52 protein-coding genes and 1 pseudogene (1 of these 53 running past the window's edge) are annotated in these 57,671 nt (G+C 35.5%); 46 read left to right on the top strand and 7 right to left on the bottom strand.

Annotation, left to right across the window (positions count from 1 at the left end; translation table 11 throughout):
• A protein-coding gene (locus tag PGC14_RS06235; protein WP_271629795.1) for a damage-control phosphatase ARMT1 family protein crosses the window boundary here: on the top strand, positions 1–674 show its 3' portion. It extends 205 nt beyond the left edge of the window; 674 of the gene's 879 nt are visible here — the last part of the coding sequence; its start codon lies off the left edge, out of view; its stop codon occupies positions 672–674.
• Positions 675–688: 14 nt separating this feature from the next.
• Here the strand turns inward: PGC14_RS06235 and PGC14_RS06230 are convergent, their stop codons facing one another.
• Both PGC14_RS06230 and PGC14_RS06225 read right to left on the bottom strand, forming a co-directional pair.
• Entirely contained in the window at positions 689–2,011 is a 1,323-nt protein-coding gene (locus PGC14_RS06230) for a histone deacetylase family protein (protein WP_271629794.1), read from the bottom strand.
• Between the two features lie 15 nt (positions 2,012–2,026).
• Complete coding sequence (locus PGC14_RS06225) at positions 2,027–3,661, bottom strand: hydantoinase/oxoprolinase family protein (RefSeq protein ID WP_271629793.1); 1,635 nt, start codon at positions 3,659–3,661, stop codon at positions 2,027–2,029.
• Positions 3,662–3,807: 146 nt separating this feature from the next.
• Here PGC14_RS06225 and PGC14_RS06220 point away from each other — a divergent pair, with 146 nt between their 5' ends.
• From PGC14_RS06220 to PGC14_RS06100, 25 genes are all read left to right on the top strand, one after another.
• Positions 3,808–4,689 (top strand): YicC/YloC family endoribonuclease, encoded by an 882-nt coding sequence (locus tag PGC14_RS06220; RefSeq protein ID WP_039764448.1) that lies wholly within the window; start codon positions 3,808–3,810, stop codon positions 4,687–4,689.
• A gap of 30 nt (positions 4,690–4,719) precedes the next feature.
• Positions 4,720–5,007, top strand: coding sequence for an extracellular matrix/biofilm regulator RemA (gene remA / locus PGC14_RS06215; protein WP_039764634.1), 288 nt, complete (start codon positions 4,720–4,722; stop codon positions 5,005–5,007).
• Positions 5,004–5,603, top strand: a complete 600-nt coding sequence (gene gmk, locus PGC14_RS06210) for a guanylate kinase (RefSeq protein ID WP_271629792.1) — start codon at positions 5,004–5,006, stop codon at positions 5,601–5,603. Before remA ends, gmk begins: the two co-directional genes overlap by 4 nt.
• Positions 5,604–5,609: 6 nt before the next feature.
• The gene (rpoZ, locus tag PGC14_RS06205; protein ID WP_011917605.1) at positions 5,610–5,840 is read left to right on the top strand and encodes a DNA-directed RNA polymerase subunit omega; all 231 of its coding nucleotides are present in this window, start codon (positions 5,610–5,612) and stop codon (positions 5,838–5,840) included.
• Complete coding sequence (coaBC, locus tag PGC14_RS06200; RefSeq protein ID WP_271629791.1) at positions 5,824–7,026, top strand: bifunctional phosphopantothenoylcysteine decarboxylase/phosphopantothenate--cysteine ligase CoaBC; 1,203 nt, start codon at positions 5,824–5,826, stop codon at positions 7,024–7,026. Before rpoZ ends, coaBC begins: the two co-directional genes overlap by 17 nt.
• Positions 7,027–7,059: 33 nt before the next feature.
• Complete coding sequence (gene priA, locus PGC14_RS06195; RefSeq protein WP_271629790.1) at positions 7,060–9,231, top strand: replication restart helicase PriA; 2,172 nt, start codon at positions 7,060–7,062, stop codon at positions 9,229–9,231.
• Positions 9,232–9,255: 24 nt separating this feature from the next.
• Entirely contained in the window at positions 9,256–9,756 is a 501-nt protein-coding gene (def, locus tag PGC14_RS06190; protein WP_039764444.1) for a peptide deformylase, read from the top strand.
• A gap of 68 nt (positions 9,757–9,824) precedes the next feature.
• A complete protein-coding gene (gene fmt, locus PGC14_RS06185) occupies positions 9,825–10,745 on the top strand; it encodes a methionyl-tRNA formyltransferase (protein WP_271629862.1) in 921 nt (306 codons plus the stop codon).
• A gap of 19 nt (positions 10,746–10,764) precedes the next feature.
• On the top strand, positions 10,765–11,460 hold the full coding sequence (locus PGC14_RS06180; protein ID WP_039764442.1) for a zinc metallopeptidase: 696 nt from the start codon (positions 10,765–10,767) through the stop codon (positions 11,458–11,460).
• Positions 11,457–12,758: a 16S rRNA (cytosine(967)-C(5))-methyltransferase RsmB gene (rsmB, locus tag PGC14_RS06175; protein ID WP_083931426.1), complete on the top strand. Its 1,302-nt coding sequence runs from the start codon at positions 11,457–11,459 to the stop codon at positions 12,756–12,758. The genes PGC14_RS06180 and rsmB overlap by 4 nt, the downstream gene beginning before the upstream one ends.
• Position 12,759: 1 nt before the next feature.
• A complete protein-coding gene (gene rlmN / locus PGC14_RS06170; protein ID WP_039764441.1) occupies positions 12,760–13,794 on the top strand; it encodes a 23S rRNA (adenine(2503)-C(2))-methyltransferase RlmN in 1,035 nt (344 codons plus the stop codon).
• 3 nt (positions 13,795–13,797) lie between these two features.
• The gene (locus PGC14_RS06165; protein WP_039764440.1) at positions 13,798–14,541 is read left to right on the top strand and encodes a Stp1/IreP family PP2C-type Ser/Thr phosphatase; all 744 of its coding nucleotides are present in this window, start codon (positions 13,798–13,800) and stop codon (positions 14,539–14,541) included.
• Between the two features lie 45 nt (positions 14,542–14,586).
• Positions 14,587–16,470 carry a Stk1 family PASTA domain-containing Ser/Thr kinase gene (gene pknB / locus PGC14_RS06160; protein ID WP_039764439.1) on the top strand — a complete coding sequence of 628 codons (1,884 nt, stop codon included), beginning with the start codon at positions 14,587–14,589 and terminating at the stop codon, positions 16,468–16,470.
• A 4-nt stretch (positions 16,471–16,474) separates the two neighbouring features.
• Positions 16,475–17,347 (top strand): ribosome small subunit-dependent GTPase A, encoded by an 873-nt coding sequence (gene rsgA, locus PGC14_RS06155; RefSeq protein WP_039764438.1) that lies wholly within the window; start codon positions 16,475–16,477, stop codon positions 17,345–17,347.
• Positions 17,348–17,393: 46 nt separating this feature from the next.
• Complete coding sequence (gene rpe, locus PGC14_RS06150) at positions 17,394–18,059, top strand: ribulose-phosphate 3-epimerase (protein ID WP_039764437.1); 666 nt, start codon at positions 17,394–17,396, stop codon at positions 18,057–18,059.
• Positions 18,060–18,231: 172 nt separating this feature from the next.
• Positions 18,232–18,687 carry a ribosome maturation factor RimP gene (gene rimP, locus PGC14_RS06145; protein ID WP_271629789.1) on the top strand — a complete coding sequence of 152 codons (456 nt, stop codon included), beginning with the start codon at positions 18,232–18,234 and terminating at the stop codon, positions 18,685–18,687.
• A gap of 28 nt (positions 18,688–18,715) precedes the next feature.
• Positions 18,716–19,786: a transcription termination factor NusA gene (gene nusA / locus PGC14_RS06140; protein WP_039764434.1), complete on the top strand. Its 1,071-nt coding sequence runs from the start codon at positions 18,716–18,718 to the stop codon at positions 19,784–19,786.
• Positions 19,787–19,804: 18 nt separating this feature from the next.
• On the top strand, positions 19,805–20,092 hold the full coding sequence (gene rnpM, locus PGC14_RS06135) for an RNase P modulator RnpM (protein ID WP_039764433.1): 288 nt from the start codon (positions 19,805–19,807) through the stop codon (positions 20,090–20,092).
• The gene (gene infB, locus PGC14_RS06130) at positions 20,089–22,659 is read left to right on the top strand and encodes a translation initiation factor IF-2 (protein ID WP_039764432.1); all 2,571 of its coding nucleotides are present in this window, start codon (positions 20,089–20,091) and stop codon (positions 22,657–22,659) included. Before rnpM ends, infB begins: the two co-directional genes overlap by 4 nt.
• Positions 22,660–22,683: 24 nt before the next feature.
• Positions 22,684–23,097 carry a 30S ribosome-binding factor RbfA gene (gene rbfA, locus PGC14_RS06125; protein ID WP_039764431.1) on the top strand — a complete coding sequence of 138 codons (414 nt, stop codon included), beginning with the start codon at positions 22,684–22,686 and terminating at the stop codon, positions 23,095–23,097.
• Positions 23,094–24,050, top strand: coding sequence for a DHH family phosphoesterase (locus PGC14_RS06120; RefSeq protein WP_039764429.1), 957 nt, complete (start codon positions 23,094–23,096; stop codon positions 24,048–24,050). The genes rbfA and PGC14_RS06120 overlap by 4 nt, the downstream gene beginning before the upstream one ends.
• Positions 24,047–24,910, top strand: a complete 864-nt coding sequence (gene truB, locus PGC14_RS06115) for a tRNA pseudouridine(55) synthase TruB (protein ID WP_039764428.1) — start codon at positions 24,047–24,049, stop codon at positions 24,908–24,910. Before PGC14_RS06120 ends, truB begins: the two co-directional genes overlap by 4 nt.
• Positions 24,907–25,824, top strand: a complete 918-nt coding sequence (locus PGC14_RS06110) for a bifunctional riboflavin kinase/FAD synthetase (RefSeq protein ID WP_039764426.1) — start codon at positions 24,907–24,909, stop codon at positions 25,822–25,824. The genes truB and PGC14_RS06110 overlap by 4 nt, the downstream gene beginning before the upstream one ends.
• 120 nt (positions 25,825–25,944) lie before the next feature.
• Positions 25,945–26,211, top strand: coding sequence for a 30S ribosomal protein S15 (gene rpsO / locus PGC14_RS06105; protein ID WP_011917585.1), 267 nt, complete (start codon positions 25,945–25,947; stop codon positions 26,209–26,211).
• A gap of 57 nt (positions 26,212–26,268) precedes the next feature.
• Entirely contained in the window at positions 26,269–28,374 is a 2,106-nt protein-coding gene (locus PGC14_RS06100; RefSeq protein ID WP_271629788.1) for a polyribonucleotide nucleotidyltransferase, read from the top strand.
• A 48-nt stretch (positions 28,375–28,422) separates the two neighbouring features.
• Here PGC14_RS06100 and PGC14_RS06095 read toward each other — a convergent pair whose 3' ends face one another.
• Both PGC14_RS06095 and PGC14_RS06090 read right to left on the bottom strand, forming a co-directional pair.
• Positions 28,423–28,875: a threonine/serine exporter family protein gene (locus tag PGC14_RS06095; protein WP_039764423.1), complete on the bottom strand. Its 453-nt coding sequence runs from the start codon at positions 28,873–28,875 to the stop codon at positions 28,423–28,425.
• Between the two features lie 23 nt (positions 28,876–28,898).
• Positions 28,899–29,651, bottom strand: a complete 753-nt coding sequence (locus tag PGC14_RS06090) for a threonine/serine exporter family protein (RefSeq protein ID WP_051109291.1) — start codon at positions 29,649–29,651, stop codon at positions 28,899–28,901.
• Between the two features lie 231 nt (positions 29,652–29,882).
• On the opposite strand from PGC14_RS06090, the gene glyA reads away from it, so the two are divergent.
• From glyA to PGC14_RS06030, 12 genes are all read left to right on the top strand, one after another.
• The gene (gene glyA / locus PGC14_RS06085; protein ID WP_039764421.1) at positions 29,883–31,130 is read left to right on the top strand and encodes a serine hydroxymethyltransferase; all 1,248 of its coding nucleotides are present in this window, start codon (positions 29,883–29,885) and stop codon (positions 31,128–31,130) included.
• Positions 31,131–31,154: 24 nt separating this feature from the next.
• On the top strand, positions 31,155–32,489 hold the full coding sequence (locus tag PGC14_RS06080; RefSeq protein WP_039764420.1) for a replication-associated recombination protein A: 1,335 nt from the start codon (positions 31,155–31,157) through the stop codon (positions 32,487–32,489).
• Positions 32,490–32,532: 43 nt separating this feature from the next.
• Positions 32,533–33,756 carry an NAD(P)-dependent malic enzyme gene (locus PGC14_RS06075; RefSeq protein WP_271629787.1) on the top strand — a complete coding sequence of 408 codons (1,224 nt, stop codon included), beginning with the start codon at positions 32,533–32,535 and terminating at the stop codon, positions 33,754–33,756.
• Between the two features lie 233 nt (positions 33,757–33,989).
• Complete coding sequence (locus PGC14_RS06070; RefSeq protein ID WP_039764418.1) at positions 33,990–35,663, top strand: sensor domain-containing diguanylate cyclase; 1,674 nt, start codon at positions 33,990–33,992, stop codon at positions 35,661–35,663.
• The gene (nrdR, locus tag PGC14_RS06065; protein ID WP_039764417.1) at positions 35,660–36,121 is read left to right on the top strand and encodes a transcriptional regulator NrdR; all 462 of its coding nucleotides are present in this window, start codon (positions 35,660–35,662) and stop codon (positions 36,119–36,121) included. The genes PGC14_RS06070 and nrdR overlap by 4 nt, the downstream gene beginning before the upstream one ends.
• Before the next feature lie 213 nt (positions 36,122–36,334).
• A complete protein-coding gene (locus PGC14_RS06060) occupies positions 36,335–36,802 on the top strand; it encodes an Hsp20/alpha crystallin family protein (RefSeq protein WP_271629786.1) in 468 nt (155 codons plus the stop codon).
• 55 nt (positions 36,803–36,857) lie between these two features.
• Positions 36,858–39,452, top strand: coding sequence for an ATP-dependent chaperone ClpB (gene clpB / locus PGC14_RS06055; RefSeq protein ID WP_039764414.1), 2,595 nt, complete (start codon positions 36,858–36,860; stop codon positions 39,450–39,452).
• 156 nt (positions 39,453–39,608) lie between these two features.
• Positions 39,609–40,910 carry a phenylacetate--CoA ligase family protein gene (locus tag PGC14_RS06050; RefSeq protein ID WP_039764412.1) on the top strand — a complete coding sequence of 434 codons (1,302 nt, stop codon included), beginning with the start codon at positions 39,609–39,611 and terminating at the stop codon, positions 40,908–40,910.
• A 31-nt stretch (positions 40,911–40,941) separates the two neighbouring features.
• Positions 40,942–42,675: an indolepyruvate ferredoxin oxidoreductase subunit alpha gene (gene iorA / locus PGC14_RS06045; RefSeq protein WP_039764410.1), complete on the top strand. Its 1,734-nt coding sequence runs from the start codon at positions 40,942–40,944 to the stop codon at positions 42,673–42,675.
• 7 nt (positions 42,676–42,682) lie between these two features.
• Positions 42,683–43,270: an indolepyruvate oxidoreductase subunit beta gene (locus PGC14_RS06040; protein ID WP_039764408.1), complete on the top strand. Its 588-nt coding sequence runs from the start codon at positions 42,683–42,685 to the stop codon at positions 43,268–43,270.
• Between the two features lie 7 nt (positions 43,271–43,277).
• Entirely contained in the window at positions 43,278–44,579 is a 1,302-nt protein-coding gene (locus tag PGC14_RS06035) for a phenylacetate--CoA ligase family protein (protein ID WP_271629785.1), read from the top strand.
• Positions 44,580–44,641: 62 nt separating this feature from the next.
• Complete coding sequence (locus PGC14_RS06030; protein ID WP_039764405.1) at positions 44,642–45,073, top strand: ACT domain-containing protein; 432 nt, start codon at positions 44,642–44,644, stop codon at positions 45,071–45,073.
• 56 nt (positions 45,074–45,129) lie between these two features.
• Here the strand turns inward: PGC14_RS06030 and PGC14_RS06025 are convergent, their stop codons facing one another.
• Positions 45,130–45,327 (bottom strand): alpha/beta-type small acid-soluble spore protein, encoded by a 198-nt coding sequence (locus PGC14_RS06025; RefSeq protein WP_039764404.1) that lies wholly within the window; start codon positions 45,325–45,327, stop codon positions 45,130–45,132.
• Positions 45,328–45,496: 169 nt separating this feature from the next.
• Here PGC14_RS06025 and miaB point away from each other — a divergent pair, with 169 nt between their 5' ends.
• From miaB to PGC14_RS05990, 6 genes and pseudogenes are all read left to right on the top strand, one after another.
• Positions 45,497–46,912, top strand: a complete 1,416-nt coding sequence (gene miaB / locus PGC14_RS06020) for a tRNA (N6-isopentenyl adenosine(37)-C2)-methylthiotransferase MiaB (RefSeq protein WP_039764403.1) — start codon at positions 45,497–45,499, stop codon at positions 46,910–46,912.
• A 3-nt stretch (positions 46,913–46,915) separates the two neighbouring features.
• Positions 46,916–49,507, top strand: coding sequence for a DNA mismatch repair protein MutS (gene mutS / locus PGC14_RS06015; RefSeq protein WP_039764402.1), 2,592 nt, complete (start codon positions 46,916–46,918; stop codon positions 49,505–49,507).
• Positions 49,504–51,304, top strand: a pseudogene (mutL, locus tag PGC14_RS06005) (DNA mismatch repair endonuclease MutL). Before mutS ends, mutL begins: the two are co-directional and overlap by 4 nt.
• Before the next feature lie 38 nt (positions 51,305–51,342).
• Positions 51,343–52,281, top strand: a complete 939-nt coding sequence (gene miaA, locus PGC14_RS06000) for a tRNA (adenosine(37)-N6)-dimethylallyltransferase MiaA (RefSeq protein ID WP_271629783.1) — start codon at positions 51,343–51,345, stop codon at positions 52,279–52,281.
• Positions 52,282–52,345: 64 nt separating this feature from the next.
• Positions 52,346–52,645 (top strand): RNA chaperone Hfq, encoded by a 300-nt coding sequence (gene hfq, locus PGC14_RS05995; RefSeq protein WP_039764400.1) that lies wholly within the window; start codon positions 52,346–52,348, stop codon positions 52,643–52,645.
• A gap of 101 nt (positions 52,646–52,746) precedes the next feature.
• Positions 52,747–54,021, top strand: a complete 1,275-nt coding sequence (locus PGC14_RS05990; protein WP_051109290.1) for an aminotransferase class I/II-fold pyridoxal phosphate-dependent enzyme — start codon at positions 52,747–52,749, stop codon at positions 54,019–54,021.
• Between the two features lie 4 nt (positions 54,022–54,025).
• Here the strand turns inward: PGC14_RS05990 and lexA are convergent, their stop codons facing one another.
• Positions 54,026–54,634 carry a transcriptional repressor LexA gene (lexA, locus tag PGC14_RS05985; protein ID WP_039764399.1) on the bottom strand — a complete coding sequence of 203 codons (609 nt, stop codon included), beginning with the start codon at positions 54,632–54,634 and terminating at the stop codon, positions 54,026–54,028.
• 204 nt (positions 54,635–54,838) lie between these two features.
• Between lexA and pta the strand changes: the two genes are divergently transcribed.
• Both pta and PGC14_RS05975 read left to right on the top strand, forming a co-directional pair.
• Positions 54,839–55,837 carry a phosphate acetyltransferase gene (gene pta, locus PGC14_RS05980; protein WP_039764398.1) on the top strand — a complete coding sequence of 333 codons (999 nt, stop codon included), beginning with the start codon at positions 54,839–54,841 and terminating at the stop codon, positions 55,835–55,837.
• Between the two features lie 23 nt (positions 55,838–55,860).
• Positions 55,861–57,060, top strand: a complete 1,200-nt coding sequence (locus tag PGC14_RS05975; protein WP_271629782.1) for an acetate kinase — start codon at positions 55,861–55,863, stop codon at positions 57,058–57,060.
• 48 nt (positions 57,061–57,108) lie between these two features.
• Here the strand turns inward: PGC14_RS05975 and PGC14_RS05970 are convergent, their stop codons facing one another.
• Positions 57,109–57,486 (bottom strand): desulfoferrodoxin, encoded by a 378-nt coding sequence (locus tag PGC14_RS05970; RefSeq protein WP_271629781.1) that lies wholly within the window; start codon positions 57,484–57,486, stop codon positions 57,109–57,111.
• Positions 57,487–57,671 lie beyond the last annotated feature (185 nt).

The following is a 57,671-nucleotide window of genomic DNA, read 5'->3' as shown; positions in this document are numbered from 1 at the left end:
CCTATTACTCTGCGAAAAAGCAATCAAATGCTTTGGCACTTGAACTTTTCGAAAGTGTAAGAAAAAAGGTTTTTGAATCAAAAGATCCACTTTATGAGTCTCTAAAGGCTGCTGTAGCGGGCAATGTAATTGATTTAGGCATAAAAAGAGAGTTTGACATCGAAAGTGAGCTTTCGCACGCTTTTGATTTCGGATTTTCGATAGATGACTATCCTCTCTTAAAAAAGAAGCTTCAAAACAGTAAAAACATTGTGATTGCAGGAGATAACGCAGGGGAGATTGTGTTTGACAAAGTTTTAGTGGAAGTATTAAATCAAATGAGCAAGAATGTATATTACATAGTAAAGACAAAACCTATACTAAATGACGCAACATTAGAAGATGCAAAAGAAGTTGGCATGGATAAAGTTGCAACCATTGTGGAGACAGGTTTAGGCTTGTTAGGTATTCCTAAGGAATTTGTATCATCTCAGCTTAAACAGTTAATCTTAAATGTGGATATTGTAATTTCAAAAGGTCAGGCAAATTTTGAATCCTTAGATGAATTTGAGGAAATTCAAGACAATATATTTTACCTTCTTAAAATTAAATGTGAATACTTGGCAAAGAAACTTAATTTCAAACATGGAGATTTAGTGTTAATCAATGGAGAAAATTTAAAAAAAAGAAAGTGACAAACAACCCAGTGCTATTTTAAGTTTCCTTTTTTGTAAAATTCAAAATTCTTTTTATCCTGCAAGATTATATGGGAAAAGTTGACAGGATCATAAGTTGTAAAAAGTTTATAACCTTCATCACAGCACTCATCACATGCATCATGTGGTATTGTGATTGCAAAAACCTTATAATTCAAACAACGCGACTCAATAGTTATTAACCCTGAGCATTTGTTGCAAATTTTAATGTTCTCAAGCTGCTGCTCTAAAAATCCCATGGTATCGTAGTATATTGATTTTTTTCGTGTATAATATTTCTGGTATTTTTTCTTGAACTCATGTGCAGTCTGTTCTTTGTTTTTCCATATGGTGTACACGTTTTCGCACAATCTTTTAATATATTCACTTATTTTTGGAGATTGTCTTAACTTTTCATAGTCATAGTCAGGCTCTTTTATATTAGAATAATCAATACCAGCAAGGGCAAATATTATACCAAGATTGACATATGGAAGAGCACTTTCAACAGAGTACCCACCTTCTAACACTGAAATATGAGGGTTTAATCTTTCGGTGAGTTTAGCATATCCTTGCGCTGAAAAGTTCATATTTGTCAAGGGGTCTGAATAATGATTATCCTGTCCAGCTGAATTTATGATAATGTCAGGTTTGAATTCTTCTAAGATAGGGAGGATCAAATTTTCTAAGCAATATAAAAATCCTTCATCAGAAGTATATGGTGGCAAAGGCAAATTGAGAGTGTATCCAATTGCAGCGGGGCCCCCTACTTCATCTATAAATCCACTGCCAGGATAAAGAGTTCTTCCATCTTGATGCAAAGAAATGAACAGAACATCTTTGTCATTCCAAAATATATCTTGTGTTCCGTCCCCATGATGGCAGTCTGTGTCAATGATTGCTATTCTGCCAATTTTATACTCTTTTCTCAAGTACTCAACCATTATTGCCTCATTGTTTATTATACAAAAACCTCTGTCACCATAGGTTATCCTACGAGCATGATGACCAGGTGGGCGAATCAAAGCAAAACCTTTTTCGACTTTTTTTGAGATAACCTTCTTAGCTATGGTAATAGTGCTACTTGCGGCAATTTTATGTGAAATGGTTGCAATTGAATCAAAGTTAGGGACACAAAAGTGTGTAAGATTTATATACTTCTCGTCAATTATTTCAGGATTAAATACAAATACATTCTCATAGTCAAAAAAACCTTCTTCTTCAATTTGGTCAATGGTGTAAAGAAGTCTCTCTTCTCTTTCAGGATGTGTAGGGGTAATTCTCCAGTCAAATGCAGGAAAGAGGATAAGCCCAAGCTTGTTCTGTGCTCTTTGCATTTTGAAGACCTCCATTTATTTTAATTCTTGAAGTTTAGGTTTTAGCTGTGCCTTTATCTTGATTATCTTTCCACAATATCTAAAATTTCTAATCATATTAAACGAATTCTCCTCGACAATTTCTATATCATCCGCTGAAAGAGCATCACCTGCTTCTATAATCTTGTTTATCAAAAAATCCTTTGCTTGAGCAAGAGAAAAATCTATATTAACACTTTCATACTTATCAAGCTCAGGTATATAAACTTTTCCTTGTTCTGTATCTGCAACCAAATTATATTCTCTTGAGACTGAGCCAAGCGCACACCCTATTGCGTTTGCCACCATATAATATCGAGGAACTTCTACTTTAATTTTTAACTCTTTTTCTAAATGTTTACTTATCAAATCAGCTGCTCCACCAATTACTACTATTTTTTTGGGGATGAATTTCTCACCATATAAAAGTTTTTGAATTGTATAAATGGGGGTGTTATTGATGTAATCAATCCCTTCTTCTATTTTTTTACAAATTGTATTTAAAGCTACCTTTACTACTTTATTGCAAAAGAGCTCAAGTGGCATATTTGCTTTATTTGACAAATTTTTAAGTCGACTTTGTGCTTCATCATCCGAAGAAGAATTTAGATACTGTAACACGTCAGTAAAGGTAACAATATTTTTTCTATTGATATTACAAGATTTTACTGTTTCAGGACCAACTGAGATGGAATCTTCAACTTTTACTATGCTATCACCACCTATTCCTACAGACCTTGAATAAATAGCACGGACTAAGGTTGGGTAATTTGCTATTCTTGCCCCATACTGTTCTAAAACAAACTGGCCATTGCAGACAAATGAAATATCAGTAGTTGTTCCACCAATGTCAATTATAACTGCATCAGAAAGAGGTTTTGATAAGATGTAGCCGCCTTGTGCTGAAGCTGCGGGGCCTGATAAGATTGAGAAAATGGGAAATTCCTTTAAATTTTCTAAATTGACAATTCCTCCATCTGGTTTTTGTATAAATACCAAGTAAGAAGGTATATTTTTTTCCTTTAAGAACTCTAAAATGGCATTGCACAATGCCTTAAAATTACTATAGACAGCTGAATTTAAATATGTAGAAAATACTCTGCGCGGGAAGTTCAATTTACCAGAAATCCTATGTCCTAAAGAAACAAACTCAAAACCATGTCTTTTTACGATATCATAGACATCGATCTCGTGCTTTGGATTTCTAACAGAGAACTTGCACGCAATTCCTATGTTCTTTATATCAGCTTTTTTGAAGATCAAAATTGCCTTTTCTACTCTCTCCCTGTTGAAACTCTTAACCTCAATACCTCTGTTGTTTATATAGCCGTCAAGCAAGATATTAACATCTGCACACATGAGAAAATCTGGATTTGCTCCAATGCCGTTTTCAATTATCATTCCAACCTTGTCAAGCTTGTTCTGGACGATTGCATTTGTGGTAATTGTAGTGCTAAGCACAATACGACTAAGATTGGAGATATAATCTTTTGTTATAAATTCTTCTAAGCTTGTCAATATAGAAAAAAGAAGGTCTTCACCACGTTTAAATTTTCTGTGGTCCACAACATTGTTGTTCTCAATTGCAACAATGTCAATGTTTGTTCCACCCACATCAAGACCGATTATCATTTCAAATTCACCTGCTTTTTAGAATGGTGTACAATTATTATTATAACCCTTTCTTGATTTTATGGGTAAAAATACTTTAAAATAAATAGTGCAAAAAAGTTTTTACGCTTTGTTTTAAATGTTTTGAAAGGAATGATTGTATCACAATGATTAAAAGTATGACAGGCTATGGTGGCTCTAAACAGGTTACACAGCAACGAGAATACTCGGTTGATATAAAAAGTGTAAATCATAGATATTTGGAGATAAACCTGCGGGTACCAAAGGAATTTATTAAATTTGAAGGTGATATAAAAAATCTCATATCAAGATATATTCAACGTGGAAAAGTTGATGTATATGTGAGTTTTAAAAGTTTTAGTGAAAAAGATTATAAAATAACACCAAATTTAGGATTATTAAAGCAGTACTTAGAAGCAATAAATATTGTAAGAGAGAACTTTCTTGAGGTCCAAGACGATTTTAGCTTGTCAACCTTCATAAAACTTCCAGATGCACTTGTGATTGAAAATCAAGAATTTGATAGTGACGTAATAAAAAATGAGCTTTTGAGTTGTATTGAAGTTGCGTTGAAGAACCTTGATAGCATGAGAAAAACTGAAGGTGAAAATTTAAAAAGAGACATATTACAAAGAATTGAAAGGATAAATGAGATAGTACAAAAGATAGAGAGATATTCTGCATCTCTTGTAGAGAGCTATCGTGAAAAACTCTATAAAAGAATAAATGAGTACTTTGAGCTAAAGAATATTGATGAAAACAGGCTGATGTTAGAAATAACACTTTTTGCAGACAAGAGTGATATTACAGAAGAGTTGGTGAGGCTAAAAAGTCATATAGTGCAGTTTGTAGAATGTTTAAATGCAGGTGGAGTTGTTGGTAAAAAGCTTGACTTTATTATCCAAGAGATGAACAGAGAAGCAAATACAATTGGTGCAAAGTCAACAGTATATGAAATTTCAAACTGTGTTGTGTACTTAAAAGATGAGCTTGAAAAAATCCGTGAGCAAGTTCAAAATATTGAGTAGAGGTGAGTTTCTTTGAGTAACAGTGGTAATATAAAACTTATCAACATTGGATTTGGGAACATAGTTTCGGCAAACAGACTGATTGCAATTGTTAGTCCTGACTCTGCTCCAATAAAGAGAATAATCCAAGAGGCAAGAGAAAGAGGGATGCTAATTGATGCAACATATGGAAGAAGAACACGGGCAGTAATTATAACAGATTCTGACCATGTAATACTATCCGCTGTTCAGCCAGAGACTGTTGCGCACAGGGTAATTGAACCGGAAGAAGATTTTGAAGAAGATATTGATGTTGAGGATGAGGTTGACAAGAGATGAAAGAAGGACTTTTAATTGTTATTTCAGGTCCAGCGGGTGTTGGGAAGGGCACAGTTGTGGGCAAACTATTAGAGAGGAATCCTAATATTAAACTTTCAATTTCAAAGACAACAAGAAAGCCAAGACCTGGTGAAAGAGAAGGTGTTAACTATTTTTTTGTCTCTCGGCAGCAGTTTGAGGATGATATAAAAAACCACAATTTTTTAGAATATGCTGAGTATAACAACAATTATTATGGTACACCTAAGGATTTTGTTTTGGAAACATTGAAAAATGGCTTTGATGTAATATTAGAGATTGAAACCAAAGGTGCTTTGCAAGTCAAGTCTACATTTGAAGATGCGGTGCTCATATTCATATTACCCCCCTCTATGAAAGAGCTGTATAATAGGCTTAAAAAAAGGGCAACAGAAACTGAAGAGGAAATTGAAGCAAGGCTTAATATTGCAAGAGGCGAAATTAGACTTTTGCCCAAGTATGACTATTGTGTTATTAATGACAATGTTGACAAAGCTGTTGAGGCAATTGAAAAGATTATTGAAGTGGAAAAGCTTAGGACAAGAAGATTTGATGTACAAAGTTTTTTAAGGGAGTGAAAGAGGATGTTACTTCGACCAGGGCTTGATGAACTTTTGCAATATGTTGACAATAAATATACACTGTCTGTGCTTGTTGCAAAGCGTGCAAGACAACTTTTAGAACAAATGCAAAAAAAGGTGGATATAAACTTAGAATCAGACAAATACGTCACAATGGCAGTAAATGAGATTGCCTCTGGTAAGATTTCTTATAAGTATATAAAGCCGGTGAAAAAGAATGAGTCTAAAAAATAAAAACATCTTGATAGGAATATGTGGCGGGATTGCAGCATATAAAGTGTGTGAGCTTATAAGGTTTTTAAAAAAGTCTGAGGCAAATGTAAAGGTAATTATGACCAATAATGCACAAAGGTTTATAACTCCTTTGACAGTGCAAACTCTTTCGCAAAACAGAGTTTATCTTGACACATTTGAAAGTGAGTATTTTTATGATATAGAGCACATATCATTGACAAACTGGGCAGATATCTTAGTTGTAGCTCCTGCAACAGCAAATGTCATTGGAAAGTTTGCAAATGGCATTGCTGATGACCTTTTGACAACCACTTTTTTAGCATTCAATAAGCCTATTTTAATTGTTCCTGCAATGAATTCAAACATGTTTGAAAACAAAATTGTACAGGCAAATATACAAAAACTAAAACAAGTTGGCATAAATGTTTTAGAACCTGAAGCAGGACTTTTAGCTTGTGGAGCATATGGGAAAGGACGTTATCCTGAAAATCAAAGAATTGTAATTGAAATTGAAAGACTGCTTGAAAAAAAAGATTTGGATGGCAAAAGGGTTCTCATTACAGCCGGCCCGACAAGAGAATACTTAGATCCTGTGAGGTTTATTTCTAACAGGTCATCAGGTAAGATGGGTTTTGCATTAGCAGAAGAAGCCTATAAAAGAGGTGCAAAGGTTACTCTCATATCGGGTCCTGTAAACATTCGAACTTATGCAGATGTCAAGATAGTCAACGTTGAGACAGCCTCTGAGATGTATGAGGAAGTAAAAAGTATAAAGGATAAATATGACATACTCATATTCTCTGCTGCAGTTGCAGACTTTAAACCAAAAAACTTTAGAGAATCGAAAATAAAAAAGGAACAAGAACAAGAACTACAGATTAAACTTCAGAAAAATCCTGACATTTTAAAATATGCGGGGGAGACTAAGAAGGATTGGCAAATTGTTGTAGGATTTTCGGCTGAGACAGAAAATCTAATTGAAAATTCCAAGAAAAAACTTTATGAGAAAAATGCAGATTTGATTGTTGCTAACAATGTTTTACAAGAAGGTGCTGGGTTTGATGTAGATACAAACATTGTTACGCTAATCTCAAAAGAGAAGGTTTTAGAGCTTCCTAAGCTTAGCAAAGAAGAAGTGGCAGGCAGAATATTTGACTTCATAGTAGATTACCTCTGCAGAAAGTAGCAGAGGTAATACTTTTAATGGGTGGAGTTTTTTATGATGATTGTTGAGGTGTGTATTAATTATCAAGATGCAAATGTGGACAGGACATTCGACTATTTGGTCCCAGGACATCTTGAAGAACTTGTTGAAGTTGGTAAAAGAGTGTATGTAAACTTTGGAGTTTCAAATAGGGTTGTAGAAGGACTTATTATCAATGTAAAAGAAGATACAAATGTTGAAAGAGAAAAACTAAAGTGTGTGCTTGCTGTAATTGACAAAATTCCAATTGTTTCAGATGAGCAAATAAGACTTGCATTTTCCATAAAAAATTATTATGCCATTAGATTGGGACAAGCATTGGGCTTGATTGTTCCTCCGTTTGTGAGCAATAACGAAATATACATGATTTGTGCTCAACAAACTTCAGATTTGACCTTAGAAAATGAACTTAAAGAAATTTACAATAGAATTCTAAAGAGGCCAGTTTCAGCAAATTCAAGATTTGCAAAAGAAAATAAAGATAAAATTATGAACTTGTTTTTAAAAGGATTACTAAAATTTGAATTAAAACTATTGAAGAGTTCAAATGAAGAAAAAAAAGACACATTAGTTGAACCTCAATATAGCTTGACAGAAGACCAAAAGAAAGCTCTTGAATTAATAACCTCTACGTTTGACAAAGGAATATACAAAAATATTCTTTTGTTTGGAGTAACTGGAAGTGGAAAAACAGAAGTATATATTCAAGCAATGAGATATGTGATTAGCAAAGGTAAAAGCGTAATTCTTATGGTACCTGAAATCTCACTGACGCCACAAATGATTCAGAATGTCAAAAGAAGAATAGAAAGTGAAGTTGTTGTATATCACAGTAAGATGAGTAGTTTACAAAGACAGAGAGCCTGGCTCAAGCTAAAAAGTGGAGAGGCAAAAGTAGTAATTGGGCCAAGGTCTGCAATATTTGCTCCGGCAAAAGAGTTAGGACTTATAATTGTTGATGAGGAGCATGAGACAAGTTATAAATCCGAAAAATCACCTCGTGTAAATGCTGTAGAAGTTGCTCAGATGCGAGCAAAAATAAATAGTATACCAATTGTTTTAGGTTCAGCAACTCCAACAGTTGAACACTTTTATTATGCACTAACAGGAAAATATGCTATTTGTACTTTGAGAGAGAGAATAAACAAGGCACTACCAGAGGTATTTGTGGTTGACATGAAAAAAGAGATCTTAGATGGTAACAAATCAATCTTTAGTAGGCTTTTATTAAGTGAGATAGAGAAGAACTTGCAAAGAGGAGAACAGGTTTTACTTTTCCTGAACAGAAGAGGGTATTCTCCCATTGTGATATGCCGTGAGTGCGGCTATGTTTACATGTGCAAAAATTGTAGTATCTCACTTACTTATCATAAAGACGGATATTTGAGGTGTCATTATTGCAATTACAAACAAGAGTATACAAGTATATGTCTAAAATGTGGCAGCAAATATGTCCGCCAGTATGGAAGTGGTACTCAGAGAATAGAAGATGAGATAAAAACGTATTTTAAAGACGCAAGAGTGCTACGCATGGACAAAGACACTACCACGAGAAAAGATGCAGTTGAAGAGATTTTGAGCAAATTCAAGTCAAAAGAAGCCGACATCTTGGTAGGTACTCAAATGATTGCAAAAGGATTGCACTTTCCTGATTTGACTTTGGTTGGAGTGATAAATGCTGATACCATTTTAAATATGCCAGATTTTAGAAGCAAAGAAAGGACATTTCAACTTCTTACTCAGGTGGCAGGGAGAGCTGGAAGAGAAAAACAAGGAAGAGTAGTAATTCAGACATTTAACCCTGACGATTATAGTATAGTTGCAGCCTCAAATCATGACTATGAAAGCTTCTTTAGAGAAGAGGTAAAGATTCGCAAAACAATGGGATATCCACCATATTCATATATTGTAAATTTCATTGTAGTATCACAAAATGAAGGCTATGCTAAAAAAGGGATAGAAATTGTGTATAGATTACTTGAAGAATGTACAAAGATTGTTAATTTCAAAATTTACGGGCCCAGCGAAAGTCCAATTTTCAAGGTTGAAAATCAATATAGGTATCATATACTTGTCAAGTTTGAAAAAGCTTTGCAGATGATTGATATAGCCAATACGATAAAAGAAAGATATAATTATAATAATGCTGAACTCATAATTGATGTTAATCCTTTAAACACACTGTAAACAGGAGGGTAAAAGATAGAGAAGATGGCTTTGAGAAAGATAAGGATTTATGAAGATGAGATACTTCACAAAAAGTCTAAAACTGTTGAGAAGTTTGATAAAAGGCTACATGACCTTCTTGACGACATGAAAGAGACAATGTATGAGGCAAATGGGATTGGACTTGCTGCACCACAAGTTGGAATTTTGAAAAGAGCCATTGTGGTTGACCTAGGTGATGGTGCAATTGAGCTTGTAAATCCACAAATAGAGTATTCTGAAGGAAGTCAGATAGATATCGAAGGGTGTCTTTCTGTTCCAAATGTATGGGGAGAGGTTGAAAGACCAAAAAGAGTGATTGTAAGAGGACAAAACAGGCACGGAGAAGAGATTAAAATCGAAGCTGAGGATTTGCTTGCAAGAGCTTTGTGCCATGAGATAGACCATCTTGATGGAATCTTGTTTATTGACAAGGTGATAAGGTTTGTTACTGAGGAAGAAATTGAAAAAAGACGCTCAAAAGAGCAAAAGATGGATTTGGAGTAATATTGCATAGTTGATAAAAAATATTTGCTTTTTGAAAGGAGATAAGATGAGCCTTGGACATTGTTTTTATGGGCACACCAGATTTTGCAGCAAATATTTTACAGAAATTAATTGAGGAACCGCAATTTAATATAAAACTCGTAGTAACTCAGCCCGACAAGCCAGTTGGAAGAAAACAGATTTTAACCCCACCACCAGTCAAAGAATTTGCGTTAAAATTTAATCTTAATGTAATCCAGCCAGATAGGTTAAAAGGCAATGAAGAGTTTTTTGAAGTCTTGAAAAAGATAAATCCAGAGGTAATTGTGGTTGTGGCTTATGGGAAAATACTTCCAAAAGAAGTTTTGCAAATACCGAGGCACGGATGTATTAATGTGCATGCCTCGCTTTTGCCTGAATACAGAGGTGCTGCACCTATTCAAAGAGTGCTGATGGATGGGAAAAATTATACAGGCATTACAATTATGAAGATGGATGAAGGGCTTGACACGGGAGATATTCTACTTCAAGAGAGAATAGAAATAGAGCAAAATGATGATGTTATAACCCTTTCTAAGAAGTTGTCTGAGCTTGGTGCAAAGCTTTTGATTGAGACTTTAAAGAATATCTCAAATATTGTGCCAGTAAAACAAGACTCTACAAAAGCCACATACGCTCCTCCAATTGATAAAAAGGAAGGTCAAATTTCTTGGGATATGAGTGCAGTGCAGATTTACAACAGGTTCAGAGCTTTAAAAATTTGGCCTGGCATATTTACAATTTATAAAGGGAAACTTCTAAAGATTCATGAGATGGAGATTGCAAAACTTGACAATCTTGAAAATGTACAAAATGGCACAATATTGGGAATTAATGAGACCGGGATTCTTGTTAAGGTAAAAGGTGGTGTAATTAAATTAAAAGAACTTCAATTAGAAGGCGGCAGAAAAATGAGTGCAAGAGATTTTGTTAACGGGTATAAAATAAAAAAAGGTGATATTTTGAGCTAAAAAAGGAGAGGTTTCTAAAATGTTTTACTACTTTGACCCAATGTATTTAATCTTTGCGATCCCTGCATTTTTGATTTCAATATTTGCCCAAATAAAAGTTCAAGCAGCTTTTTCAAAGTACTCTAAGATGAGAAGTTTTTCTGGGCTGACAGGAGCAGAGGTTGCAAAAAGTATCCTGTGGGCAAATGGTATTTACGATGTTAAGGTGGAATATGTCCCTGGTCTTTTGACAGACCATTATGACCCACGCTTTAAGGTTTTGAGGTTATCAAGCGGTGTATTTGATTCAAATTCAATTGCAGCAATAGGTGTTGCTGCCCATGAAGCAGGTCATGCAATACAGCATTACGAAAGATATCCTTGGCTTTCTTTGAGAAGTGCAATGGTCCCAGTTGTAAATATAGGTTCAAACCTTGCGTTTCCGTTAATATTAATAGGTCTTTTGTTCAGAAACGGTGATATTTTTATAAATCTTGGAATACTTCTATTTTGTCTTGCAGTTTTGTTTACCTTAATTACTTTGCCAGTTGAGGTAAATGCAAGCAAAAGGGCTATTCAGGCCTTGAAATTGGCAGGAGTGGTTATGCCTTCAGAAGAAGAGGGTGTTAAGAAGGTTTTGAGGGCTGCAGCAATGACATATGTTGCAGCCGTCGCTGTTGCAATACTTCAGCTTTTATATTATTTAAGCTTAGTTCAAAGAAGAAGGGATGATTGAAGATTAATACGCGCAGCGCTGCTTTTTCAGTCATTTTTGAGATTGAGAGTAAAAAAAATATAAATGCAGATACTTTGATGGAAAAGTACCATCAAAAGCTCAAAAAAACAAAAGATAGAGCACTTTTTGTTGAGCTTGTACATGGTGTGCTAAGATATAAAAACCTTCTTGACTATTATATAAACTTTGTTGCAAAAAAAGGTGTAAAGGACAAGAAAATACTTAACATTTTGAGAGTTGCAACATACGAGCTATTATTTCTTGACAAGATTCCAGACTATGCTACAGTCAGTGAAGCATGTGGGCTTGCAGAGAAGGTCAATAAAAATCAAAAGGGCTTTGTCAATGCGATATTGAGAAACATAATAAGGAGAAAAGACGAAATAGAAAAAGCACTTGAAAGAGTAAAAGAGGTAAACATCAAGGATTTTCTTTCTATAAAACTTTCATACCCTAAGTTTTTGATTGATTATTTAGAAAAGTCTTATGGATTTGATAAGACAGTAAAAATTTTGGAATTTTTAAATACAAAACCACTGCAGAGTATAAAAATAAATACAAAAAAAATAAGCCAGGCAGAATTTTTAAAAAAGCTTGAAGCCTGTGGGTATGAGTATGAAGTGCCAGAACTAAATAGAGAGATTGTTTATATTGTCAAAGGTAATATAAAAGAAAGTGAACTTTACAGAGATGGTTACTTTTATTATCAAGACCTTGCCTCTTCATTCATTGTAAAATGGAACAGAGATGATTTTGAAAAGGCAAGCTCCATTTTGGACTTATGTGCAGCGCCAGGTGGTAAGACATTTAACTGTGCAGAGGTAACAAGAGGTTTTGTTGTTTCATGTGATGTAAATAAGTCAAAGATTGAGCGTTTGAGAGAAAATCTATTGAGGCTTGGCTTTGACAATGTTGTAGTTGCTGAAAATAACGCTCTTACGTTGAATGAAGATTTTGTAGGGAAATTCGATATTGTAATTGCAGACCTTCCATGTTCTGGTTTTGGAACAATTAGAAAGAAGCCCGACATTAAATGGAATAAAACAAAAGAAGATATAGAGAACTTACATGAGCTTCAGCTAAGAATGCTTGACAATGCAGCACAGTATTTAAAAGATGGTGGTATAATATTTTACAGCACATGCACGCTTGGACACAGGGAAAATGAAGACACTGTATTAAGATTTTTAGAGAAACATAAGGATTTTAATCTAATCTCTCAAAATACAATATTTCCTGATGAATATAAATGTGATGGATTTTTTATTGCAAAACTCAAGAAAGAAGGCAAAGCATAGTATGAAAAGGCTCATTAAAGATTTTACCTTGGATGAGCTAAAAAAATGGGTGGAGGAGACAGGAGAGAAGCTATTTCGTGCTAACCAAATTTTTGAATGGTTGTACAAAAAGAATGCGACTGATGTAAATTCATTTACTAACATTCCAGCTCAATTGCGAAAAAGAATAGAAGAAGAGTTTATTTTGAATTCTTTGAGGGTTGTAAAATATGAAAGTGATGGTGAAAGCATAAAGTTTTTGCTTGAGCTTGTTGATGGCAATGCTATTGAGTCTGTTTTTTTGCCATACAAGTATGGTAATGCAATATGTATCTCAACCCAGGTTGGTTGTAGGATGAAGTGTGCATTTTGTGCCTCAACCATTGGTGGCATGATAAGAAATCTTTCTGCAGGTGAGATGGTAGACCAGATAGTCAATGTTGAGAATGTCACAAAAAAGAGAATTTCTAATGTTGTTTTGATGGGGAGTGGTGAGCCTTTTGACAATATTGAAAATGTGTTTAAGTTCATTGATATTATAAATTCTAAAGAGGGAAAAAATATAGGCGCGAGGCATATAACAATCTCAACTGTTGGGATTATAGAGGGAATTTACAAGCTCTCTGAGTATCCTAAACAGGTAAATCTTGCAATTTCTCTTCATGCCCCAAACAACTATTTACGAAACAAATTGGTCCCAATGAATAGAAAATATCCTATTGAGGATATATTAAAAGCTGTTGACTACTATATTAGTAAAACAAATAGAAGAGTGACATTTGAGTATGCATTAATAGATGGAATAAATGACTCAATTGAATGTGCAAACGAACTTGCTAAAATGTTGTCAGGGAAACTTGTCCATGTTAACTTAATTCCTGTAAATCCAATAGATGGAAGAGACTTTAAAAGACCACCAAAAGAGAAAATTAAAGAATTTTACAATATTCTTATGTCATCTGGTATTCAAGTGACAATAAGAAGAGAGTTAGGAAGTAGTATTGCTGCAGCGTGTGGTCAGCTACGATCAAGACATTATAATATATCCGAAAAATAGGAGATGAAGTATGTGAAGTACGTTGCACTCTCAGAAATAGGGAATGTGAGAACAAATAATGAGGACTATTATTTGATATTTAAGTCAAATGATGATAGTTTTAGCATATTCTTGGTTGCAGATGGTATGGGTGGTCACAATGCAGGTGAGGTTGCAAGTAGCCTTGCCTGCAAATATGTCCTGGAGTATCTTTTGATAAATCTAAAAAGGTTTAATGAAATAGCAAAAGAGGTTATAAAGGAAGCATATTCTTATGCAAATCAAAAGATAACAGAGCTTCAGGTTGAAAATCCGCTATGGTTTGGAATGGGGACAACCTTGGCGGGGGTATTTCTTCTCAAGGGCAAGGTAATTATTAGCAATGTAGGTGATTCAAGGGTTTATCTTATTAATGCAGAGAAGATAATGCAAATAACAGAAGATCATTCATTAGTTTATGAAATGTACAAAGATGGTAAAATTACAAAAGAGGAGATTTATACTCATCCACAGAAGAATATAATTACACGTGCAATTGGCGTAGACAAAGAGATAGAAATAGATATATATGAGCTTACACAGGAAGAGCTGGGGGAAAGATGGTGTATTTTACTGTGTACAGATGGGCTTACTAACATGGTTCCAGAATCTTACATAAAAGGGGTTTTTACGAAAAATACATTTGAAAAAGTAGGAGAAGTGCTAATAAACAAGGCACTTGAAAATGGTGGCGTTGACAATATAACAGTACTCTATTTTACCGCTTAGGGAAGACCATTTCAAAGAATTTTTTCAAGAAGGTGATGGTTGAAAATGGATGATTTTGTTATAGGTAATAGGTACAGTGTTATTGAAAAGTTAGGCAGTGGTGGTATGTCGATTGTATACAAGGCAAAGGACAAAGTACTTAACAGACATGTTGCTATAAAAGTATTAAGAAGTGAATTTGCAAATGATGAGGAGTTTTTGTCAAGATTTAGAACAGAGGCTTTAGCTGCAGCTTCGCTTTCACATCCAAATATTGTATCTATTTACGATGTTGGTGAGCAAGAAGGTATGCACTACATAGTAATGGAATATGTAAATGGGAAAACACTGAAAGAATTTATCAAAGAGACAGGAAGAGTCAGTACAAAAGATGCAGTTACAATTGCAATACAGGTTTTGAGAGCACTGGACCATGCGCACAAAAAGGGAATTGTTCACAGAGATATAAAGCCACAAAACATTCTAATTGACGAAAATGGAATAGTTAAGGTCACAGATTTTGGCATAGCACGGGCTGTTTCAACCGGAACCATAATAAATACAAATCTGACAATAGGGTCTGTTCATTATTTTTCACCAGAGCAAGCAAGAGGTGGATATGTTGATAATAGGTCTGATTTGTATTCGCTTGGAGTTGTATTATATGAGATGGTGACTGGCGTTTTGCCATTTGATGGCGATACCCCTATATCCATTGCATTAAAACATTTACAAGAACAGCCAATTCGTCCTACTATATACAACCCGGATATTCCACGTAGTTTAGAGGCAATTATCCTAAAAGCTATGCAAAAGGATGTACTTTTAAGATACCAATCTGCAACAGAGATGATGCAAGATTTGAAAAATTCATTAATTGAGCCTGAAGGGGATTTTGTAAAGATAGAAACTCATGAAAATGTTGCAACAAAGCAGTTTCAACTTGAACAATTGAAGTCAAAAGATATAGTTTTAGAAGGTGAGAAAAAGCAAAAAGCAAACAAAAAAGATTGGATATACGTTGTAAGTGGTATTTTAACTGCTTTAGTTATTGTTGCGATTGGCTGGCTAATATTTTATAATGCTATTGGAAAGAGTTTAACACCACAAGATAACGAAATTACAATGCCAGATCTTGTTGGATATTCAGTTGATGATGCGAAAAGCAAATTAGATGAGCTTGGACTAAAGTTTACAATAGAGGAACAAAACGACCAAGCTGAAAAGGGGACAGTTATAAATCAAGAGCCGGCTGCGGGCATTAAAGTTAAAAAAGATACAACTGTAAAACTTACAGTTAGTAAAGGACCAGAGATGGTACGTGTACCAGATGTTGTTGGACAAAATGTGAAGGATGCGGAGATTGATTTGACTAATGCTGGGCTTAATGTAGAGATAAAAAGAGATTATTCTGATAAACCTGTTGACACTGTTATCTTCCAGCAGCCTTCTGCTAACGAATTGATTGAGAAAAACGGAACAGTAGTATTGACTGTGAGCTTAGGGCCTAAGATTGAAAAGGTGCCTGTACCTGATGTTACTGGTTTAGATATAGCTTCTGCAAAAGAACTTTTGCAAAAAGCAGGTCTAAATACTGGCAGTATCACATATAAAGAAGTAACTGACAGTGACTCTAACATTGTTATAAGCCAGCTACCTGTTGCAAATACTCTTGTGGACAAAGGTAGCAGTGTTGACTTAGTAGTTTCCCAAAAGGTTGAACAAAAAAATACTGCTAAGATTATCATAAAAACAGTTATTTTACCTTCTGATTTAAATGAAGCAAATGTAAAGATTGTTGTTGTCTCAAACAACAATGAAAGTATTGTATTTGATAGAGTTGTGAAAAAAGAAGAAACTCCTTTGCAGGTAAAGGTACCAATCACAGGACCATCAACTATTAGAATGTATATCAATGACCAATTATCATCAGAGGAGATGGTGGAATAGAGCTATGGAGATAAATGGGGTTATTGTAAAAGCAATTGCGGGTTTTTATTACGTCTATGACCGTGAAGGTACCATTTATGAGTGCAAAGCACGTGGAGTGTTTAGGAAAGATGATATAACTCCGCTTGTGGGAGATAATGTTACAATTGTGGAAAAAGCAAAAGGAGCTTATGTAATAGATAAGATTCTTCCGCGGAGAAACCAGCTTATAAGACCGCCAATTGCAAATGTAGATACTGCAATTGTTGTAGTAGCTTCTGTTTTCCCTGAGGTTTCTTTCATTACCCTTGACAAATTACTTGTAAATGTTTTAAGAGAAAAAGTTAAACCCCTTATCTGTGTTAATAAGGTTGACCTTGACAATGGCAAGACATTAGAGGTTGTAAAAAATCAGTATGGTATATTTGAAGTCATAGGAGTGTCTGCAAAGACTGGTGAAGGAATGGAAAAATTAAAAGAGCATATCAAAGGAAAGATATCTGTTTTTGCAGGCCAGTCAGGTGTAGGAAAAACATCTATTTTGAACTGTTTAATCCCCGGTTTGAATCTTAAGGTTGGGGAGATTTCTAAAAAGATTGAAAGAGGAAGGCACACCACAAGGGTGGTTGAACTTTTACGAGCAGGTGAAGACACATATATTGCCGATACACCAGGCTTTAGTTCAATAGAGATTACGGGAATGCTCAAAGATGAGCTAAAGTACTATTATCCAGAATTCTATGATTACGAGAATTGTAAATTTCCAGGATGTAATCATATCTTTGAACCAGAATGCGGTGTAAAAGCAGCTGTAAACGATAGGAAGATAAACTTTGAGAGGTATGAACGTTACAAGCAGATATTTATGCAGCTTCCTGTCCAAAAGGAATATGATTAAAACTAATGTGACAAGCATATTTACTTTAAAGGGGAGGTTTTTTAAGTTGTCGGTAAAAGTTGCACCATCAATCTTATCTGCTGATTTTTCAGATTTAAAAAGTGAAGTTAAAAAGCTTGAAAAAGCTGGTGCTGATTTGGTACATATAGATGTTATGGATGGGTGTTTTGTTGAGAATATTACAATTGGTGCTCAAGTTGTAAAGGCATTAAGAAGGCATACAAACCTTTTTTTTGATGTGCATCTGATGGTCATAAATCCTGAAAAACATATTGACAAATTTATAGAAAGCGGAGCTGACAACATCACAGTACATGTAGAAACTACTCATCATTTAGATGCTCTTTTAAATAAGATAAAAGGTGTTGGTAAAAAAGCAAGTGTTGCAATAAATCCTGCAACTCCAATTTGCCTAATCGAGAATGTGCTTGAAATGGTGGATATGGTCTTGGTTATGACTGTAAATCCTGGATATGGAGGACAGAGGTTTATTCCTTACACCTTAAAAAAGATTCAAAATTTATCTGAGATAAGGAAAAAAGAAGGATATGGTTTTGAAATTGAGGTAGATGGAGGTATCAACGAAAAGACTATTGTAGAGTGTGTAAAGGCAGGTGCAGATGTAATTGTTGCTGGATCGTATGTGTTTGAAAGTGGAGATGTAGAAAAAGCTATAAACAAATTAAAGAATTCATTGAAGGAGTTTAGGTAATAATAAAATTGAATGGATTCTTGTTAAAATAAATGTAAGATGGTATAATATATATAATCAGTTCTGTTGACATAAAGTAAATTAGCAAGAGAGTGGGTATCCCCCACTCTTTAATATTGTTTAGAGGAAATTTCTTTGTTGAAAATAAAGTTTTTGAAAGGAAGGATTAAGTGTGTCAAAGGTGACCAAAAGGGTAGAGGAGCTTGTGAAACCCATTTTAGAAAAATATGGTTTTGACTTAGTTGATATTGAGTTCAAAAAAGAAGGGAAGAACCATTTTCTGAGAGTGTATATAGACAAGCCTGGTGGAATTACAATAGACGACTGTCAACGTGTGAGTGAAGAATTGTCTAATAAGCTGGATATTGTTGATCCTATACCTTTTAGCTATTATTTGGAGGTTTCATCACCGGGAGTTAACAGACCGCTTGTGAATGACAGAGATTTTGTAAGGAATAGGGGAAGGGTGGTTGACGTTTTCTTGAAACAGCCAATTATGAATACTACCAAGCTAACAGGTGAGCTTGTCGAGAAGAAAGAAGATGTGCTGATTATAATGGTAGATGGAGAAAATATTTCTGTCCCATTTGAGAATATAAAGAAGGTAAAGGTTGCGATAAGATTCTAAGAAAAGACAAAGGGGGCTTTTAACAAAAATGACAAAGAAAGAACTAACTACAGATTTTCAGGAATTATTTTCTGCAATTGATGAACTTGAGAGGGAATATAAGATTGAAAGAGAGTATATCTATTCTGTTTTAGAATCTGCACTTTTAACTGCTTATAAGCAGGTAAGAGGGATAAGGGACAAGAACCTTTCAAATGTAAAGGTTTCAATTGACCCTGAAAAAGGCGATGTGAGAATTTTTGAATACAAAAAAGTAGTAGAAAATGTAAAGGACAAAAGGAACGAAATCTCGGTGGAAGATGCACGGAAGATTGACAAACGCTATCAGATTGGTGACATTGTTGCAATAGAGGTTCCAATCTCAGACTTTAGCCGAAAAGCTGCAATGACGGTAAGACAAACAGTTATAGGAAAGATAAGAGAGAAGAAAAGAAATATTATATTTGAAGATTATTCAGCCAAGATTGACAATATTGTAACAGGGGTTATTCAGAGAATAGACAAGAAAAACGTCATTGTTGAGATAGAAGGTGGGAAGGTAGAAGCAATACTTCCAATGGAAGAGCAGATACCAGGTGAGGAGTATAAGCCGGGGACAATGATGAAGTTTTACCTTGTAGATGTCAGGATTCCTCCAAAAGAAAAAGAACCAATTGTTTATCTTTCAAGAACACATCCAAATTTGATTAAGAGACTTATGGAAAATGAAGTACCAGAGATTCAAGAAGGGATAATCGAGATAAAAGGGATTGCAAGAGAGGCTGGATCAAGGTCAAAGGTTGCAGTTTATTCTAACAGTTTAAAGGTTGACCCTGTGGGTGCTTGTATTGGCGAAAAGGGAATAAGAATTCAGAATGTTCTGAGACATCTTGGAAGTGAAAAGATTGATATAGTGAAATGGAGCAATGACATAGGTGAGTTTATCAAAAATGCGCTCAGTCCTGCGGAGGTTGTTCATATTGATTTGAATTTGGTTGAGAAAAAGGCATTTGTACTTGTTCCAAATGACCAGTTATCGCTTGCTATTGGGAAAGGTGGACAAAACGCACGGCTTGCGGCAAAGCTCACTGGTTGGAAGATAGATATAAGAGGTAAATAAAGTGAGTGGGGTGAAAAGGTGCAAGAATATGTCCCACACAGAAAATGTGTTGGCTGTCAAAAGATAAGACCAAAATACCAGCTTTTGAGGATTGCTAAAAATAATGATGGTATTTTCATAGATGAAAAACAAAGGCTACCAGGAAGAGGAGCATATCTTTGTAAAAATAGAAAATGCTTGCATCTTGCAAAGAAGAAAAAGGGGCTTGAGAGGTCTTTGAAGGTAGCTATTCCTAAGGAGTTTTATGACGTGGTTGAGAAGTTTTTTGCTGAGAATTTTAAAAAATCGGCGGAGGTGTCAGAATGACAAATAAGCTTAGGATATATGAGTTTGCAAAGCTTTTAGAGATTCAAAATAAAGATTTGATGGATATACTTAATAAGTTAAATATTGAACACAAAAGTCATATGAGCGCTTTAGAGGAAAACGATATTAACCTTGTTTTAGAATATATCTTGCAAGAAAAGGAAAAAGAATATGCAGAGAAGAGAAGAGAAAGGTTACCAAGTCATAAGGAAGGTCGTTCAGGTGAAAGGCATACAAAGACTCATGATGAGAAAAAACACATAAGACATGGTGAAAAACCGTCGCATGCTTATGACAAGAGAGTAGAACAAAAAGTATCGCAGAAATCTCAACAAGAGGTTAGACAAAAGCTTAACAGAGAAAGAAGAGAAAAACATCAAGAAGCGATTCCAAGAGAAAGTGGCAAAAAATTTGAGAGCAAAGAGAAAAAGGCTACCGTACATGCTCAAAAGGTTGTGGAAGTCTTTCCACAACAAGAGCCTGAAAAAAGACAGACAGCAAAACCAAAATATGAGGTTACAAAAGAACAAAAGATTGAAAAAAGATATCAGGATAAAGCCGCAACAAAGCAAAAAGCTGAAAAGGCTACTAAACACAAAAAGCAGCTATTTCATGTTGATGAACTGACTCAAGAAGAGGTTACTGTTGATAGAGAAGAACTTGAAAAGATTGACAAAGAGGTAGAGGATACCTTATTAGAAGAGGAGTACTTGCAAGAAAAGCATGTGAGACGTGGCAAGAAAGAGAAACTCAAGAAAAAGTCAAAAGAACAGAAAGAGGTATTAAAGCTTCAAACAAAAACTCTTCAGGAAGAGAAGAAGGAAGAGATTGTAAAAATTCCCCAGAAAATTACTGTTGGTGAGTTTGCAAATCTTATAGGTAAACCTGCTGCCGAGGTCATTAAAAAACTTATAATGCTTGGTGTGATGGCAAATATTAACCAAGAAATAGATTTTGATGTGGCCTCTTTAATTGCAGAAGACTATGGGTTTAAGGTTGAAAAAGAAATAATAAAGAGCGAAGAGGAGATACTTTTAGAAGATCAAGAAGATACACCAGAATCTTTGCAACCACGTCCACCTGTTGTAGTTGTAATGGGTCATGTTGACCATGGTAAGACATCACTGCTTGATGCGATACGAAAGACAAATGTTACAGAAAAAGAAGCAGGTGGCATTACCCAGCATATTGGTGCATCTGTTGTTGAAGTAAACGGTAGAAAAATAACATTTTTAGACACACCTGGTCATGAAGCATTTACTGCTATGAGAGCTCGTGGTGCACAGGTAACTGACATTGCAGTCTTGGTTGTCGCAGCAGATGATGGTGTTATGCCCCAGACAGTTGAGGCAATAAATCACGCAAAAGCAGCAAATGTGACAATTATAGTTGCTATTAACAAGATTGACAAACCAGAGGCAAATCCAGAGAGAGTAAAACAACAACTTTCTGAGTATGGTCTTATACCTGAAGAATGGGGTGGAGATACTGTATTTGTAAACGTCTCTGCTAAAAAGAAGATAGGTATAGACCATTTACTGGAAATGATTTTGCTTGTTGCCGACCTGCTTGAGCTCAAAGCAAATCCAAACAGGCCAGCTCGTGGTAGAGTAATAGAAGCAAAGCTTGACAAAGGAAGAGGACCTGTTGCCACAGTTTTGGTTCAAAAAGGTACACTTAAAGTAGGCGATTATGTAGTTGTTGGCAGTACATGGGGAAGAGTAAGAGCAATGATTGATGACAAAGGGCAAAGAATTAAAGAGGCAGGGCCTTCCATGCCTGTTGAGATTTTAGGGCTTGAAGATGTTCCAACTGCTGGCGATGAGCTTGTTTGTGTAAAGGATGAAAAAACAGCAAAAACAGTTGCTCAAATTCGCCAAGAGAGACTCAAAGAAGAAAAAATGCAGCAAAGCAAGATTTCACTTGATGAACTCTTTGAGAGGATTCAAAAAGGACAGTTAAAAGAACTAAGGGTTATAATAAAAGCAGATGTTCAAGGATCTGTAGAAGCTTTAAAATCGGCAATTGAAAGGCTTTCAAACGATGAGGTTACAGTGAAGGTAATCCATGCAGCTGTTGGTGCAATTACAGAATCAGATGTGACTTTGGCTTCTGCATCAGATGCCATAATAATTGGATTTAACGTAAGACCAGAAGTTGGAGCGATGTCTCTTGCAGAAAAAGAAAAGGTTGATATCAGAATGTACAGAATCATATATGATGTTATAAATGACATAGAAGCAGCAATGAAAGGTTTGCTTGAGCCTGTTTATAGAGAAGTAATAATTGGTCATGCTGAGGTAAGGCAGATATTCAAATCTTCATCTGTTGGCACAATTGCTGGATGTTATGTTTTAGACGGTAAGATAGCAAGAACGTCTAATGCACGAATTATCAGAGACGGTGTTGTTGTATATGAAGGGAAATTGGCTTCGCTCAAAAGGTTCAAGGATGATGTAAGAGAGGTTGCAGCTGGGTATGAATGTGGCATGACATTTGAAAAGTTCAATGATATAAAAGAAGGAGATATTGTTGAAGCATACGAGATGCAAAAGGTTGAGAGTTAAAATATAAAGAGGTGAAAACATAAGATGCAATTTGAAAGGGCCGACAGGGTTGCTGAGGAAATAAAAAAAGAGATAAGTGACATAATACAGCATGAGCTTAAAGACCCACGGATATGTGCAGAACTCATAAGTATAGTGAAGGTCAATATGAGTAAAGACTTAAGATATGCGAAAGTCTTTGTGAGTATTTTTGACAAAAATAAGGATAATATTACAAGTACTATGAAAGCTTTAGAAAATGCCAAACCTTATATAAGAAGAGAGATTTCTCGAAGGATAAACTTGAGATTTTCACCAGAGATATCATTTGAGTTAGATGATTCAATTGAATATGGTGCTCGAATTTCAAAAATCCTCAATCAATTGAACATTACAAAGAATGAGGAAGAGGAAGAAGAAAAATCTTTAGATGAAAGCGAAGGTGAACTGGAGAATTGATAGAGAGCAAGATTATAAATTGTCTTTTGAACTCAAACAAAATTGCAATTGTCTCACATGAAAATCCTGACGGTGATTGTATTGGTTCTATGCTTGCCTTATACTTAGCCTTGACAAAGAAGGGCAAAAGTCCACGGATGTTTTTAAAAAACAATGTCCCAAAGAATCTATCATTTTTACCTGCTGCAAACAAGATAGAGATTAAAGATGAGATTGACGAAATGTTTGATGTTTTGGTGTTATTAGACACTGGTGAGCTTGAGAGAACTGGTATAAAAAATATTAAAAGTTGTTATAAAAAACTGGTCAATATTGACCATCATGTAACAAGTGAAGGGATTGGAGATTATTACTATATAAATTCATCTGCTGCAGCAACTGGCGAAATTGTATATCAGTTGGTAAAGCTTATGGGCATTGATAACGACAAAGATATAGCAACTTGTCTTTATACAAGTATTTTTACAGACACAGGTGGATTTAAATATTCAAATACTACATCAGTAACACATCAAATTGCTGGCGACCTTATAAATATGGGTATTAACTTTGTGTATATTGTAAATAAAGTGTTTGACGAGATGAGTTTATCAAAGTTTAACCTTTTAAAGGATACTTTGCAAACTTTAGAGCTCTTTGAAGAGAACAAGATAGCATTTTTGACAATTACGAAGGAGATGTTCGAAAGAAACAACGCATCTCGAGATGAAACAGAAAATATTATAAGCTTTGCAAAGAACATTGAAGGTGTTGAAGTGGCTGCCCTGTTCATTGAAGAAGACAGCAGAATAAAAGTAAGTCTTAGATCGAAATATTATCTTGATGTAGCAGCCATTTCAAAAGAATTTGGAGGCGGCGGCCATCCTAGGGCAGCCGGTTTTAGTGTAAGTAACTTAGAGTTAAACCAGATAAAGAATAACCTATTACTGAGGCTCAAAAGTGATGTTAAATGAATGGAATACTATTGGTTGATAAACCAGTGGGACTTACTTCTCATGATGTTGTTGAGTATGTAAGAAAACTCTTTAAAACAAAAGTTGGGCACTGCGGAACACTTGACCCATTTGCAAGTGGGCTTTTAGTGCTTTTGATAGGTGAGGCAACAAAACTTTCATCCTTCTTCACCAAAACAAAAAAGACTTATATAGCTACAATGCAGTTTGGAATTAAAACAGATACACTTGACACAACAGGGAGAGTGCAGTTGCGGAATAATATCTTCATAGAGCAAAGTGAAATTGAAGATTGCCTAAAAGACTTAAAAGGAGAGGTAGAACTTTCAGTTCCTATCTACTCTGCAAAGAAAGTAAATGGTAGGAAACTATACGAGTACGCAAGAGAGGGAATTGACATTGAAATTCCAAAGATTAAGAGTATCATATATAGTATAGAGATGATAAATTATTGCTATCCTTATATGACATTTGCTGTTGAGTGCAGTCATGGCACATATATAAGGAGCTTGGCTGAAAAAATAGCAAATAAGCTTTCTACTGTTGCCACTTTAGTTCAGCTAAGAAGGGCAAAAAGTGGGGTTTTTGATATCAAGGCTGCTTCTTCATTAGACTTTATTTCAAAAAACAGTATTATTCCTTTAGAAAATCTGATTTCCAATGAGATAGTTGTGAATGAGTCTGCATATAAAAAGCTAATAAATGGTAATCCTTTGACAAGGAAAGATATAATAGAGGTTAAATTAAATAATAGTCTTTTTGAAGATTTTTACAAAATCAGTATGAAAGATACTTTTTTTGTTTACAAAAGAGAAGGGGATAGATTTAAATATCTATTGAAGGTGGAAAATTACAGATGAACATTTATCAGAGGATACTCACAAGAAATGACGCGCCAGCAGTTGCTTTAGGATTTTTTGATGGTTTTCACATAGGGCATAAAAAATTATTTGAGGTTTTAACTTCAAGTGCTAATCAGTGCAAAAAGGTAGTTTTTACTTTTAAAAATCACCCTGACAAATTGCTTGGGCTTGACACCAAATATATTCTTACAAATAGTGAAAGGTTAGAATTTTTTGGAAAATATGAAATTGATGATGTATATTTTATTGAATTCAACAAAGAATTTATGCAGATAGACAAAGATAGGTTTATTGAAGATATCTTGATTAAAAAGCTAAATGTTTCCTTGGTGGTAGTTGGATATGACTTTACATTTGGCTATAAGGCTGAGGGAAATAGCAAATATCTGTGCGAAAAACTCAAAAACTTTGGCAGAAAGTGTGTAGTCATTGAACCAGTCAAATACCAGGGACAGGTTGTAAGCAGCACACTCATTCGAAACTTGATAATGGATGGCAATATAAAACTTGCAAATTTGTTGCTGGGTTATAACTTTTTTATCAAGGGCATTGTCAAAAGAGGAAACAGATTGGGCAGAAAAATGGGTTTTCCAACTCTTAACATAGGATTTGAAAAAAACAAGGTTGTACCAAAAAATGGAGTGTATGTAACAAATACAATTATTGACAACAAGAGATATCTTTCGCTTACAAATGTAGGTTTTAATCCTACGGTGTCGAAAACTCAGAACATAAAAATTGAGACTCATGTTTTGGATTTTGAAAAAGAAGCATATGGTAAGGAGATAACTGTTGAGTTCATTAGTTTTATTCGAGATGAAAAAAAATTTGTCAATTTGCAAGAACTCAAAAATCAGATTAACAAAGACATTGAATATGTAAAAGCTCTATTTTGCAAAGCAAGCATATAGACATCCCAAAAGATTTTTGTTACAATATGCTATGTGCTAACCTGAGTCCTTGTTAGAGGATACTCCCAGCCTTTAACAAAGATTCAGGCATTTAAAAAAGAAAAGGGAGGTGTAAAGAGAATGCTCACAAAGGAACAGAAGCAGGAGATAATCAAGAAGTACCAGCTTCATGAATCTGACACGGGTTCTCCAGAGGTTCAGATTGCTCTTTTGACAGAGAGAATAAATAGGCTAAACGAGCACCTACAGATTCATAAGAAAGACTTTCATTCAAGAAGAGGTCTTTTGAAGATGGTAGGTCAGAGAAGGAAACTTCTCAACTATCTGAAAGAATATGATATAAATAGATATCGTGAGCTGATAGAAAAATTAGGACTCAGAAAGTAAAGTCACAAAACTGGAGCGGTGTAGCCGCTCCATTATTTTAGAGAGAGGTGGTTGAGTTTGGAAAGTAAAATTTATAAAATGGAGCTTGCAGGAAGGGAGCTGAGTTTTGAGATTGGTAAATATGCACTTTTGGCGAATGGAGCAGTGCTTGCAAGATACGGTGACACAGCTGTTTTAGTAACTGCTTGTGCTTCAGAAAAACCGAGAGAGGGTATAAACTTTTTCCCATTGACAGTTGACTATGAAGAAAGACTATATTCTGTGGGAAAGATTCCAGGTGGGTTTATCAAAAGAGAAGGAAAACCTTCTGAAAAAGCAATTCTGTCTGCAAGATTAATTGACAGGCCAATACGTCCTCTTTTCCCAAAAGACTTTTATCATGATGTATCTGTCATCGCAACAGTTTTGTCAGTTGATCCTGACAATCCACCTGATGTTTTGGCAATGCTTGGCTCATCAGTTGCTCTATCAATATCTGATATTCCATTTGAAGGTCCAACAGGCTCTGTGTTGGTTGGGTATGTGGATGGAAAGATTGTAATCAATCCTACAGCAAAGGAAAGAGAAGTCAGTAAGCTACACCTTGTTGTATCTGGCACAAAAGATAAAGTAATGATGATTGAGGCAGGTGCCCAGGAGATTTCAGAAGACATAATGCTTGAGGCTATTATGACAGCTCAAGAGGAGATTAAAAAGATTGTTGAGTTTATAGAGGGAATAGTAAAAGAAGTTGGAAAGCCAAAGATGCAATATGAAAAAAGAGTAATTCCTGAAGAGATAAAACAAAAAGTAAGAGAACTTGCATATGAAAAAGCATATCAGTATGTTCAGATACCAGATAAGATAGAAAGAGATAAAAAACTTGATGAACTGAAAGAAGAGGTTTTAAAGGTATTTGAAGGCGAGACAGAAGACACACTCCTTTTGGTTGACGATGCACTTTACAACCTTGAAAAAGAGATTGTTCGAAAGATGATTGCTGAAGAGGGCAAAAGACCAGACGGACGCAAATTTGATGAAATCAGACCTCTATATGCTGAGGTAGGGATTTTACCAAGGACTCACGGCTCAGCCCTGTTCAAAAGAGGTTATACTCAGGTTCTGACAGTTGCAACACTTGGAACAAAAGGTGAGATGCAATTTTTAGATGGGCTTGAAGAAGAAGAGGCAAAAAGGTATATGCATCACTACAACTTTCCACCGTATTCAACAGGGGAGTCAAAACCTGTAAGAGGACCTGGTAGAAGAGAAATAGGACATGGTGCTTTAGCAGAGAGGGCACTTGAGCCTGTTATACCTTCAGAAGATGAGTTTCCGTATACAATAAGAGTTGTATCAGAAGTTTTAACATCAAACGGTTCAACCTCACAAGCAAGTGTATGCGGAAGCACTCTTGCACTAATGGATGCTGGTGTTCCTATAAAAGCACCTGTTGCAGGAATATCAATTGGTCTTATTACAAAAGAAGATGGTAGCTTTATCACACTTACCGACATTCAAGGAATAGAGGATTTCTTTGGTGATATGGACTTTAAAGTGGCTGGGACTCGTGAAGGTATAACTGCAATCCAACTTGATATAAAAATCCATGGTTTGACAAAAGAGATAATTGAAAAGGCGTTATATCAGGCAAGAGAAGCAAGACTAAAGATTTTAGACTTTATGCAAACAGTTATTGACAAGCCGCGAAGTGAGCTTTCTCCGTATGCACCCAAAATATTTAAAACTACAGTTGACCCAGAAAAGATTCGTGATATAATTGGTCCTGGTGGTAAGATGATTAATAAAATCATTGCAGAGACAAATGTGAAAATCGATATAGAGCCAGATGGTAGGATATTTGTTGCAGCACCTGATGATATCTCAGGTAACAGAGCGATTAGTATGATTGAAGGTATAGGTCGTGAAATTGAAGTAGGCCAGTTCTTCTTGGGTAAAGTTACAAGAACAGCTTCATATGGGGCGTTTGTTGAAATATATCCTGGTAAAGAAGGGCTTGTTCATATTTCTCAGCTTGACAACAAGAAACTAAAATCGGTTGATGAGGTTGTCAAAGTAGGAGACCTTGTATTAGTAAAGGTTATTGGAATTGACAGACTTGGCCGAATTGCACTTTCTCGAAAGGAAGCTTTAAATGTCACATATTCGCGAAAAGCAAAATAACAAAGAAAGCATAAACCATAAAAAGTGGCTTATGCTTTCTTTTATTTTTTATTTCCCAAATTTTATCTTTTGAAATACTTTGAAAATCCAGTTGAATGATGTAACAAGCATTAAGGCAATTGCAATACTTCCTGCAATTAAAAGTGTTTGAATTCCTGTCTTTATTGCGGTGTCAAAATTATTTTTTATAAGTGCAGTCATTGTATTATACATCCCTGCACCTGGAACAAGAGGTATAATGCCGGGTATAAGAAAGATTGGAACAGGATTTTTTAAAAGTCTTGCAAAGATTTCTGAAAATATGTTCACCATTAAGGCAGCAAAAAATACACCTATAATAGGAGAAAAATTTGACCGTAAAAATATTATGTTTACAAACCAGCCTATCATACCACTTATGCCACAAAAAATCAGTGTTTTTTTGGGTGAATTTGTCAAGATTGCAAACGAGAAACTCACCAAAAACGCTGAAATTAATTGAAACCAGAGACTTTTTTCCAAGTTTTAATCCTCCTTCGAAAAGCCTATTTTAAAATACTTAGAGCAATTCCTGCTCCAGCTGCGATAAAGATAGCTATTAAAAATGCCTCAACTCCTCTTGCAACACCTGAGAGAAGGTCTCCAGCAATTGTATCTCTTATTGCATTTGTTATTGCAACACCTGGGGTCATAATCATAACAGACCCGATAATTATTTTATCTAAATTGATTCCAAGGTGAAAATTTACAGTTATTAATGCCAAGGTGGCTGTAGAGAATCCGCCTATTATATAAGAAATAAAGTAAGATAGTTTTCGCGAATTTAAGATATTCAATATAGCTTGTGTAAATAAACCCACAAAAAAGGCGGAGATGGCATCAACAATTTTTCCACCAAACAATATTGTGGAAAAACAACACACCAAAGCTGCTGCAATTGGTGTCATCCTATTGCTGTAACCTTTTTTGTTTTGTATGTCATTCAAAATCTTTATTGATTGGGCATAACCATACTCATGCTTTTGAAAATCTCTTGAAAACTGGTTAACAAGAGATATCTTGTTTAAATCGATAGTTCTGTTCTTTATTCGCTTCGAAATAGTCAAAAGGTTGTTTTCTTCATCTGCAACTGTTGCAACAATTCCAGTAGGGATGACAAAACTTTCAGCAAATTTCAAGTTTCCTTTTGAACATATCCTTACCATTGTATCTTCAACCCTGTAAGTCTCAGCTCCGTTTTTTAACATTATCTCACCAGCTAAAAGTGCAACTTCAATAAGCTCCTTTGGACTCATCATTTTTAACGTTAGCTCTCCTTTTGTTTAATTTTCAAAAGTCTATAATAAGATTATATAGTACTTCAAACTATCTTGTGAACATTAAAGTTTGTGCAGTGCTTTTCCAGCAAAATGATTGACTTTGAAAGTACAGCTAAAATATAATATACACAAGGACAATTTTAGTGTATAATCATAAATTGCAAACATTGTATATAGGAAATGAAAAAATATTCAGAAAGGGGCATGCAAATGTATTTTTATAATTTAGTAAAGGATACTGACCCTGAAATAGCTGAAGCAATCAAAAATGAGCTAAAAAGGCAGCAAAACAAGATTGAACTCATTGCTTCAGAGAACTTTGTATCTGTTGCTGTGATGGCAGCAATGGGTTCACCTTTGACAAATAAATATGCAGAAGGGTATCCAAACAAAAGATATTATGGTGGCTGTGAGTATATTGATGTTATTGAATCAATTGCTATTGAGAGAGCAAAAAAGCTATTTGGAGCAGAGCATGCAAATGTCCAGCCACACTCTGGTGCTCAGGCAAATATGGCAGTGTATTTTGCAGTGTTGAATCCTGGAGATACAATACTCGGCATGAATCTTTCACATGGTGGGCATCTTACGCATGGAAGTCCTGTTAACTTTTCTGGTAAACTTTATAATATTGTCTCCTATGGTGTTGACCCTGAAACAGAGACAATAGACTATGATGAGGTTTTAAGAATTGCAAAAGAACACAGACCGAAACTAATTTTGGCAGGTGCTTCAGCTTATCCGAGAGTTATTGACTTTAAAAAGTTTAGGGAGATAGCTGACGAGGTTGGTGCATATTTGATGGTTGACATGGCACACATTGCAGGCTTGGTTGCAGCAGGACTTCATCCATCGCCTGTTGAATATGCCGATTTTGTTACCACAACAACTCACAAGACACTTAGAGGTCCTCGAGGGGGGTTAATCCTATGTAAGGAAAAATATGCAAAGCTGATTGACAAGTCTATATTCCCCGGCATTCAAGGGGGACCTTTAGAACATGTAATTGCAGCAAAAGCAGTTGCTCTAAAGGAGGCAATGACAGAAGAGTTTAAAAACTATCAGATTCAGATTTTAAAGAATGCTAAAGCACTCAGTTCAAGGCTAATGGAAAGAGGATTTAGACTTGTGAGTGGTGGCACGGATAATCATTTAATGCTTGTTGATTTGCGAAACAAAGGTATCACTGGTAAAGATGCAGAAAAAAGACTTGACAGCTTGAATATAACATGTAATAAAAATGCAATTCCTTTTGATCCTCAAAGTCCAATGGTGACAAGTGGAATAAGGCTGGGTACTCCAGCTGTGACAACACGTGGGTTTAAGGAAGAAGACATGATAGAAGTTGCGGATATTATTCATGATACTTTGACAAATTCTGATACAGATGATAACATCTTACAAAGGGTTAAAGCATTGTGTGAAAAGTATCCACTTTATAGTGAATTTAGCGAATAGGAATAAAGTTCTGGTGAGTTTAAAATGGATTTTTTTCAGTATTTAGGAGAAAAAAGGCTAAAAAGAGAATCTCCTCTTGCGTATAAGTTAAGACCTAAACGACTTGAAGAGATTGTTGGGCAAGAGCATATTTTAGGTGAAGGTAAACCTCTTTACAATCTCATAAAAAATGATAAGCTTACTTCTATAATATTATATGGACCACCTGGTACAGGAAAGACCACAATTGCTCATGTTATTGCACAGGTTACAAACAAAATCTTTAAATCGATAAATGCAACTATTGCTGGGATTAATGATATAAAAAAGATTATAGAAGAAGCAAAACTTGAATTTTCACAAGGTGGTCGAAAGACAATCTTATTTATTGATGAAATACACAGATTTAACAAACTTCAACAGGATGCACTTTTACCCTCTGTTGAAGAGGGAATAATAGTCTTGATTGGAGCCACAACAGAAAATCCGTTTTATGAGGTCAACAAAGCACTGGTGTCTCGCTCTCTTGTCTTTGAGCTATTTCCTTTAAAGGAAGAGGATATTATAAAGATTATTGACAGAGCAGTCTCAGATAAGGAAAACGGCCTTGGAAAAATGAATGTAAAAGTAGAAGAGAATGCCAAAATACTTATTGCACGGCTTTCTAATGGTGATGCAAGGGTTGCTTTAAATATTTTAGAAGCCTGTGTTTATTCAACAAAGCCTTTGGAAGATGGAACAATTATGATTACCCAAGACACCATAGGCAACCTTTCAAGCAGAAAGGTAAGTCTTTATGATGCCACAGGTGATATGCATTATGATACAATTTCGGCGTTTATCAAAAGCGTAAGGGGTTCTGACCCTGACGCTGCTCTATTTTATCTTGCAAAGATGCTGGATAGCGGTGAGGATATAAAATTTATTGCCAGAAGACTTATAATCTTAGCAGCAGAGGACATTGGTTTGGCAGACCCTATGGCACTAAATGTGGCAACATCTGCTGCATGGGCTTGTGAGTTTGTTGGAATGCCTGAGGCTCGGATAATTTTATCTGAGGCTACTATATACCTTGCATGTGCTCCAAAAAGCAACTCAGCGTATTTAGCAATTGAAAAGGCACTTGAGGATGCTAAAAATACTCCTATTAAAAGCATTCCCATGCACTTGAGAATGGCTTCACATGGTGAAGAAAAACTTGGACATGGAGTAGGGTATCTGTATCCACATGATTTTAAAAATCACTGGATAAAACAGCAATATTTGCCTGATGAGCTTGTTGGAAGAAGGTACTATTATCCTACTGAAATGGGAAAAGAAAAAGAAATAAAAGAGTATATAGAAAATCTTAAAAAAGAAGATGGTAACAAAAGTAGCTGAGATTTTTTAAAAGATCAAGTAAAATGAGAGGAGCAAAGAAAATATGGAAATTGCAAGTTTAGCTTTAAAACTTCACAAGCAGCACAAAGGCAAAATTGCGCTCAAAAGCAAAGTGCCAATAAATGATGCAAATGATTTGAGCATCTATTACACCCCTGGTGTTGCAGAGCCATGTAAAGAGATTGCAAAAGATAGAGAACTTGTTTATGAATACACTTCAAAGTCAAATTGGGTTGCAGTTGTTACAAATGGAACAGCTGTATTAGGATTGGGCAATATTGGTGCCTATGCTGGTCTTCCTGTGATGGAGGGAAAAGCAGTTTTGTTTAAAGAGTTTGGCGGGGTTGACGCTTTTCCTATCTGTATAAATTCAAATGATGTGGAAGAGATTGTAAAGGTAATAAAACTTATTGAACCCTCATTTGGAGGAATAAATCTTGAGGATATAGGGGCTCCTGCATGTTTTGAGGTTGAGGAAAGGCTCATTGAGGAGCTTGATATTCCTGTATTTCATGATGACCAGCACGGGACGGCAGTTGTCGTATTGGCTGCTTTGATAAACTCTTTAAGGCTTGTAAACAAGAAAATCTCAGATGTAAAGATAGTTATCAACGGAGCTGGGGCAGCTGGAATTGCAGTCTCAAAACTTTTGATAAAATACGGGGCACAGAACGTGATTATTTGTGATAGGCTTGGATCAATTTATGATGGAAGAAAAGAAGATATGAACAAATACAAACAAGAAATAGCAAAAATTACCAATAAAGATCTCTTGAGAGGTTCTGTTCATGATGTAATTAAAGGTGCCGATGTCTTTATTGGATTGTCGGTTGCAAACGTGCTTGACGAAAAAGATATAAAGAATATGGCAAAAGATGCTATTGTTATGGCAATATCAAACCCTATACCAGAGATTATGCCAGATAGGGCCAAAAAAGCGGGGGCGAGGATTGTTTGCACAGGCCGCTCCGATTTTAGCAATCAGGTAAACAATGTATTAGCTTTTCCTGGCATTTTTAGGGGAGCGCTTGATGTAAGAGCAAGGAGAATAACCGATGAGATGAAAATTGCAGCAGCAGAAGCGATAGCAAAGATTGCAGATGAGAACTTAAGTGAAGATTATATAATTCCAAAGGCATTTGACAAAAGGACTTCATTTGAGGTAGCCTTGGCTGTGGCAAAAAAGGCAATTGAGCAAGGTATAGCAAAGCTTTATATGAGCGAAGGGGAACTTCAAAGAAAAATTTCACTTATGTTAAATATGTAAAATTGTACAATCTTCCAATAAAGTCTTTACTAAAAAGTACCCTTTTCAAAGGGTACTTTTTTTGTGGACAGTAAGTGCAATATGTAATATAATTTTAATGAGAGACTTATATCCTTATAATTGTGTTGCATTTTAGCCTGATGTAAATATATTACATTTATAAAAAAAAAAAAAAAAAAAAAAAAAAGTTGGAACTTCAAAGTAATGGATTGTAAAAGGTGGGAGGAAGTCTTGTGAATGCTCAAAAGATAGTTATTGAAAGAGAATACATAAAAGTTTCATGGTTTTTAATAGGAGCAGTTGGCCTGTACTTAGTTTTTGATAGGCTTTTGTTTTCGAAAAATTACAATCTCTCCTATTTTTCTGATTGGCTTGTGCCGATTATATTTTTATTTGTATCAGTAGGCTATAACTTCTTTAAAGTATGGCTTTTTAGTGGCAGGGTTGAGATTAGCGAAGAGATTTATAAGTACCTTAAATTTTTTGAGATTATAAATCTTATCTTTTTCTTTGGGTATGAAAAACTGTTTGACCTCATGTTTATTATATCATTGGTATTTTTATTTTACCTCGGAAGAATTAAAATGAGTGGTATCAGACAAGTAGTAGTTATCTTAATATTCTCTTATATTCTTTTCATATTCCGTAATTTTATTTCAGGCGATATAAACATTGAAGTTTTTAGAAATTTATTATACATCCTTTTCTATGTTTTTTGGATTTACAACGCTGGTAAAGTTGAAGTTGTTCAAAGAAATTCAATTAGCAGCTTAGAAGCGCAAGTACAACAAATGGAAGAAAAGATAAAAAATTACGTAGAGTTAAATAAGGCTAAAGATGTGAAGATAAAGGAATTGGAAAGGGAAATAAGCTATCTTAAAGAGATAAATAAAAGACTTAATATCTCTCTTGGTGAGTTTTTCAATCTACAAGAAATCAGTAAAATAATAACTCAAATTTTAGATACTAACGAACTTTTGAAATTTGTAAACGATGTATTGATTGGTGTAACAGGAGTTGACAAGAGTTCTATTTTACTATTTAATAGAGATAAAACAGAGCTATACGTTGCATATTCTAATCTTCCTGAGAATGAACAAAAAGAGAGTTTTAAACAAGAAAAAATTGAATGGCTTAAAAACGTTGCAATGAATTGTGAGAGTGGGTATAGAAATAGAGTAAGAGCAGAAGATTGCCCATTTATTGACGGAAGACCAACAAAGGCGATTATGTATGCCTCTCTTTCTACAAAAAATGACAAGTATGGAGTAATATTGCTTGAACATGTATTTGAAGATATTTTTACAGAGGACAATTTGAGGTTTTTAACTTCTATTGCTGCTCAGGTTTCAATTGCATTAGAAAACTCAAGCCTGTATCAGCAAATGAGAAGTATGGCAATGGTTGATGGCTTGACAGGTGCATATAACCGTATTTACCTATATGAAGTTTTAGAAAAGGAAATTGAAGCTTCAAATGGTAGATATCCTATTAGTGTTGCATTGTTTGACGTTGACAATTTCAAAAAACTCAACGATACATATGGGCATTTGTTTGGAGACAAAGTACTACAGACAATTGTTAGGATAGCGAAAGAAAAGATTAGAAAGGGAGATATTGTGGCAAGGTATGGCGGCGAAGAGTTTGTGATTGTATTTAGTCATCTTGAAAGTTCGGAGGCTTACAAGGTTGTTGAGAGGATAAGAAGAGCAATTGAGAACGAAACAATAGAAGATAATCTTGTCCAGACAAAGATTACAGTGAGCTTTGGAATCTCTTCTTACCCAGCACATGCCGAGAATGTTAAGGATTTGATAAAATGTGCTGATATTGCGATGTACCGTGCAAAAAGCAGTGGGAAAAATTGTACTGTGATATACAATCAGGAATTGGAGATGAAAGTATGAGATGCCCATATTGTGGATATGAAGATAGCAAGGTAATTGACACAAGACCTGCTGATGAAGGAAGGACAATTAAAAGAAGAAGAGAGTGTTTGAAATGTCAGAAGAGATTTACTACATTTGAGAAGATTGAAAGACAGCCTATTTTGGTTATAAAAAAAGACAACCGCCGTGAAGAGTTTGACAGAAGCAAAATTCTCAATGGGATTATAAAAGCATGTCAAAAAAGGCCTGTGTCTATTGAGCAGATGAACAAAATAGTAGATGAGATTGAAAATGAGATTTATAACTCTATGAGAGATGAGATTTCTTCAAGGGAAATAGGCGAAATGGTTATGGAAAAGTTGAAAAAACTTGATGAGATATCGTATGTGCGATTTGCCTCTGTTTACAGGCAATTTAAAGATATAAATACCTTTATAGAAGAGCTTCAGAAACTTTTGACAGAAAAGATAGAATAATCTTAAGAAAGACTGAGAAAAATAAATATTGAATGAGAAAAACTTAAAAAAATCAAGAAATTTGATTAAATTTGAAAGTTGAGATGAATGTGAAAAAATGTATAATAGTAAGTGAAAGTCAAAGATAGTCAAAATCAAATTACAAGTGGCGATGGTTCGCCACTTTAAAAACCTTCCAAAAGTCAAAAAAAGTCAAGAGGAGGGTGATGTGAAATGTTAAGAGACATTGTTCCATTTGGAAGAAAACCATTTGACATCATGAGAAGAATTGAAAGAGAGTTCTTTGACATTGACGATTGGTTTGAGGATTTCTTTGCTCCGTTTGAAAGAGGTTCAAGATTTATGAGAACAGACATCAAGGAGACTGAAAACGAGTATATCATTGAAGCTGAGCTTCCTGGGGTTAAAAAAGAGGACATCAAAATAGAGCTTTACGACAATAAACTCACTATAAAGGCAGAAACTAAGCAAGAGGAAAAAGAAGAAAGAGAGAACTTTATAAGAAGAGAGAGAAGATATGGAGCATTTAGCAGAACATTCTACCTTGATAATGTAAAAGAGGACGGTATTAAAGCAAAGTATGAAGATGGGATTCTGCGAATTGTGCTTCCAAAAGAAGACCATCAAAACCAAATGTTAGAACAATTGACATCGAATAGAAACAATCAGGGAAGGCAGTAACCTTCCCTGATTGTTTTATTCTAAAAAGCTCTTAGGTGTGAGGTGTGAAAGACATATGAATATGGAAAAATTTACACAAAGCCTACAATCTGCTCTTTTAGACGCACAAAATACTGCAATCTTGTATAAACATCAGGAGATAGGAGTAGAGCATTTGCACTATGCCCTTGTAAATGAAGATGACAAGCTTGTTGCAAAGATACTAAAAAATATGGGAATAAATACAGAAATATACAAAAGAGATATAGAAGATCAACTAAAAAAGATTCCAATGGTTTATGGCCCTGGGGCTTCGGCTGTGTATGTAAATAGATTTTTAAACGAAATACTATTGAGAGCTGAAGATGAGGCAAAAAAGTTTAAAGATGAGTATATCAGTGTTGAACATGTATATCTTGCAATGATAGACTATGACCATCCTTCTACAAAAACTATATTCAGAAAGTATGGGATTATCCGCGAAAAATTCTTGCAACAGCTTTATAAAATAAGAGGAAACCAGAGGATAACAAATCCAAACCCGGAAGAAACATATGAGGTGTTGAAAAAATATGGTCGTGACCTCACTGACCTTGCAAAAAAAGGAAAGCTCGACCCTGTTATTGGAAGAGATGAAGAGATAAGAAGAGTAATTCAGATTCTTTCAAGAAGGACAAAGAACAACCCTGTCTTGATTGGCGAGCCTGGTGTTGGAAAAACTGCTATTGTAGAGGGGCTTGCACAAAGGATTGTCAAAGGTGATGTTCCAGAAGGCTTGAAGGATAAGACCATCTTTGCACTTGATTTAGGTGCGCTGATAGCTGGTGCAAAATACAGAGGTGAGTTTGAAGAAAGACTAAAAGCGGTTTTGAACGAGATTACGGCATCAGAAGGCAGAATAATTTTATTTATTGATGAGATTCACAATATAGTTGGTGCAGGAAGAGCAGAAGGTGCAATGGATGCAGGAAATCTTTTAAAACCTATGCTTGCAAGAGGAGAGCTTCACTGTATAGGTGCAACTACAATTGATGAGTACAGAAAATATATCGAAAAAGATGCAGCCTTGGAGAGAAGATTTCAGCCGGTTTTAGTAAATCCACCGTCTGTAGAGGATACAATCTCTATCTTAAGAGGACTTAAAGAGAGGTTTGAGATTCACCATGGTGTAAGAATTACAGACGATGCTTTGATTGCTGCCGCAAAACTTTCTGATAGGTATATCACAGATAGGTTCTTACCAGACAAGGCAATTGATCTTATTGATGAAGCTGCCGCACTTCTGAGAACAGAGATAGATTCAATGCCTACAGAACTTGATGAGATTACAAGAAAAATTATGCAGCTGAAAATTGAAAAGAATGTTTTGCAAAAGGAAGAAAATCCAAGTACAAGGCAACGATTGGAAGAGATAGACAAAGAGATTGCAGAACTAAATGACAGAGCAAACCAGCTTTCTGCTCAGTGGGAATATGAAAAGGAACTTATCAAGGAGATAAGAAAAATAAAAGAAGAAATTGAAGATGTTAAAATTCTAATAGAAGAAGCAGAGAGAAACTATGATTTGAATAAACTCTCTGAACTAAAATATGGAAGTCTATTAGATCTTCAAAAGAAGCTTGAGCAAAAACGCCAAGAAATAGAAAAGATTCCGCCAGAAAAAAGACTTTTAAAAGAAGAGGTTACAGAAGAAGAGATTGCAAAGATTGTGTCAAGGTGGACAGGAATTCCTGTTGCAAAGCTTGTTGAAACAGAAAGGCAAAAGATTTTAGAGCTTGACAAAATACTTCACAGAAGAGTTGTTGGTCAGGATGAAGCAATTGAGGCTGTTTGCAATGCTATAATGAGAGCACGGGCTGGAATAAAAGACCCAAGAAAGCCAATTGGAACATTTTTGTTCTTAGGGCCAACAGGTGTTGGTAAGACAGAGCTTGCACGGGCTTTAGCGGAGGCTTTATTTGACTCTGAGAACAACATGATAAGGATCGACATGACAGAATACATGGAAAAACACTCTGTATCAAGACTTATTGGTGCACCACCTGGTTATGTTGGGTATGAAGAAGGAGGTCAGCTTACCGAAGCTGTCAGAACAAAACCATATTCTGTTGTCTTATTTGATGAGGTTGAAAAAGCTCACCATGATGTATTCAATATCTTGCTTCAGATAATGGATGATGGAAGGCTCACAGATTCAAAAGGGAGAACGGTAGACTTTAAAAATACAATTATAATAATGACCTCAAACTTGGGAAGTGAGTATCTCTTGAATGCAAACATCTCAAACGGCGAAATAGATGAAAATACAAGAAGACTCATAGACAGAGAACTCAAAGCACACTTTAGACCAGAGTTTCTAAACAGGCTTGATGAGATAATAATCTTCAAACCTCTCACAAAAGAACAAGTAATAAAGATTATTGACCTTAGAGTGGCTGAGATTCAGCAAAGGCTTATTGAAAAGGGAATTTCGATTGTGCTCACACAGCGAGCAAAAGAATATGTAATGGAAAATGCATTTGATGTAAACTTTGGTGCAAGACCGATAAAGAGGTTTTTACAGAAAAATGTTGAGACATTAATTGCGAGAGAAATCCTAAAAGGTACAATTAACGAAGGGGATAGTATTAAAATTGACGTTGAAGATGGCAGATTTGTAATAATAAAGTAGGGCTATCTCAAAGGGGAGTCAAATGAGGTAGCCCTTTTTTGTTTGCCTTTTTGCTTGAAAATCATCAAATATTACAATATAATAACTTAAGAAAGCTCATAATTATAATTTATTATATTCTGCAATATACATAATCAGGAAGGATGGTAGGTTGGAATGATATGGTCAGAATATGAAAAACTAAACAGAAAACAATATGAAGAACTGCAACTTGAAAGGCTTAAAAGGACGGTAGAAAGGGTTTATGAAAATGTTCCTTTTTACCGTAAGAAATTTGATGAAATTGGAGTAAAGCCACATCACATCAAAACTCTTAAAGACATTCAGCTTCTTCCTTTCACAACAAAGGATGATTTGAGAGAGAACTATCCATATGGACTCTTTACTGTCCCTCTTTCAAAGATTGTTAGAATTCACGCCTCCTCAGGCACAACAGGAAAACCTACAGTTGTAGGATATACCAAACATGATATGGAAATCTGGACAGAGGTGGTTGCAAGAATTGTAACAGCAGCAGGGGTAAGAGAACATGACATTGCTCAGATAGCATTTGGCTATGGACTCTTTACAGGAGCGTTTGGACTTCATCAGGGTTTAGAGAGAGTTGGTGCAACTGTAATTCCTATTTCAAGTGGTAATACAGAAAAGCAGCTTATGGTAATGCAAGATTTTGGCGCAACAGTTTTGGTTTGTACTCCATCTTACGCACTTTACATGGATGAGGTTGCAAATGAACTCAATATTGACAGGTCAAAGCTGAAACTCAGAATAGGATTATTTGGTGCAGAGAGTTCAACAGTAGAGATGAGACGAGAGATTGAGAAAAAATGGGGTCTTTTTGCAACAGAAAACTATGGGTTGTCTGAGATTATTGGGCCGGGTGTTTCAGGAGAGTGCGAGTTTCGAGAAGGACTTCATATAAATGAAGACCATTTCTATCCAGAGATTATAAATCCCCAGACGGGTGAGGTCTTACCAGAGGGCGAAACAGGTGAGCTTGTTTTGACAACAATCACGAAAGAAGGAATGCCGCTCATAAGGTATAGGACAAGAGACATTACATCACTAATTTTTGAACCATGCAAATGTGGAAGGACAAATGTCAGAATGACCTCTGTAAAAGGACGCACAGACGATATGCTAATTATTCGAGGTGTGAATGTATTTCCTTCGCAAATTGAAAGTGTTTTAATGGGAATAGAAGGAATTGGACCACATTATCAGCTGGTTGTTACAAAAAGAGGATATTTAGATGATTTAGAAGTACATGTTGAGCTTGTAGATGGGAAGCTTTTAGAAAGGTATGCTGAACTTGAAAAGCTGGAAAACAAGATAAAGCACAGAATTTATACAGTTTTAGGTTTAAATGTAAAAGTAAAATTGGTAGAGCCAAAGACTCTTGAAAGAACAACTGGCAAGGCAAAAAGAGTTGTTGATTTGAGGAAGCAAGCAAACTAAAAAACAAAGAATAAATTGGAGGCTGAGACTATTGAGACGACTTATGCTTGGGAATCAAGCAGTTGCCAGAGGATGTTATGAAGCAGGTGTGAAGGTTGCAACTGCTTATCCTGGTACACCTTCAACAGAGATTACAGAGTACATATCCAAGTACAATGAGATTTACTGTGAATGGGCACCGAACGAAAAGGTGGCTTTAGAGGTTGCGATTGGGGCGGCTATCTATGGTAAAAGAGCAATATGTTCGATGAAACATGTGGGTTTGAATGTTGCAGCAGACCCGCTTTTTACTGTATCTTACACAGGGGTAAATGGCGGACTTTTAATAGCTGTTGCTGATGACCCTGGCATGCACTCTTCGCAAAATGAGCAGGACACAAGAAATATTGCAAAGGCAGCAAAAGTGCCAGTTTTAGAGCCTGCTGACAGCCAAGAGTGTGTGGATTTTGTGAAAGAAGGTTTTGAAATAAGTGAAAAGTACGATACACCTGTAATTTTGCGGCTTACAACAAGAGTTTCACATTCTCAATCAGTAGTGGAAGAAGGTAGCCGAGTTGAAAGAGGTTATGAATATAAAAAGGATATTCAAAAATATGTTATGATGCCAGCAATGGCACGAAAAAGGCATGAAATTGTTGAAAAGAGGTTAAATGACTTAAAGGAGTTTGCCGAAAAAACAGAGCTTAATAGAATTGAGGAAGGTGAAAGTAATTTAGCCTTTATCACAGCAGGTATAGCTTACCAGTATGTAAAAGAAGCATATCCTGACGCTTGGGTTTTAAAACTGGGAATGGTTTGGCCACTGCCAGAGAAATTAATTAAAGATTTTTGCAGTAAGTTTGAAAAAGTCTATATTGTTGAAGAGCTTGACCCTTTTTTAGAAGAAAATATAAAGGCAATGGGAATAAGAAATGCAGTTGGCAAAGAGATCTTTAAGATGACAGGTGAATATTCGCCCTCGTTCATAAAGTCGGCAATTGAAAAGACGCAAGTTGAGCCTCCTTATAAACTGAATGAAGAGCTTCCTCCAAGACTTCCTATTTTGTGCCCTGGGTGTCCTCACAGAGGTATTTTTTACGTTTTGGGTAAAATTAAAGACATTATAATAACAGGTGATATAGGTTGTTATACGTTGGGGGCTCTTTCGCCTTTTAAAGCTATGGATACATGTATTTGTATGGGTGCAAGTGTTGGAATGGCTCATGGCATTTCAAAGGCCTCAAATAAGAAGGCTAAAGCAGTTGCAGTCATAGGTGATTCAACTTTTGTTCATTCTGGAATAACAGGGCTTATTGATGCTGTTTATAACAAATCTGACATACTGCTTTTGATTTTAGATAACTCCACAACTGGAATGACAGGGCATCAAGACCATCCAGCAACTGGATATACAATTAGGGGAGAGGAGACTTTTAAACTTGACTTGGTTAGTCTTTGCAAGACTATAGGATGTTCAGTTGTCGAAGAGATAAACCCATACAATATCAATGAGAACATCAAAAAAATAAGTGCTCTTCTTGATGTACAAGGTGTTAAGGTTTTAATTGTCAGAGCACCTTGTAGACTTCATAGAAGGTATAAATATGTGTTATCAAAAAGATACATTGACAAAAATAAATGCAAAAACTGTAAGCTATGTTTAAGCTTAGGCTGTCCTGCTATATCACTAAAAGAGGTACCTACGATTGACCAGAACTTGTGCCTTGGATGTGGGATGTGTGAAAGTATCTGCAGATTTGGAGCAATAAGTAGTGTAAAGGAGTAGTGACGTGATGAAAGAAAATCTCAACATATTAATTGTCGGAGTTGGTGGACAGGGAAATATTTTGTTGAGTAAGATTTTAGGAGAGGTATTTTTGAATGTAGGATATGATGTAAAAATATCAGAAGTCCATGGAATGGCACAAAGAGGAGGCAGTGTTGTAACATATGTAAAGGCAGGCAAAAAGGTATTTTCACCACTTATAGACAAAGCAGAGGCTGACTATATAATTGCATTTGAAAAGTTAGAAGCTCTGCGCTGGATTGAGTTTTTAAAAAAAGAAGGGATTTTAATCTACTCTGACTATGAAATCACTCCGATGAGTGTTATTACTGGGGTATATAAGTATCCTGATGTGGATAAGATTGTAAAGAAGCTTGGAGTAAAGTTCTATAAGGTTGATATCCCATCTTTGCTCACTAAAATAGGAAGTCCACGTGTTCAGAATACTATAATGTTAGGCGTGTTTAGCAGACTTATAGGAATTGAAGAAAGCTATTTTAGAAAGGCTATAGAGAATAATGTAAAACCAGAGTTTGTTGAGATAAATCTTAAGGCATTTGCGATAGGTAGAAATGTAGATTTAGGTGAGGTGTAAATTTAAGATGAGATATTGGGATGAACATATGGAGTGTATGGAGAGGGGTACATTGCAGGAAATTCAACTAAAACGCTTGGTTGAGACAGTAAAAAGAGTTTATACAAGTGTTCCGTATTACAGAAAAAAGATGCAGGAGTTAGGACTTATTCCTGAGGATATAAAAGACTTAAGCGACCTACAAAAACTTCCATTTACAACAAAACAAGACCTGAGAGACAACTATCCATACGGCCTTTTTGCTGTGCCATTAAGCGAGATTGTAAGAATTCATGCATCATCTGGTACAACTGGAAAGCCAACAGTTGTAGGATATACAAAACATGACATCGGGATCTGGTCTGAGGTTATGGCAAGAACACTTGTTGCAGCAGGGGCAGATAAGCATTCATTTGTCCAGATTGCATATGGTTATGGACTTTTCACAGGTGGTCTTGGAGTACACTATGGTGCAGAGAGAATTGGTGCATCTGTCATACCAATTTCATCTGGCAATACAAAAAGACAGATTCAGCTAATGGTTGACTTTGGTACAACAGTTTTGGCTTGTACACCATCTTACGCACTTTATCTTGCTGAAACAATGGAAGAGATGGGAATTGACAAGTCTCAATTGAAGCTCAAGTCAGGTGTATTTGGAGCAGAGCCATGGTCTGAAAATATGAGAAAAGAGATAGAATCAAAGCTCAATATCAAGGCATATGATATCTATGGGCTTTCTGAGGTAATTGGCCCAGGTGTTGCTTTTGAGTGCGAATACCAGTGTGGTATGCACATAAATGAAGATCATTTCTTACCTGAAATAATAAATCCTGAAACAGGAGAGGTATTAAGTGAGGGTGAGTATGGTGAACTTGTATTTACTACAATAACAAAAGAAGGGCTTCCTCTTATAAGATACAGAACAAGGGATATAACAGCTCTTCATTATGACAGGTGCAAATGTGGCAGGACTCTTGTTAGAATGGAAAAGGTTATTGGCAGAACTGATGACATGATAATAATAAAGGGTGTTAATGTTTTCCCATCTCAGATAGAAAGTGTTTTGCTTGAGATGGGCGAGGTTGAACCTCATTATCAGTTAATCGTTGACAGAGTCAATAATCTTGATGTTTTGGAAGTTTTGGTAGAGGTTTCTGAAAGAATGTTCTCAGATGAGGTCAGAAAACTTGAACAGCTTGAAAAGAAAATAACAAAAGCAATTGAAGACACACTTGGAATCTCAGTTAAGGTAAGGCTTGTTGAGCCAAAAACAATTGAGCGAAGTGAAGGAAAGGCAAAAAGAGTAATTGACAAGAGAAAGATATAGGCAAAATGGGTATTAATATAATTAGTAAAGGAGTTTGAAAATATTCAGGAGGGTTTTTAAGAATGTATGTAAAGCAGATTTCTGTGTTTTTAGAAAACAAGTCAGGAAGACTTGCTGAGGTGACAAGTATTTTAGGAAAGAACAACATTGACATCTCAGCTCTTTCAATTGCTGATACCACAGACTTTGGTATTTTGAGACTAATTGTTAACAAGCCTGATTTAGCTTTGCAGGTCTTAAAAGAAAATGGATTTACAGTCTCTGCAACAGACGTGATTGCAATAGCTGTTGAAGACAAACCAGGCGGTCTTGCCAAAGTGCTTGAGATTCTATATAAAAACGACATAGGAATTGAATACATGTATGCTTTTGTAGGAAAGATAACTGATGAAGCTCTTGTAATCTTGAAAGTTGAAAATGGCGATTATGCAGTAAACGTCTTAAAAGAAAACAATGTTAGGATACTGTCAGCAAATGAGGTTTATTCTCTGTAAGGAATTAATCTGAATAAGGTGAAAGGCAGAAGGGAATTTCCCTCTGCCGTTTTTTGTTACTGCTGGTTCTTTGCCCTGTTTTGATAGTCCTGAATCATCTTTTTGACCATATATCCACCAACAGTTCCTGCTTGCTTTGTTGTAATGTTTGGATTGTAGTTGTCAAGAGTTACACCAACCTCTTGGGCTGTTTCTTGTTTTAATTTATCCAGCTGAGGAGCAGCTTCTGGAACAAGCCTTTTTCTCCTTGGCATGAATTTTTCCTCCTTTTTTCTCGATGATTGTTTGAGATTTCAATATTAATTTTGTTCTGATTTTGCTCCAAATATTAAGAAAAAAATGGGACCATATGATATTATAATTCCATGCACAAAATGTTATAATAAAGCTTGTTAAATGAAAAAACTTTGAGGGGGATAAAACTTGGAAAATAGAGGAATTTATTATATAGATTTTGGTACTCAAGCACAGTTCATTGAAGAGATTGAAAAGTTGAACTCAGAGTATTATTTTAAAAATGGGAAAAACAGAACATATCACATTATAACTTATGGATGTCAAATGAATGTCCATGATTCTGAAAAATTGGCAGGAATGCTAAATGCAATGGGATATGCAGAGACTCAAAATGTCGAAGAAGCAGATCTTATCATTTTTAACACATGTGCTGTGAGAGAACATGCTGAGTCGAGAGTGTATGGTAATATTGGTCCTCTAAAGAGATTAAAGGACAAAAAACCAGACTTGATAATAGGTGTATGTGGATGTATGCCTCAGCAACTTGAAGTTGCACAAAAGCTTGCTAAGTTATTTCCATTTTTAGACATTATTTTTGGTACAAAAAGCCTTCATAGATTTCCTCAACTTTTGTACAAAGCAATTACTACACAACAAACAGTAATTGACGTTGCAGAAGATGAAGATGTAGTTGTAGAAGGCATTCCAACTGCGAGAAGAGAAGGTGTCAGTGCCTTTGTCAACATAATCTATGGTTGTAACAACTTTTGTTCATATTGTATTGTACCCTATGTCAGAGGAAGAGAAAGAAGTAGGAGACCTGAAGAGATTATATTTGAAATTGAGCAGCTTGCAGCAAATGGAGTAAAAGAGGTCACACTACTTGGGCAGAACGTGAACTCTTACGGTAAAGACTTGCCCGATGGAATTCCGTTTTATAAACTCCTTGAAAAGGTAAATGATATAAAAGGTATCGAGAGAATAAGGTTTGTGACCTCACATCCAAAAGATTTGTCAGATGAGCTAATTTTTGCAATGAGGGACTTGGAGAAGGTTTGTGAGCATATACATCTACCAGTACAGTCGGGTTCAACAAGGATTTTAAGAAAGATGAACAGGCACTACACAAAAGAGGATTACCTGCGACTTGTTGAAAAGCTAAAAAACAACATTCCTGACATAGCAATTACAACAGACATTATAGTAGGATTTCCAGGCGAGACAGAAGAAGATTTTGAAGATACTTTAGATGTAGTCAGAAAAGTTGAGTTTGACTCAGCGTTTACCTTTATGTACTCCAAGAGAAAAGGAACAAAAGCAGCGCAAATGCCAAATCAGGTGCCTGATGAGGTAAAACATGAAAGGTTTCAAAGGCTTGTAAAATTAGTGGAAGAAATAGCTTTGAAAAAGAATCAGCAAATGCGTGGGAAAGTATATGAAATTCTGATAGATGGGTACTCGAAGAGGAATAATCTTCTTGAAGGAAGAACAAGGACTAACAAGATAGTAAATGTGAAGTGTTCTGATGAGTTTATGTACAAGTTTGTAAATGTAAAGATTTTGGAAGCCTCAAGGCATTGGCTTTATGGTGAGGTGATATGAACTATGCAAGAGCTTACCCCAATGATGCAGCAGTACATGGAGATAAAACAAAGGGTAAAAGACTGTATTTTGTTTTTCAGGCTTGGGGACTTTTATGAGATGTTCTTTGACGATGCAATGGTTGCTTCAAAAGAGCTTGAGATAGCCCTAACAGCAAGAGATTGTGGAAACAATGAAAAAGCACCTATGTGCGGGGTTCCTTATCATTCCGCACATAGTTATATTGCAAAGCTTATTGAAAAAGGATACAAAGTAGCTATCTGTGAGCAGGTGGAAGATCCAAAGCTTGCAAAAGGTGTTGTGAAAAGAGAGATTACCAGGATTATCACACCAGGTACATTTATTGATGAAAACTTTAGCAAGGCAAATAACTTTATCTGCTGTGTTGCAAGAGCTGAAACTAATTTTGCTCTGACATTTGTTGATATATCAACAGGTGAGATGTACGCTTGTTTAATTGAAAATGATATCCAAAAAATGATAAATGAGATTAGTAAGTATGCTCCAAGTGAAATTTTAGTTTCTCATTTGGATGACGAGCTCTATGAGCTTATTAAAGAGAACTACAACTCATTTATTCAAAAAGTAGAGTTTATTGATATTGATAAATGCTATGATTTAATAGATAAACAGATGCAAATTACCAATCTGAATGACAAAATGGCACTATCTGTTGGGAATTTACTAAATTATTTAGTAGATACCCAAAAGATTTCATTTAATTATATAAAAAAGTTTGAGTTTTACAAAGTACAGAATTATCTTCAAATTGATTTTAACACAAAAAGGAATTTGGAGTTGACAGAGAGTATAATTACTCGTTCAAAGAAAAATAGTCTTTTTGGAATCTTGGACCAGGCAAAAACATCAATGGGCTCAAGACTAATTAAAAAATGGCTTGAAAGACCTTTAATTGATGTTGTGGAGATAAACAGAAGACTTGATGCAGTTGAAGAACTTTACAACAATTTTCCACTTTTAATGCAGATTGAAGGACTATTAGAAGGAATATATGACATTGAAAGACTATCTTCAAAGTTTGCTTACAAGAGTGTAAACGCAAAGGATTTGCTAAGTTTAAAAAAATCAATTGAGGTTTTACCGCAGCTGAAAGAACTCTTGAGAGAGTTTAAATCACCTTTGTTAAAAGAACTTTATGATGGACTTGACACGTTAGAAGATGTATATAATCTAATTGATTCTTCAATAAACGAAGATGCACCTGTAGGCTTGAAAGAAGGCGGGATTATAAAAGACGGATTTAATGACCATGTAGACAGGCTGAGAAATATTTCAAAGAATAGTAAAGAACTTCTTATTCAATATGAAGAAAAGGAGAGGAACCTAACAGGTATCAAAAATTTAAAAATAGGCTATAACAAGGTTTTTGGATATTACATTGAGGTAACCAAATCTAACTATTCACTTGTTCCCGAGCGCTATATAAGAAAACAGACTCTTGCAAACGCAGAAAGATATGTCACAGAAGAGCTGAAGAGGTTAGAAGATGAGATTGTAAATGCAGAACAAAAACTTGTTGAGCTTGAGTATGAGCTTTTCTGTGAGATAAGAGACCAAGTAGAAAGTCAGATAGATAGAATTCAAAAGACAGCAAGTTGTATAGCTATAATTGACGCTCTTTGCTCATTTGCTCACGTTGCTATTGACAACAGATATACAAAACCCACCGTTTATTTAGGCGATAGAATCTATATAAAAAATGGTCGACATCCTGTTGTTGAAAAGATGATAGGCCATAGCAACTTTGTTCCAAATGACACAGAACTTGACAATGACCAAAACAGAGTCTTGATAATCACAGGACCTAACATGGCAGGAAAGTCTACATACATGCGTCAGGTGGCACTAATTGTCATAATGGCACAGATGGGCTGCTTTGTTCCAGCAGAAGAAGCGCAGATTGGTATAGTGGATAAGATTTTTTCACGAATTGGAGCATCAGATGACATCTCCTCTGGCCAGAGCACTTTTATGGTTGAGATGAGTGAAGTTGCAAATATTTTAAAAAATGCAACGCCGAAAAGCCTTATAATATTTGATGAGGTGGGAAGAGGTACAAGCACTTACGATGGACTTTCAATTGCCTGGGCTGTTTTAGAATATGTTGCTGACAAATCTAAAATAGGTGCAAAGACTCTTTTTGCAACTCACTATCATGAACTTACAGAGCTTGAAGAGAAGATTTCAGGTGTAAAAAATTATAGGGTTGACGTAAAAGAAGAGGGAAAAAACATTATATTTTTGAGAAAGATTGTAAGGGGTGGCTGTGATTCGAGTTATGGTATTCATGTTGCAAGGCTTGCTGGTATTCCTGAAGAGGTTTTGCAAAGAGCAGAGCAAATCTTAAAAAAGCTTGAAGAGGCTGATATAAATCGGAAAGAGGCGAAGAGATTGAGAAAGGAGATAAAAAGAGAATTCACTGAGCAGATAGAGTTTTTTTCATACAAGAAAGATGAGGTAATAGAGAAGATTGAAAACCTTGACATTTTAAATATAACTCCTATTCAGGCGCTAAACATTTTAAGCGAGTTAAAACATGAGATAATTAAAGCAAGAGAGAGGCAACTGTTATGAAAGAGTTAAATAGGTTATCTGAGGAGATTACTCACATTTTAGCAGCTGGTGAGGTTGTCGAAAGGCCTGCATCGTGCTTAAAAGAGGTAATTGAAAATTCCATTGATGCAGGAGCAAGTTTGATTGATATTAAATTAGAAAAAGGTGGTATAAAAAAAAATTGAGGTTTATGACAATGGCAAAGGTATTCACTCTGATGACATTGAATACGTTTTTGAGAGGCACACAACAAGTAAGATAAAATCAGTTGACGACATTTTTAAAATTACAACAATGGGTTTTAGAGGAGAGGCACTTTGTGCAATTTCAAGCGTCTCAAAAGTCACTCTTATCTCAAGGCACTATGAACAGGAACAAGGGTGTAAGGTAGAGGTTGAAGGTGGAAAAGTTCTTTCAAAAACCATATATCCTTTTGAAAAAGGAACAAAAATTACAATTGAAGACCTTTTTTATAATACACCAGCGAGGCTAAAATTTTTAAAATCACCTTCTACTGAGCAAAAATACTGTATTGAAGTTGTTGAAAAGATTTCAATCTGCTATCCAGAGATTTCTTTTAGGATGCAGGTAGACAATAAAAGGCAACTTTTTACACCAGGGGATAGTAAAGTAGAGTCTGCTATTGCCTCAGTTTTTGGGTCAGAGATTTTAAAAAACCTCATTGACTTTTCACACCAAGAAAAAGGTTTAAAAGTATGGGGCTTTTTTGTAAACCCAGTTTTGAGCAAATCAACAAGAAGTGGTTATCATTTTTATGTCAATAGAAGATTTATAAGAAGCAAGCTTCTTTCTACTTGTATTGACGAGGCTTTTAAAAATTCAATTTTAACAGGTAGATTTCCTATTGTATTTTTGTTTATAGAGATAAACCCTGTTGACATTGACGTAAATGTTCATCCTGCAAAACTTGAGATAAAGTTCAGAGATGAAAGATATGTTTACAACACTGTGTATAAGACAGTTTCAAGTGCACTTCAGTCAGAAAAAATGATTCCAAAACCTACTTTAGATAGTCTTTATTTGCCCCAAACTTTACAAGATGTTAAAATGGTAAAAAAACTTTGGTCTTATACACAAGAACAACAAAGCGAAGAAAAAGCGTTTCAAGAAAATTTGAATGAATTTTTGAAAATTGAGGAACAACTTGATTTTTCGAAAGTAGAGGTAGAAAAAGAGAGCAAAGATGTCATAACTGTATTTTCAGAAGAGTTTAATGTTGAGACTTATAAGATAGTGGGATATGCTTTTGATACCTATATCATTGTACAAAAAGAGGATAGCCTTTATCTTATAGACCAGCATGCTGTTCATGAAAGAAGATTGTTTGAAGTTTTGAAAGAAGAAATTCTTCAGAATAAAATCCAAAGACAGATACTGCTCTCTCCAATTGTAATTGAGCTTCCAATTTCTCAAAAAGAGTTCGTCTTAGAAAATGTCCACTTTTTCGAAAAACTTGGTTTTGAAATAGGTGATTTTGGGAAAAATGAAATAGTGGTAAGAACATATCCACTTTTGTTTGAAGGTGCAGTTGATAAGTTTTTCATACTTGATATAATTGAGATGATTTACAATGAATCAGTAGCAGAGGGTATAACCCACTTTTCAGAGGAATTGCTCAAAAAGATAGCATGCAGAGCAGCAGTTAAAGGCAATATGAATATTTCAGATTTAGAAAAAGAAGAAATAGTAAAGCTTGTTCTTGTTGAGAAGAAGATATTCAACTGTCCTCATGGAAGGCCTGTTGTTGTTGAAATTCAAAAAAGGGATATTGAAAAGATGTTCAAAAGGATTGTTTGATAAAAATAAGATTTTGGGAAAAAGGTGAAATAAAGAAGATGCAAAAAATTCCTTTGATTGTAATTGCAGGTCTTACTGCAACTGGAAAGACGGATGTTGCAATTGAGCTTGCTCAGCTGATAGATGGCGAAATTGTCTCTGCAGATTCTATGTGTGTCTATAAGTATATGGACATTGGCACTGCTAAACCAACCAAAGAGCAAAGACAAATAGTAAAACACTATGTGATTGATATTGTGTACCCTGATGAAGATTACAATGTGGCATTATTCCAAAAAGATGCAACGAAGGCGATAGATGAGATTTATCAAAAAGGTAAAATCCCACTTCTTGTTGGTGGTACAGGGTTTTATATAAAGTCAATTGTAGATGAGATTGAATTTCCCGAGATGGGAGATTCAAAACAAGTACGTCAAAACCTTTACAAAGAGCTCGAAGAAAAAGGAAATATGTATCTTTATGAAATGCTTAGAAAAATTGATAGCAAAGCTGCACAGTCTGTTCATCCGAATAATGTAAAAAGAGTTATAAGGTATTTGGAAATTTACTTTCTTACTGGCAAGAAACCAACAGATTTTTTAGATAAAGTAAGAAAAAAGGGTTCCGAAAGGTATAATATATTGCCGTTATGTTTTGTGATGGAAAGGTCAGCTCTTCGTGAAAGAATCGATGCAAGAGTTGAGAAGATGTTTAAAATGGGACTTGTTGATGAGGTGAAGATGCTACTTGATATGGGGTATTCAAAAGATTTGAAGTCTATGCAGGGACTTGGATATAAGCAAATAATTCCATACATTGAAGGAAAAATTACTTTAGAGGAGGCAAAAGAAGAGCTGAAGCTAAGAACAAGACAGTTTGCAAAGAGACAAAGTATTTGGTTTAAATACCAAGGAGATTTTATATTCTTGGATGTAGGTAACCTTGAATTTAAAGAAGTTGTGAAAAAATGTTTTGAACTTTGCAAAAGTGTGGTATAATTTAAGAAAAACATATAAAAATTATAATATAAAAAACTTTTAAGTTTGGGGAGGAATACATAAGGTGGCAAAAGGAAATTTGAACTTGCAGGATTTATTTTTGAACCAGCTTCGAAAAGAAAAAGTCAACGTTACGATCTTTTTACTGAGCGGATTCCAATTGAAAGGAGTTATCAAAGGTTTTGATAACTTTACATTGGTAGTAGAAACAGAGAATAATAAACAACAGCTCATTTACAAACATGCAATTTCTTCTATTCTGCCATCAAAGCCAATAAACTACATGGCTCAAGCTCAAAACTCACAAGCGCAAAATACAGCTTCTCAGCAAAGTAACACTAACCAAAATCAAGAGTCAAAATAAAAAAGCGTAAAAAATCTCTTTAAAGAAAGCTCATGAGACTTTAAAATCATGAGCTTTCTTTAATTTTTTAAAGCAAGTAAGTAAGAGGGGCGGGGCAAAAATTGAAGGTTGACTTTGAGGCTTTGGGTAGATTTTTTAATTTTGACAAGGGACTAATCAATATAGCACAGCAAGCACTTGAAAGTGTAAAAGAGATTTTTGAAGAGATAGAGAAAATAAAATCGTACAACCAGCTTAAAATCTTAAACGCATTTCAAAAAAATAAACTTTCTTATACACATTTGAACAAAACAGATGGTTATGGCTATTCAGACAGTGGTAGAGATGTAATTGAAAGAATATATTCTGATGTATTTGGCTGTGAGGATTCGCTTGTGAGAATTCAGTTTGTTTCAGGTACTCAGGCAATCTCAACAATGCTATTTGGAGTGCTGCGACCGAGCGATGTACTTTTGTCTATTTGTGGACAGCCTTATGACACGCTTCAAAAGGTCATTGGGATAAAAAGTGGAGGTCATGGTACTCTTATTGATTTTGGCATAAGGTATGAAGAGATTGACTTAAAAAATAATAGCTTTGACTTTGACAAAATTGAAAAAGTGCTAAAAGAAAGAAAAATAAAGGCAGTTTTTATTCAGCGCTCAAGAGGGTACTCTTTAAGAGAGTCAATCTCTCTTGAAAAGATAAAAGAAGTGACACGGTTTATAAAGAGAATCAGTCCTGATACCATTGTAATGGTTGACAACTGTTATGGTGAGTTTGTGGAAAAGCTTGAACCAACAGAGGTTGGAGCAGATTTAATAGCAGGTTCACTCATTAAAAACCCGGGTGGAACAATTGCATCATGTGGAGGTTATATTGCCGGCAAAAAAGAGTTGATTGAGATGTGTGCAGACAGGCTCAACACCCCTGGTATGGGCAAAGAAGTAGGACCTTCACTTGGCTTTAACAGAGAGATATTACAAGGGCTTCTATTTGCACCTCATATTGTTGCTGAGAGTTTAAAGGTTGCAGTTTTTACAGCTTATATTATGGAAAGATTAGGCTTTAAGGTTTTACCACGGTACAACCAGTATAGAACAGACATAATTCAGTCAATTGTGTTTGGAAATGAAAAAGAATTAATTAGCTTTTGTCAGGGGATTCAAAAAGGCTGCCCTGTTGACAGCAATGTTTTACCCGAGCCATGGGATATGCCAGGATATTCTCACAAGGTAATAATGGCAGCAGGTGGATTTGTGCAGGGTACTTCATTGGAACTTTCATGTGATGCACCAATCAGAGAACCTTTCGTTGCTTATCTTCAAGGTAGCTCTTCATTTGAAATTGGAGTTGTGGGGATTTTAAAGGCTATTGAGAGACTTAGGAGGATGTAAATTCTTACATCCTCCTAATAAGGCCTATTACCTTTCCAAGAATTTTCACGTCTTTTACAATTATGGGTTCCATTGCCTTATTTTCTGGTTGCAGTCGGATATGATTGCTCTCTTTGAAAAATCTTTTAACAGTTGCTTCATCGTCAATTAACGCAACAACAATATCTCCATTTTCGGCTACATTTTGTCTTCTTACAATTATAATATCATTGTCAAAAATTCCTGCCTCAATCATACTATCTCCTCTAACTCGAAGCAGAAATGCATCTTCTGTTCCAACCAAGTCATAGGGTAGGGTTATGGTATCTTCGATGTTTTCAACAGCTAAGATGGGTTCACCTGCAGTGACTTTCCCAACAAGAGGGAGCTGAATGACATTTCTGTGGACATAAAAATCGTCATCTACGATCTCAATTGCTCTTGGTTTTGAAGGATCGCGCCTTATATAGCCTTTTTTCTCTAAGCGGGTTAAGTGCCCATGTACAGTTGAAGTCGATTTTAAGCCCGTTGCCTCACATATCTCTCTCACAGCAGGTGGATAGCCTTTTTCTTTAATTCTCTTTTTTATAAACTCTAATATCTCTTCTTGCTTTTTTGTAAGCTGTTTCTTCATTTAAAGTATCTCCTTTTCAATGTTATTTTATTTTAAATAGATTATAACACAAAAACATACATTCTTCAAACGGTTGTTTAGTATTTTTCTTTGCTAAGAATTTTTAAATTATTCTTAAAATACTTCTTGTATACAAGATACAATTTAGTTTATAATATATAAGGTGTGAAATGTTAAATAATAAACGAAAGGGGCTTTTTAAAAATGGCATTTATCGATACAATAATAGAAAAGGCAAAGTCAAATATAAAAACAATTGTACTTCCTGAAAGCTATGAAGAGAGAAATTTAAAAGCCGCAAGTATTGTGTTGAAAGAGAAGATTGCAAAGATTGTTTTAATTGGTAAGGAAGATGAGATTAAAAAAGAAGCGACAAAGTTTGGTGCAAATGTGGATGATGCAATCTTTATTGACCCAGACAATTTTGATAGGTTTGATGAGTTTGTGAATGATTTTTATGAACTGAGAAAAAACAAAGGTGTGACACTTGAAGATGCGAGAAAGATCATGAAAGACCCAATGTACTTTGGCGTTATGCTGGTGTACAAGGGTTTAGCAGATGGAATGGTATCTGGTGCAATTCACTCAACTGCGGATACACTGCGCCCAGCACTTCAAATCTTAAAAACAGCACCGGGTGTAAAGCTTGTTTCAAGCTTTTTTATTATGGTTGTTCCAAACTGCGAATATGGAGAAAATGGTGTATTTTTGTATGCTGACGCGGGCCTAAATCCAAATCCCAATGCTGAAGAGCTTGCTGATATTGCCATAACCTCTGCGAAGAGCTTTGAAGCCTTGGTTGGAAAGACTCCAAAGGTTGCAATGCTCTCATATTCAACAAAGGGTTCTGCAAAGTCAGAGATGGTTGACAAAGTTGTTGAGGCAACAAGGATTGCAAAAGAGAAAGCACCAGATCTTTTGATAGATGGTGAACTTCAGGCAGACGCAGCACTTGTACCTTCTGTTGCAAAGTTAAAAGCACCAGGCAGCCCTGTTGCAGGGCAGGCAAATGTGTTAATCTTCCCTGACCTTGATGCCGGCAATATTGCATACAAGCTGACAGAGAGACTTGCAAAAGCTGAGGCGTATGGACCTATTACCCAGGGAATAGCAAAACCTGTAAATGACTTGTCAAGAGGTTGCAAAGCAGAAGACATTGTTGGTGTTGTTGCTATCACTGCTGCTCAGGCAATGATGAAATAAAAATTTAAAGGGGTAGGATAATGATGAAGGTATTAGTATTAAATTCAGGGAGCTCGTCATTAAAATACCAGTTTATTGATACTGAAACAGAAGTAGTTTTATGTAAAGGTGTTGTTGACAGAATTGGTTTGCCGGGGGCGTTTATAAGGCACCAAAAAAATGAGCAGGAGATTATAAAAGAGCAAGAAGTAAAAGACCATAATGTGGCAATAAAACTTGTTTTGGAGATGTTAACACATCCTCAGATGGGGATAATAAAGTCAATGGATGAGATTGATGCAATTGGCCACAGAGTTGTTCATGGTGGGGAGTATTTTAGTGATGCTGTTGTTGTCAATGAAGATGTAAAAAAGGCAATAAAAGAGTGTATAGAGCTTGCTCCCCTTCACAACCCTGCAAACCTTACGGGAATTGAAGCGTGTGAGAAAGAAATTCCAGGAAAGCCAAACGTTGCTGTATTTGACACAGCTTTTCACCAGACAATGCCAAAGTATGCTTACATGTATTCACTTCCATATGAGGTGTATGAGAAGTACAAGATTAGAAAATACGGATTTCATGGTACATCACACAAATATGTTGCGATAAAGGCAGCTGAGTACTTAAAGAGACCTTTAGAGGAACTAAAGCTTATAACATGCCACCTTGGAAATGGTTCAAGTGTTTGTGCAATAAAGTATGGTAAATCAGTTGACACAAGCATGGGCTTTACACCCTTAGCTGGGCTTGCAATGGGTACAAGAAGTGGCACAATTGACCCTGCTGTTATTTTGTATCTTATGGAGAAAGAGAATATGGATGTAAAGCAGATGAATGATTTGCTGAACAAGAAATCTGGGGTGCTAGGGATTTCTGGTGTAAGTAGTGACTTTAGAGATTTAGAGAAAGCTGCAAACGAAGGAAATGAACGTGCTCAGCTTGCAATTGATATGTTCTGCTATAGGGTAAAGAAATATATTGGAGAATATGCTGCAGTTTTAGGCGGTGTTGATGCAATAGTATTCACAGCAGGAATTGGTGAGAACAATCCAGTTGTTCGAGAAAAGTGTGTAACTGATTTAGAATACATGGGTGTTTTGTATGATAAAGAAAAAAACTTTAACGCAGAGAAAGGCAAGGTATTTGAAATTAACAAACCAGAGAGCAAGGTAAAGGTTTTAATAGTCCCAACAAACGAAGAGCTAATGATTGCAAGAGAGACAAAGAGATTGTTAGAAAAATAAATTGAAGAAAAGGGCTGCTTTGCCTAAATTTCAGCAGCCCTGTCTTTTTTATTCCTTTTTCCAAAGCCCGTGGAGATTGCAATATTCATATGCAACAAGCTTATCAGCAGATACATTAAAGAGTGCTTTTGGCTCATCACCAGGCTTTAAGTATTTTCTGTAGACAACATCATCTGCTACAAGTTCAATCCACATAATGTAGTGTTTTTCTTCCATTGGATGTGGAACTTCTCCAACTTTCACCAAAATACCTTCTTCTGTTTTTTCGATGACTGGTACATGTTTCTCTAAGCTTGCATCAACTGTGTTCGCCTCAAGTAAGGTCATTGGCTGACCACAACATACCAATTGTCCGCCGCCAGCAGATAAGACCTCTACAATATTCCCACAAATTTCGCATTTATAAATGTTGCCTCTTTTAACCATCTTGAAGTGACCTCCCTTGTAAAATTTAAATTTTTCAATTACAATTACTTTATACCCACAAATTCAGATTCAAAAACATAAAGTTTGAAATAAAAATAATTTTGAAATAATATAAAAAGTGAAATTAAAACTTTGAAAGGAGGATGAAAGAAGGTGCAAAAAGTTTACAACCCGCAAGAGGTTGA

It is taken from the genome of Caldicellulosiruptor sp. DIB 104C (assembly GCF_028198085.1).
Classification (GTDB): domain Bacteria; phylum Bacillota; class Thermoanaerobacteria; order Caldicellulosiruptorales; family Caldicellulosiruptoraceae; genus Caldicellulosiruptor; species Caldicellulosiruptor saccharolyticus.
The sequence above is the reverse complement of the archived record's forward strand: the minus strand, read 5'-3'. Positions and strand labels throughout refer to the sequence as shown.

Bases quoted from the DNA above. Each gene is read 5' to 3' on its own strand.
- rbfA (WP_039764431.1), top strand. From the start codon at position 22,684: ATGCAATTTGAAAGGGCCGACAGGGTTGCTGAGGAAATAAAAAAAGAG.
- infB (WP_039764432.1), top strand. From the start codon at position 20,089: ATGACAAATAAGCTTAGGATATATGAGTTTGCAAAGCTTTTAGAGATT.
- mutS (WP_039764402.1), top strand. From the start codon at position 46,916: ATGCAAGAGCTTACCCCAATGATGCAGCAGTACATGGAGATAAAACAA.
- rpsO (WP_011917585.1), top strand. From the start codon at position 25,945: ATGCTCACAAAGGAACAGAAGCAGGAGATAATCAAGAAGTACCAGCTT.
- PGC14_RS06075 (WP_271629787.1), top strand. From the start codon at position 32,533: ATGGAAATTGCAAGTTTAGCTTTAAAACTTCACAAGCAGCACAAAGGC.
- lexA (WP_039764399.1), bottom strand. From the start codon at position 54,634: ATGAAGAAACAGCTTACAAAAAAGCAAGAAGAGATATTAGAGTTTATA.
- glyA (WP_039764421.1), top strand. From the start codon at position 29,883: ATGTATTTTTATAATTTAGTAAAGGATACTGACCCTGAAATAGCTGAA.
- PGC14_RS06080 (WP_039764420.1), top strand. From the start codon at position 31,155: ATGGATTTTTTTCAGTATTTAGGAGAAAAAAGGCTAAAAAGAGAATCT.
- rlmN (WP_039764441.1), top strand. From the start codon at position 12,760: ATGAAAAGGCTCATTAAAGATTTTACCTTGGATGAGCTAAAAAAATGG.
- PGC14_RS06180 (WP_039764442.1), top strand. From the start codon at position 10,765: ATGTTTTACTACTTTGACCCAATGTATTTAATCTTTGCGATCCCTGCA.
- PGC14_RS06165 (WP_039764440.1), top strand. From the start codon at position 13,798: ATGAAGTATGTGAAGTACGTTGCACTCTCAGAAATAGGGAATGTGAGA.
- nrdR (WP_039764417.1), top strand. From the start codon at position 35,660: ATGAGATGCCCATATTGTGGATATGAAGATAGCAAGGTAATTGACACA.
- PGC14_RS06025 (WP_039764404.1), bottom strand. From the start codon at position 45,327: ATGCCAAGGAGAAAAAGGCTTGTTCCAGAAGCTGCTCCTCAGCTGGAT.
- PGC14_RS06040 (WP_039764408.1), top strand. From the start codon at position 42,683: ATGAAAGAAAATCTCAACATATTAATTGTCGGAGTTGGTGGACAGGGA.
- PGC14_RS06030 (WP_039764405.1), top strand. From the start codon at position 44,642: ATGTATGTAAAGCAGATTTCTGTGTTTTTAGAAAACAAGTCAGGAAGA.
- PGC14_RS06035 (WP_271629785.1), top strand. From the start codon at position 43,278: ATGAGATATTGGGATGAACATATGGAGTGTATGGAGAGGGGTACATTG.
- PGC14_RS06220 (WP_039764448.1), top strand. From the start codon at position 3,808: ATGATTAAAAGTATGACAGGCTATGGTGGCTCTAAACAGGTTACACAG.
- pta (WP_039764398.1), top strand. From the start codon at position 54,839: ATGGCATTTATCGATACAATAATAGAAAAGGCAAAGTCAAATATAAAA.
- fmt (WP_271629862.1), top strand. From the start codon at position 9,825: ATGGGCACACCAGATTTTGCAGCAAATATTTTACAGAAATTAATTGAG.
- nusA (WP_039764434.1), top strand. From the start codon at position 18,716: ATGACAAAGAAAGAACTAACTACAGATTTTCAGGAATTATTTTCTGCA.
- priA (WP_271629790.1), top strand. From the start codon at position 7,060: ATGATGATTGTTGAGGTGTGTATTAATTATCAAGATGCAAATGTGGAC.
- gmk (WP_271629792.1), top strand. From the start codon at position 5,004: ATGAAAGAAGGACTTTTAATTGTTATTTCAGGTCCAGCGGGTGTTGGG.
- miaA (WP_271629783.1), top strand. From the start codon at position 51,343: ATGCAAAAAATTCCTTTGATTGTAATTGCAGGTCTTACTGCAACTGGA.
- truB (WP_039764428.1), top strand. From the start codon at position 24,047: ATGAATGGAATACTATTGGTTGATAAACCAGTGGGACTTACTTCTCAT.
- PGC14_RS06230 (WP_271629794.1), bottom strand. From the start codon at position 2,011: ATGCAAAGAGCACAGAACAAGCTTGGGCTTATCCTCTTTCCTGCATTT.
- clpB (WP_039764414.1), top strand. From the start codon at position 36,858: ATGAATATGGAAAAATTTACACAAAGCCTACAATCTGCTCTTTTAGAC.
- pknB (WP_039764439.1), top strand. From the start codon at position 14,587: ATGGATGATTTTGTTATAGGTAATAGGTACAGTGTTATTGAAAAGTTA.
- def (WP_039764444.1), top strand. From the start codon at position 9,256: ATGGCTTTGAGAAAGATAAGGATTTATGAAGATGAGATACTTCACAAA.
- PGC14_RS06225 (WP_271629793.1), bottom strand. From the start codon at position 3,661: ATGATAATCGGTCTTGATGTGGGTGGAACAAACATTGACATTGTTGCA.
- PGC14_RS06110 (WP_039764426.1), top strand. From the start codon at position 24,907: ATGAACATTTATCAGAGGATACTCACAAGAAATGACGCGCCAGCAGTT.
- PGC14_RS06090 (WP_051109291.1), bottom strand. From the start codon at position 29,651: ATGATGAGTCCAAAGGAGCTTATTGAAGTTGCACTTTTAGCTGGTGAG.
- PGC14_RS06050 (WP_039764412.1), top strand. From the start codon at position 39,609: ATGATATGGTCAGAATATGAAAAACTAAACAGAAAACAATATGAAGAA.
- PGC14_RS06060 (WP_271629786.1), top strand. From the start codon at position 36,335: ATGTTAAGAGACATTGTTCCATTTGGAAGAAAACCATTTGACATCATG.
- rpoZ (WP_011917605.1), top strand. From the start codon at position 5,610: ATGTTACTTCGACCAGGGCTTGATGAACTTTTGCAATATGTTGACAAT.
- coaBC (WP_271629791.1), top strand. From the start codon at position 5,824: ATGAGTCTAAAAAATAAAAACATCTTGATAGGAATATGTGGCGGGATT.
- rsgA (WP_039764438.1), top strand. From the start codon at position 16,475: ATGGAGATAAATGGGGTTATTGTAAAAGCAATTGCGGGTTTTTATTAC.
- PGC14_RS05975 (WP_271629782.1), top strand. From the start codon at position 55,861: ATGAAGGTATTAGTATTAAATTCAGGGAGCTCGTCATTAAAATACCAG.
- PGC14_RS05970 (WP_271629781.1), bottom strand. From the start codon at position 57,486: ATGGTTAAAAGAGGCAACATTTATAAATGCGAAATTTGTGGGAATATT.